Below are 57,671 nucleotides of genomic sequence, written 5' to 3'. Positions count from 1 at the left end.
TCAGATCATCGAGATTTGCAGTCAGCGCAGCAACCTCAGATTCGATTTTTTCCTTTTCGGCGGTCTTTTCTGCAACGACGGCTGCATAATCAACGTTGGCATTTACAATACGGGTCTTATTCTTGCTTCCCTTGGGTCTTGCCATAATAATTTCCTCCCATACAGTGAAATAATTTGATACTTACAAGTATATTCCAAATAGTCAGAATTGCAATAGGTAACCTGAGCTGTTTTCAACTGCTACTGTGCCACATCAGAAGGTAGGGCTTCATAATGGCAAGATACTTATCGCGTGCAGAACTTTCGTGCATATGCTTCTTGAGAATCCATCTAGTGAATACCGACACCCTCCATGATCTTTTCTATCCAATTTGTGGAAGAATCATTTTTCTCACTAAATGACCCCAAATAATGTGACGAACTCTCAACCTCTATTATTACACCATCCGGCATTCTGTATTTTTCTAAACTGAGATTCAAACCTTTAAGTGGGATTGTTCTAGCCAGTTGAGGGATAGAAACTGTATGGAGAATATCAATTTTTGATAAACCTCTATACGTTTCTGTCTTTTCGGCTTCACTTAGCAACCGTTCTGCATACTGATTTGAAATAACCTGTATGCGAAATTGTTCTTTTTCATCCTCGGTCATCTCAAGTGGAACGCCGTGCAATGTGTCTACAATATAGGACGAAATTTTAGCGAAGTGCTCGTCAAAATCAGTGGTATTCAAATTTTCTTCCTGATTCACTTCACTCTGCATGTACGGTCGCCTCACTTTCCTTTTTTTAGGCATAAACCAATAAAATATAACACAAAATGCTAAAGCAAACACAACACCAAAAACATTTTGACTCACTCTAAGACTAACCGCTCCTTGTAGTCCATATGTCTCTGCAGCAATGGCTAAAGCACCAAATGTGTTAAATACTGCCTGCCAGCCATATTGTGCTGAAAATCCTACACCGATTCCACCAAGAATTCCTATATATGCATAGATTGACGAAGGAAGCAGAAAATATAATACTGTAAAACATATAACACCTGCAATATTTCCGACAATCCTTTTACGGACTCTGTAGTGCATATCTTCCATAGACGGCAAAATCACGGACATGGCCGCAATACCAGCCCACATTGCACGTGGCATATTACAAAGTTCTGCAATGCAAAGGACAATCGGTACGCATAAAATCTGACATATCTGCCATTTTGTTCTGGAAGAAGTGATATCAAATTCTTGTATCAGATCTTTCAGATTTCTTTTATAAGTTCTGTTTTTATGATTTCGATAAAATACGAAGCAGGTAAGTGCTGCACCTAAAGCCATTCCGACTAATCGCATCTGATAGCTTTTTCCCGTAACATCATAACCATATAGCAGCAGATACCCAAGAACCAATGTAGATTGATTAAACATGGATGGATTATGGCATCCGAACAGAATCAACACAGCCAGTGCCGCAATATTTAACAGCATTCCCAATACCGGTGAAAACTGATTTGCTAAATGCGGACATACAGTCATAATTACAAAGAACAAAGCCAAAAGCATCGTAGATTGTCCGGTGTGGATCCCCAGATCCGCATTCCTAAACACCATGAGACATAATAAGACTACTACACCTACAATGCTGTTCTCATTTCCAAATAGGATGCTGAAAATACTAACAAAGAAAAAACAAAATGCCATTGTAGCAGCTATCTTCACCAGATATACCCACATATGATATAATTTTTCTTTTAGTGTTTCACTCTTTTTCAACAGGTTTTTAGAACCCGCCTGATTTAACTGCAACTCCTGATAAAATGTCATATAAATTCTCCCATCTTCTAATTTATCTTAAAACTAGATAATCTCATCTTTCTGCTTTGGCAGCTCTATAACAAATCTGCATCCACCATATTCACGGTTTTCTGCTTTGATTGTTCCTCCGGCACTATCTACAATCCGTTTTACAAGTGCAAGACCTAGGCCATTTCCTTCTGCTTTATGAGATCCATCTACCTGATAGAACTTGTCAAATATTCTGGATTTTACATCATCCTCTATTCCTGGTCCTTCATCTTCCAGAATGAACTTAACAGAATCCTGTTCTTGTTTCAGAAACATCGTAATTGTCCCCTTTGAAGGGCTGAACTTAATCGCATTATCTAAAAGATTTATCCAGATATGCATAAAAAGTCCTTCATTCGCAGTATATTTAACTTCCTCCAATTCTACCTGAAAACCAATTTCTTTTTCTGTCCATTTTGTTTCCAATGAAAGAACTGCCTGGCGGATCTGTTCATCCAGACGATATTCTGTTTTTTTCATTGGTATATTCTGATTCTCTAACTTGGATAACAGCAAAATATTACCAACCAATCCGGAAAGTCTTTGGGTGTTAAATAAGATTTTTTCTACATATTCCTCTTGATCCGGAGACAGTTCTTCTCCCTGAAGCAGCATTGTATATCCTTCAATGGCATTAATCGGGGTCTTAAACTCATGAGAAACATCAGATACAAAATCCATCTGCAGCACCTCTGTTGCACGAAGTTCTTTTGTCATAACGTTAAAACTTTGATAAGATTCTCCAACTTCTGCTATACGGCTGTTCGTTTCCAAATGCTGTTCAAAATCTCCCCGAGAAACTTCCTTCATTGCTTTACTAAGTCTTGTAATTGGTTCCAGTAACTTTGCATTAATAAAGGAAGTGATCAGCCCTGCAATCAATGTATTGAAAATCAAAAGCCAGCCAAGCACAGGTATGCTGCCCGGCAGATTAAAAAAATGATTCAAAAAAGCAAATAATAACGCAGATATGACTGTTGAAAATACAAGTGCCAGCCAGATTGCACCAGTCAGACAGGATCGGATCCGCAATCCTTTTTCTTTCTTTTGTTCCATTATTTTTTCACCACCTTGTATCCAATTCCACGCATTGTTACGATTTCAAAATCAGGGTTATCTTTCAAACGCTCCCTGATTCTTCCTATATGTACCTCTATCGTATGTGGGTCTGCCTCCGTCTCGTATCCCCATACTTCATCCATCAACTGTTGTTTTGTAAATATTCTGCCTGGCGAAGCTGCAAGCTTATATAAAAGCAGGAATTCTTTTTTAGGCAAAACAAGACTTTCCTTATCAGTTGTAACCGTCATTGCATCATAATCAAACTCTGTTGAACCGATCACAATTTTGTGTTCATTCAGTATCTGTGCACGGCGAAGCAGTGCTCCGACTCTTAAAACCATTTCATTCACATTTACCGGTTTTACCATATAATCGTCACTTCCCGAAAGAAATCCCTGGCGCATATCATCAAAGGAACCTTTCGCAGTGATCATAAGTACAGGTATCTGATATCCTGCTGAACGGAGTTCCGACACCAGTTCATAACCATCCATAACCGGCATCATAATATCAGAAATGATCAGATCAATATATTCCTTAACCAATACTTCTAATGCCTGTGCTCCATCCGATGCACTTTTGACTTGATATCCATTCTTCTCAAGCACTTTTTGGAATAGCTGGCTTAATTCTTTATCATCTTCTACAATCAATATTTGAAACACGTTTTCCTTCCTCCTTATTAAAACAGATACCTTGCCCATCCAAGCAGATGCTGTACCAAAAATATTTTTCTCTGACGTTTCTTTGTTAATTCGATTGGCTCTACATGATATGGATCACGATAGGTTCCATCTTCCAATACCTGGCGGGACACTCTTTCATAGTCCATCATGCCCTCTTCCAACTGTTTATTAATATCTTTACTGCGAATTACAAGCATCAGTTCCGTATCCAGATATGCACTTCTCATGTCCATATTAAAGGAACCGATTACAGACAGATCATCGTCAATCAGAATACTTTTTCCGTGGTATGAATAACCGCCTTCATATTCCCAGATATTAATTCCTGTACTTAAGATTCTATTTCTGTTTTTCGCATAATCGGCAGCCCCAAATGGATTCCCATTATTCGCAACTGAATTTGTCATGATAGAAAAATCTGAAACGTTCTCTGCAATCTCCTCCCATGTATTATACATCATATCATTACAGATAATATATGGCGTGTGGATCTTCACACGATTTTTTGCATTTTTCATCAATTCTCCCAACTGATACCACACTACTGGTTCTTTGGAACCTGTGTGAATAGGATTTGACACTAATGCAATCTTTTCTGTCTCAAAAGTTTCGTCCGTGTAATCGGTATCGCAGATTCTTTCCTTATTCTCTTCAAAATATTTCTGATAGCCGTTCTGCAGCTCTAAAACTGCGTTCTTTACAGATTTTCTATTTGCCAGTTTTTTATTGTCATGAAAATAATCACTGTCTTCTTGTTCCCATATCGTTTCAAAATACTCTAACAACTGGTTAACTGAATTTTCTTTTTCAGGTTCATCGCAAACCACCAACACGTCTCTGTCATAGTTTTTATGTCCCGGAAAATCACCCAGAAAATAATTGTATGTATTTCTTCCCCCAAGAATATATCTCTTTCCATCTGCAATCAAATATTTATCATGCATTCTACCCATTATTTTCCACGGTTTCAACGGATTGGCCTTATTATACAGTTTAATTTCAACATTCTCATGGGAAGATAATCCATAGAAATACGGATTTCCTTCCATATCAATCCAGCTCTCCATTCCGTCTACTAACAGACGAATATGTACACCTCTGTCTGCCGCATCATGCAGTGCTCCTAAGATCAATTTTCCACTTTCATCGGATTGAAATGCAAAAGTAGAAAGAATAATTTCCTTTTTTGCATTCTTGATCAAACGCACTCTTTGTAAAAGCGCTTCTGGATTCTTTTCTATGATTACTGCCCGTTCTGTATTTTCACTGCATTCGTTCCATGACCCATTTTTTGTTTCTTTTTTGGTTGTATTGGACACTTCCGGCTGCTTTTTATATGCAACGCAGATTCCGAGCAATTCATAAAAAGCCACACATAAAAAAATTGCCAGTATAACAAGAAGGATTTTACATATTTTATGCTTTTTCATTGTACATCACTTGATTCCCTTTTATTTCTTATTCTTATTCATTAGCAATACAATACAATAGAAAACTCAATTTAACCTCAACAAGGTTTGTTTTTTCATCCATGCAAAATCTTCTTTGTACAACAGACTGTTAGATATAGCAAAAACGGCCTTTCAAAAACAGTTGACTTCTAAATCAACTGTTTTTTGAAAGGTCGTATCATCAGATTCTTATAGCAATCCAGCAAATAATCTCATAAATAATTGTCCCAGTCGCAAATATGCACTTCGTCCGGTTTGATATTGGTCTGTCACATCACGACATTCTCCCATCGTTCTTATCAGATCATTTTTTATTTCCACAACTGCCTGACAATCTGCCATAAAACAGCCGTTTTCAAAATGGTGATATAAACTTCGATAATCCAAATTAATTGTTCCACAAGTTGCCATACAGTCATCTGCCACACTCATTTTTGCATGACAGAAACCAGGAGTCCACTCATAAACACGAACACCATGTTTAACTAATCCATGATAAAAAGAACGAGTTACACTATAAATGAATTTTTTATCAGGGATACCAGGTGTGATAATTCTTACGTCTACCCCTCGCTTAGCAGCCAGACATAACGCATGCGTCATTTCATCTGTTATGATTAGATATGGAGTCATAAACCAACAATATTTTTCAGCTTTATTTATCATACTGATATAAACTTCTTCTCCGACCTGCTCATTATCCATAGGACTGTCTGCATAAGGCTGAACAAAACCTGTTTGCTGTGCTTTATAATCGTAATGAATAATGTATTTACTAAAATCAGTATCATTCGTAGCTTTTTCACTAACAGCATTCCACATTTCTAAAAATGTCACTGTAAGCGACTGAACAGCATCTCCTTCTAAACGAATACCTGTATCTTTCCACTGTCCATACGGGTGTGTGTAATTAAAATATTCGTTTGCTAGATTATATCCACCTGTAAATCCGACTTTTCCATCAATAACTGTTATTTTTCTATGATCACGATTGTTCAAAAACAGATTTAAACCTGGCATAAACGGATTGAATACACGGCAATGAATTCCTATTGTCTCCATTTTTTTCACAAAATCTGTGTTAATAAAGCCTATAGAACCCATATCATCGTAGAATACTCTAACTTCCACACCGGCTTTTACTCGCTCTTCCAGAACATCTTGAATCTTATGCCATGCTTCAGCGTCTTCTATCGCATGATATTCCATAAAGATAAACTTTTGTGCTTTCTCCAAATCCTTAAGCTGTGCCTCTAATCCTTTCACTGCTTCATCAAAATACACAATATCCGTATTCTGATAGATTGGATACTGCGAATTTCTTTGTATGTAACTTGCTATATTTCCTGCTTTCGGAATTGTTTCTTTTATTCTGCTCAAACACTCCTGACTGTCCGGAAGCATTGGTAACAATTTGCTATCAATTTCTGCATACCGCTCACGCATTTTATGTGTGCCACCATTCAAACCAATCAACAAATACAGGCCTACACCCATAATTGGGAAAATTAGAATTAAGATGACCCAAGGCATTTTCATAGAGGATGTCTTATTTGATGCGTACAATCCCAAGACCAAGATCCCACTCAAAATCCTTGTAAATAAATTTATGACTTCTGCATATTCATTCAAGCGTGTTACGATAGTAATAATAAAAATCACTTCCAGAAGAATGCAGATTATGGAAAAACACAGCCGTTTTACCCCATTTTTTGTTTTTGCTTTGCCCTCTAAAGTATCTTGTTTCATATATATTCCGCCTTCCTACTTGCTCAGTTTTCTCCCTAAATTTCGTGGAACATACTAATTTTGTCTTTTATTCTCTGCATTTCATTACACCGGACTGGATAAGTTTGGTGCGGATGTCTTCATACAGTGAAATAATTTGATACTTACAAGTATATTCCAAATAGTCAGAATTGCAATAGGTAACCTGAGCTGTTTTCAACTGCTAATGCAAATCTTATTCGGTATGCCCGAAGATCGTCGCAAATGTATTCCTTCAATGGTAACAATCATGGAGATTAGTGTTTATCTGGAGATTACCAAAGGATAAATAGAAGCAGTATTAAAGCCGTTCACCACGCAGATTTTCCAGCGTGGCGAACGGCTTTTTTGCTGCCCCTATATTTACAGGTATGAGGAATCGAAGAAGTCTTTTAATGTAATTCCTAAACCCTGACAAATTTTTTCAATCGTCTCTACGCTTAACTGCCCTCCCCGACGGGCAGTTGTTTGAATCGTGGAATACGCTATTCCGCATTTCTTTGCCAACACACACAGATTCATATCACGCGCTTGCATCAAATCCTGAACACGCTTGATCGTATCCACGAAAACTCCTCCCATCTTTTTAGTTCAAAACTTTTCCAACAACCTCGAATCTTTGCTCTGGAGATATAAGGATCGGTGAATATTTGGTGTTAAGAGAAACTAAAACCGGTTGGTTATGCACCACGCCATAGCTGTCGGTAAAAAACTCTGCTTGGGACTTATCTGGGGTATGTTCATCGTATTTTTTCAGATATCCACAGTCATCATATACGAATATCCCGATATCCCCGCATTCAAGTTCTTCGCAGTGCTTCACCCATACGATTTGTCCGTCATGATAACGCGGCTCCATACTATCGCCACTAACGTATATCCCGAACTCAGCCCCTGCCGGAACGCTACTGGCAGGCACCTGTATCTGTTGAAACATTTCACCTTCAAGAAAAGCTCCTAGACCTGCCGATACTGGCAACTCTGATACTGGCATCATTATGCAGTCGATTTTCGCAGGCTCTTCTGTGCCTGGCTGGTAGCGCCGAGATGCAATCAAGTCCATTTCGTACTCAGCGACTTTTTTTTGCCCGATGGCATTTAGAAGGGCGGGTTTCTGAAAGGTCTTTGTAAAGTAGGAAGGTCCTTCCTTGATGTTCAATGCGTGGCAGATTGCAACCAGTTGGTAGATGCTGGGAGTGGTGTATCCTTTTTCCCATTTACTGATTCCCTTGTCACTGACATCGACGCCATAGTGGCGGAGAAGTTCGGAGAAAGTCACAAGTGAATAGCCATTCCTTTTTCGTACAGCTGCGAGAATCAGGCCAACCTCATTACTATCCCTTGCGGCGACTGCATCATAGCACACCGTAGATGGGGCTATGTGCATTTTGGTGAGCGCAGTTTTCTTTTTCATAGCAAGAACACTCCTTTGTGATCCGGTAGCTCTATTATAGTATAGAAAAGATAAGAAATCAACAAGAAATCTCCAAAATGGCGACAAATGCGTAATTGACATCTCCATAAAGTGGGTATATAATCGAATCAAATCCGCAAATAACAGCTTTTTGGTGTTGATTCTGGACCGAAATCGTGTATATTTGGCGTTTTTGAGAGGTGATAATATGAGAAAAGAAAATTTAAGATGCCCGATGTGCGGAACCATGAACTATGATGTAGATCTTGATGCAACCGACGGCTGGACAAAATGCCGTCTGTGCAAAGCAGTAACCTGCTCTATGGATGAGTGGAAAAAGCATACAGTGTCCGTTCCTCTGTTAAACGAAAAGCAGCTCGTGGCACGCAGTATGATTCGCAAGTAATACACGCTGCATTCTGATAAATCTGCAAAAAGGAGGAATTCTGATGTGTGGTGATTACAACCTTCGCCGTGAGAAAAGATACGTCGAAGTGGATACCTACAAACACACTAATGGAACGCTAAAGCAGAAATGGGAAACCTTTACCGACCTTGCAGATGCCAAAAACCGTAAGAAAGAGGTCGAATACAAAGAATCCGTCGGTACCTTTGTGGCACCCCAGTGCCGAACTCTAAAAGACCTGCTTAAAGAATACGTCACCCTGTACGGAAGAACCAAATGGGCACTTTCAACCTATCAATCAAACACTGCACTGATTTCAAACTACATAGAACCGCTTATCGGCTCAATGAAGCTGCAAGATCTCACCACCCGCGTAATTGAGGGATATTATCAGCGGCTGCTTAAATACGAAGCCGTTGACCCTATGTGTGGAAAGCGTCAGCATCAATACGTTTCTCCCGGCACGGTTCGTTCGGTTCACAAAATTTTGAGAAGTGCCTTTGAGCAGGCTGTAAAGTGGGAACTTATGGAAAAGAATCCCTGTATTTATGCCACCTTGCCCAAATACACTGCAAAGAAGCGTGATATCTGGACTGCCGAGACCCTGTTCCATGCCTTAGAAGTCTGTGATGATCCACGGCTCCGGCTCTGCATCAACCTCTCCTTCTCTTGTTCTCTGCGCCTTGGCGAACTGCTCGGTTTGACTTGGGATTGCGTGGATATCTCTCCTGAAAGCATCGAAGCCGGGCGAGCCTCCATTTACATAAATAAGGAATTGCAGCGTGTAGACATTGCTTCGCTAAACGCCTTGGAAAACAAAAATGTCATCACTCGTTTTCCCTCGCTGAGTTCCCGCTGTACCACGGTTCAGGTTCTGAAAAGCCCCAAAACAGACAGCAGTATCCGAACCATCTTTCTCCCCAAAACAGTTGCTGAGATGCTTGTCCAATATAAAGCCGAGCAAGACATGACAAGGGATGCACTGGGCACAGAGTACGCTGACTATAATCTTGTGGTCGCCGGCCCGCTGGGAATGCCGACCGAACAATCCACCATCAACGGTGCATTGAAGCAGCTGATTGAGAAAAACAATCTCCCCAAAGTGGTTTTCCACAGCTTCCGACACTCCAGCATTACATACAAGCTCAAGCTGAACGGCGGCGATATCAAAGCCGTGCAGGGCGATTCCGGTCATGCACAGGCTTCGATGGTCACCGAGCAGTACGCACACATTCTGGATGATGATCGGCGTTTGAACGCACAACGATTCGACGATTTCTTCTATCAGCATCATGGTGCAGAGCCTGAAGCCCTCCCTCGCGCAGAGCAAGCCGCTCCCAAAGCCAGCCCAGTCGATACAGATGCGGCAGCAGCTCTTGCCAAACTGCTGGCTGACCCCTCTATGGCTACACTCATTAAAAATCTTGCAAAGAACCTATAAACCTCTATACATAAGCAGCGGCAGTTTTCCGTATATGGAAAACTGCCGCTATCTGTTTTAGGATGATCCCGTTTCTTTGTGTTTTTTCGCCTTAGCTTCCTCTATGTCCATCTTCAGCTGATGTGTAAGCTGTTTTACATAATCGAGTGAAACTTCATAGCCTTCTGCGATTTTTTCTGCCGGCATCCCATCAAGGATACGGGAGATCACAATGTTCTGAGTGGCTTGTTTTCTCGACTCTGCAATCATTTCCTCAATAGAGGGGCAATGTTTATTATGCATCCAATTCAAGTAATCCAAGCGTTCAGCTTCTATCCGCGATAGAAGCCTGACTGCATAGAAATTGTCATCTACCTCGAAGCGAACTTCCTCTCCGGGTTTGACTTCAAGTTTTTCCAGAACCGCATCTGGGAGTTTTACAGTTCCATCTTCACCGACTACAATATTAAATTTCTTTTCCATCGCACACTCCTAAAATCACGCAAAGTTCCTTGCATCCAGTGCCTTTACTCCCGTAAGAATACCATAAGCCCCTTCCTTTTACAAGACAATGCGCATTTCCATTCGCACTGTTACATAGACCAGAGTTTTCTCGCAGAAAGCTCTGGTCTTTTTCTATTGAAAACATTTGTCCATCACACCAGCTACGGCTGTATGGTCTGGTTCACGAATGCTAAACAAGCAAATATCCGTAGGGAAACGTACACTTCCCAGCTAATGAAAGGTGGGCATTTTACAATGAACCTTCCACTTTTCATTAGCTCTGCTAATTTTCTGCTAATGAAAAGCCTTTTACTCGTTTTATTTCGGGGTTTGTGTTCTTTACTCAGATTGACAGCGTAACAAAAAATCAATTGATAAAACGTTACTTGTTTTACCTACTTTTGCCTAGGATTTATGGCTTCAGCCCCTACTCCTAAGCCTGAGGCCCCCGGTTCGAATCCGGGCGGGGACGCCATTTTAAGAAAATGCGAAGGTCATTTTTCCATGTGAAAGACGATCTTCGCATTTTTCATTTTGAACCTATCACCAAAATTAGCCAGCGAATGCCATTAGCAGAATTTTCGGTTCCAGCTAATAAAATCAGGCTTCCAGCTAATTGAGGCCAAAATCGCCGTTTTCTATGCTTTATGCAACTTCACAGCATAAGAAAACCTTTTGGACATACAAAAAAGCGCAGAAGGCTTCCTTTGAGAAACACCTTCTGCGCTTTTTTGTTTTTACATTGCGATCCAGCCCAGAGCATTTGCCACAGAGCTGATCAGGATAATGGCCGCAAAGATGGGGCACAGATACTGGATCATGAAGTTGAAGATCTTTTTACGGCGGAAGGGCTTGCCGCCCAGCGTCACCTCTTCTTCGATCTTCTGCACGCCGATCACGCGGGACACCAGCAGGCAGATAGCAATGGCTGCAATGGGCATCATGACAGAGTTGGTGAGGAAATCGAAGAAATCCAGAAACTGCATTCCGAACACCGTCACGCCCGCCAGCGGGCCATAGCCCAGTGCCGAAAGGCTACCCAGCGCCACCATGATCAGGCCGATCAGTGCCGTTGCGCGCTCGCGGCTCCAGCCCAGCTCGTCCTCAAAGGTGGAGACAGCGCTCTCTGTCAGGGCAATGGAGCTGGTCACGGCTGCAAACAGCACCAGCAAAAAGAACAGGATGCCCACCACATGGCCAAAGCCCATGCTCTCGAACACCTTGGGGATGGTAATGAACATCAGCGCCGGGCCGGCCTGCAGGGTGTCCGGGTCGCCGCCGGAGAAGGAGAACACCGCCGGAATGATCATCAGGCCCGCCATGATGGCAATGGCCGTGTCAAACACCTCCACGTTCTCGGTGGATTCCTCAATGGAGACCTCCTTCTTCATATAGGAGCCAAAGGTGACCAGAATGCCCATAGCGATGGACAGCGAATAGAACATCTGGCCCATGGCCGTGACCACCGTCATCCAGGAAAAGTTTGCCACGTTCGGCACCAGAAAATATCTGACGCCGGCCAGTGCACCCGGGCGCGTGACCGAATAGCCCGCAATGACCACCGAAAGCACCACCAGCACCGGCATCATCACCTTGGAAACACGCTCCACGCCGTTGCGCACACCGGCAAAGATGATGGCCAGCGTAAAGGCCGTGAAGATCAGAAAGCACACCTCTGCCGACAGTCCGCTGGAAATGAAATTGGAAAAATAACCGTCCTGCGAAAGCTCACTGCCATGGCCGCTGATATACTCCGACAGATAGCGGATGACCCAGCCGCCGATGACCGAATAGTACGGCACGATCAGAATAGGGATGACCGCATTGATCCAGCCGCCGAACCGCAGGCCGCCCTTTTTGCCAAAAGCTCCAAAGGCACCCACCGGGCTTTTGTGGGTCATGCGGCCCAGTGCCGTTTCGGCCACGATCATCGTGTAGCCAAAGGTGACGGCCAGCACGATGTACACCAGCAGAAAAATGCCGCCGCCGTATTTCGCGGCGAGGTACGGAAACCGCCAGATGTTGCCCAGACCCACCGAAGCGCCTGCGGCCGACAGCACAAAGCCGATCTTGCCGGAAAAGGCGCTGCGCTTTTGTTTTTGCGTATCCATGATTTAATTCCTCTTTTCCTATATTCCTATACACAAGTGGCCTTAGTGTACCATATCTGTCCGTCAAATACAACAGTCCCGCCTGTTTGCGTACAAAAAACAAACAGCGCCCCGCAAGGGAGCGCTGCCTGTTTTTTATAAGAGGTATACGCGTTGAGCTCAGAAGATGCTGTAGCCCAGCAGCTGCGGCAGGGCGGTAGTAAGCGGGCCCCACAGGCTGATGGAGACCAGGACGATCACATTGCAGATCACGTAGGGCGCTGCACCCTTGAAGATCTCGATGATGGGCATACGGTTGATCTTGTTGCAGGCGTTCAGGCACATGCCGACCGGCGGAGTGACCAGACCAATGGCCAGACCGGTGATCATCATGGCACCGAACTGCAGCGGCGAGAAGCCGTACTGCACCATGACCGGCAGCAGGATGGGGGTGAGCAGCAGGATGGCCGGGCTGACGTCGATGAAGGTGCCGATCATCAGGATCAGCACATCAAAGATCAGTGCAATGGCCCATGCGGGCATGTTCAGGGACATGAAGAAGGCACCCACCGTCTGCGGCACCTTCTGCATGGTCAGCACCCATGTAAAGATGGTGGTAAAGCCGATGATGAGCATGATGGAGGAAGAAGAGATCAGGGTCTTTTTCAAAGCCTCCCAGACACCCCTCCATGTCAGCTCCTTGTAGACGAAGAAGCCCACCAGCATGGAATACAGCACGGCCACACCGGCACTTTCGGATGCAGTGCACACGCCGAAGGAAACGCAGATGATGATGAACAGCGGCATGATGAGGGCCGGAATGCCGGAAAGCAGGCTCTTGGCGGCGCGCTTGCCGTCAAACTTGACCTTTTCCGGATGCCAGCCCTTCTTGGCGCTGATGATGTACACCAGCACCAGCTGGGTCAGACCGATCAGGATGCCGGGCACGGCACCTGCCACGAACAGCGCACCCACCGATGCACCGGAGATCATGGAGTAAACGATCATGGGGGTGGAGGGCGGGATGATCATGCCCATGGTAGAGGATGCCACCGTGATACCGGCAGAAGCTTCCGGCGGGTAGCCTTCCTTCTCCATGGCGGGGATCAGGATGGAACCCAGAGCCGAGGTATCGGCCACAGAGGAACCGGAAATACCGCCAAAGATCATGGAAGCCACAATGTTCACTTCGCCCAGACCACCGCGGATGGGCCGCAGCAGCTCCATGCAGAAGTTGATGATGCGCTGGGTGATGCCGCCGGTGTTCATCAGTTCGCCAGCCAGCATGAACAGCGGCATGGCGATCATCAACTCACTGTAGGCACCGTTCCACACGCGCTGCGGCAGCATGGTAGTAAAGGTAGGTGCATAGATCAGGATGTAGGTCACACAGGAAGCGCCGATGGCGAAAGCCAGCGGGATGCCCAGCGCGGCAAAGAAGATCAGCAGCACCAGAAGGATGAGCATTGCCATAGTTGTGTATTCTCCCCTTTCCGCTTATGCGTCGTCACGGCTCAGCGCCTGATTCTTGGGCGCAAAGTAGGAAATATCGGCCTTGTACAGGGTGATGATCTTGATCACGACGCAGATGGCACAGATGATGCCGCACACCGGCATGATGCCGTACATATACATCATGGGAATCTCCATGCCCTGACTGATCTGCTTACCGGCAACGCCCACATACTTGAAGCCCTGATAGGTGAACACCAGCACCACGGCCAGCACGATGAGGTAATTGATGATAGCCAGCCAGCGCTTGCGGGCAGGCTTGACACCGTCGTAAAGGATGTCGATCATGACGTGCTCGTCCTTGATCACGTTGATGCCCATGCCCCAGAAAGTGGTAAAGGCAAACAGGGTGGTGTTGAACTCTGCCAGCTGCTTCCAGCTCAGGGAGAAGCAGTAGCGCGCAATAACGGTAAAGATCACAAGAGCTGCCAGCAGTGCCATGGCGATCACGCCGATGGTAAAGTATATGTCAAACAGCTTCTTGCCGATTTTTTTCAGCTTTTCGATGGTGCTCAGCCCCTTTCGGTTATTTTACAACTTTTTCCATTGGCCTGTTACAGCAGAGGGCAGCCCGCAGGCTGCCCTCTCGCCTTTACCGTAACATGGCCGTTTTTTGCCTTTGGTCGTTTCTGCTTATGCCTTTGCGACGATATCCTGCATCTCCTTGATCTCGTCGGCAGTGCAGATGCCCTCGGTGACACACTGGTCGTACACGGACTGCACAGCGGTCTGGAAGGCCTTCAGCTCATCGGCAGAGGGCTCGTAGACTTCGCAGCCGGAATCCACGATGGTCTGCTTTGCGGCGCTGGAGTTCTTGTCGATCAGCTCGTCGTTGTACTCGCCCATCTTGGTGGCGCACTCGGTAATGATATCGCGGTACTCCTCGGGTAGGCCGTTCCACCATGCTGCGTTCACATAGAAGGGGTCCGGATGGAACTGGTAGTTGACCTCGGTGAAGTACTTCTGCACTTCATAGAACTTCATGCCCTCCACGTTGACCCAAGGGTTCTCCTGACCGTCTGCAACGCCGGTCTTCAGGCCCATGTACAGGTCAGAGTACGGGATGGTGGTGGTGGTAGCACCCATTGCCTGGAAGGTCATGTCAATGGTCTTCATGCCGTTGGTGCGCATCTTCAGGCCCTTTAGGTCTGCGGGAGCCTTGATGGGGTGCTTGGAGTTGGAGAACTGGCGGTAGCCGCCTGCATCGCACAGGTTAATGATGACGGTGCCCGTCTCGCCTTCGGCCTCAGCGCACACCTTCTGTGCCAGATCGCTCTGTAGCAGAGCCGTGACCTGCGCACGGGTGTTGGTCAGGAAGGGCAGGGTGAACATCAGCAGACGGGGGCTGAAGTCGAACTGACCGCCGCGCATGCCCTGCACGGTGCCGGCCACGACCTGCTCCAGCATCTCCTTCTCGGTGCCCAGCTGGCCGTTGCCGTAAACCTCGATCTTCACATGGCCGTTGGTGGCCTCTGCCACATCGGCGGCAAACTGCTCCATGGAAACAAAGCGGGGGTTGCCTTCGGGCTGTGCATGACCCACGGTCATGGTGAAGTCGCCCAGAGATGCAAACTTGTCCTCACCGGCTGCTGCGGCACTTGCTGCAGTGCTGGTGGATGCTGCGCCGGAAGCAGCCGGAGTGGATGCACCGGAACCGCCGCAGGCTGCCAGAGCACCTGCAGCTGCCATTGCACCAGACACCTTCAGGAAATTGCGACGAGAGACCTTTTTCATAATCTTCTTCCTCCTTGTTTCAGGGGTGCCTTTTTGCCTTATACGCTAGCAAAGTTTTTGGTGACCCCTGTATACAGCATTTTCATTGCACGCTAATCGTAACAGAAAATTCACATCCGCACAAAAGCCAAACTTCACCAACTTCGTAAAGTTTCTTTGTGCATAACTAACAATCTTATCCGTTTCTCGTGGAAACTGTTACAATCCGGCGACACTATTTGGTTCATTTTCATCTGATATATCAATTTTTGTCAGATATGATAAATTTCGGAGCTTTTCCTATACTTGTATACAGGCTATTGTATACTTCATTCTCATGCGTTGACAATCTCTTTTTGGCAGGCTAAAATAGAAATATCTTATCATCAACTATGTAAATGGAGTGTGAGCACATGGCTGAACAGCTGCATCCGGAGGACATCTACCAGACGCTGGAATATGAGATCGTCACGCTGAAGATCAAGCCCGGAGAGACCATCAGCGAAAATCAGCTGTGCAAACGGTTCGGCATTTCGCGCACACCGGTGCGCGCTGCCCTGCAGCGGCTGGAACAGAACGGCTTTGTGCAGATCATTCCCTGCAAGGGCACCATCGTCACCCCCATCAATCTGGATATCGTGGATCAGATCGTGTACCAGCGCACAGCCGTTGAAAGCACGGTGCTGCGCGATTTCATTCAGGTCTGTTCGCCCAAAGAGTACATCGAAATCAAGCACAAATATGACCTGCTGGAAGAGATGGCCCAGACCATGACCGACCCGGACAATGTGGATATCAATGCCTTCCTGACGCTGGATCTGGAAATGCACGCCATCTGGTTTTGCAGCATGAACAAGTGGTATATCTGGCAGAACCTGACAAAGCCGCAGCCGGATTATTCCCGCTTTACCCGTCTGGATGTGGTGCGGGCCAACAATGTGCCGGATGTGCTGAGCGAGCACCGGGAAATTTTGCGTGTGATCCGGGAAAAAGATCTGGATGCCATTGAACCGCTGATCCGGCGGCACCTGTACGGCGGCCTGCGCCGCATGGGCACCCAGCTGTACGCAGAAAAGTACAGACCTTATTTTACCGGCATCTGAACCAATAAAAAACAGGCGCATCCGCCAGCCTTTCGGCCTTTGGATGCGCCTGTTTTGTTTTTTGTATAATTTACTGCTTGTGGTACTTGCGGTCCTCTTCCTCGTAAACAGGGTCACAGGTCAGGTACATTCCCAGCCGGTTCAGGGTGCTGGTATCCACACCCGAAAGCAGCACGGTGGAGTGCACATCACAGCCCTTGAGGTTGGGCAGCTGATGCATGGCCGCTGCAGCCTGCTCGTTGGAAGCAGCCGAGCTGGAAAGCGCGATCAGGATCTCGTCGGTGTGCAGGCGGGGATTCTTGCCGCCCAGATAGTTGGTCTTGAGGGTCTGGATGGGCTCAATGGAAGCCGCACTCACAAGGTCGGTCTCCTGCGGGATACCGGCCAGCACCTTGAGAGCATTCATCAGAGCAGATGCTGCTGCACCCAGCAGCGGACCGGTCTTGCCGGTAACAACGGTGCCGTCCGGCAGCTCAATGGCGGCAGCAGGGGCCCCGCCGGTGCTCTCGCTGCGGGCATGAGCCTGCTTTTCCACTTCGCGCTGGCCCACGGTCAGGTCGGCCTGATTCATCAGCAGTTCCAGCTTGTAGCGCTCGGTCTCCTTGACCGTGCCGGTGATCTTCTGCTCACACAGGCACTTGAAGTAGCGGCGCAGGATCTCCTTGCGGGAGGCTTCGCGGCAGACCGCATCGTCCACGATGCAGTTGCCTGCCATGTTCACGCCCATGTCCGTGGGGGACTTATACGGGCTTTTGCCAGCGATCAGCTCAAACATGGCGTTCACCACCGGGAAGATCTCAATATCGCGGTTGTAGTTGACGGTGGTCACGCCGTAGGCTTCCAGATGGAACGGGTCGATCATGTTCACATCGTTCAGGTCGGCTGTAGCAGCCTCGTAGGCCAGATTCACCGGGTGCTTGAGGGGAATGTTCCAGATGGGGAAAGTCTCGAACTTGGCGTAACCGGCCTTCACGCCGCGCTTGTACTCATGGTACAGCTGGGAAAGGCAGGTGGCCATTTTGCCGCTTCCGGGGCCGGGGGCCGTGATGACCACCAGCGGGCGCTGGGTCTCGATGTAATCGTTCTTGCCGTAGCCCTCGTCGCTGACGATGCGGGCCACATCGTTGGGATAGCCGGGAATTTTGTAGTGGCGGAAGGTGCGGATGCCCAGACTGTTCAGCCGCTTTTCAAAGGCCTCCACCTCCGGTGCAGCGGCGTACTTGGTCACGCACACGCTGCCCACATACAGGCCTACTTCCTGGAAGGCATCGATCAGGCGCAGCACATCCAGATCGTAGGTGATGCCGTAGTCGCCGCGGATCTTGTTGCTGATGATGTCCTCGGCGCTGATAACGATGACCACCTCGGCCTGATCCTTCAGCTGCAGCAGCATCTGCAGCTTGGAATCGGGCTGGAAGCCCGGCAGTACGCGGGACGCGTGGTAATCATCGAACAGCTTGCCGCCGAATTCCAGATAGAGCTTGTTGTCGAATTTCTTGATGCGCTCGCGGATATGTTCTGACTGCATCGAGAGATATTTGTCGTTGTCAAATCCAATTTTCATCGTTCGTTTCCTTTTTCCTCTTTGCTGTGCCCGGCACACCGCACCGGAACTTTTCCATAACAGAAACAGTATACCACACTCAAAAACCGGGTGCAATCCAAAAGGGCGGCTGCAAAGCTTTTTCCAGCAAATGCGGTGTTTCGCGCTGTTCTTTGCTGCATTTTTTGTGAAAATGGTTCTTGCCGCGTTTTTGACAGCGGGTGTATCATGTTATATCTGATTGGATTGGAAGTCGTGGGCGGTTACTTTTTCTTTTTATCCTTCTGATCCTTCGCGCGATCCTGCGTAATACAGCAAGCCCCCGGGTCTCCCCGGAGGCTTGCTGTAGCTTTATGAAGTATCTCGAATATGGAGTGAATGGCGTTTATTCTGCGTCGGTACGGTTTTTCTTGAGCAGGCTCAGGATCACAGCACCCAGCACGCTGCCCACAGCCAGCGCCACACAGTACAGAGCGGTATGGTCCACGACTGGGAACACGAAGATGCCGCCGTGCGGTGCACGCAGAGCGCAGCCGAAAGTCATGGAGAGCGCACCGGCCACCGCTGCACCGGCCACGCAGCTGGGCAGGACGCGCAGCGGATCTGCTGCTGCATAAGGGATCGCGCCCTCGGTGACGAAGCACAGGCCCATGACGTAGTTCACGATGCCGTTGCGGCGCTCGTCGGCAGTCCACTTCTTGGGGCAGAAGGTGGTGGACAGGGCGATGGCGATGGGAGGAACCATGCCGCCCACCATGACAGCGGCCATCACCTCATAGTTGCCGGAGGCAAGGGCTGCCGTGCCAAAGACGTAAGCTGCTTTGTTGAACGGGCCACCCATATCAATGCTCATCATACCGGCCACGATGGCACCCAGCAGCACCTTGGAGGTGCCGCCCATGGCGTTCAGGCAATCGGTCATGGCAGTGTTGATCATGCCCATGACCGGGTTGATGCCGCACATCACCGCGCCGAGGATGAGCATACCGCCCAGCGGGTAGATGAGCATGGGACGGATGCCATTCAGGCTGGCAGGCAGCTTTTCGGTGATCTTTTTCAGCAGCTCGACGATGTAGCCTGCAGCAAAACCGGCCAGCAGTGCAGCAAGGAAGCCGCCGGAAACACCGGTGGTCTCACCCGCTGCAATGCCTGCAAAGTTGGTGCCGTTCATGGCCAGCACACCGCCCACAAAACCGACCGCCAGACCCGGACGGTCCGCGATGGACATGGCGATGAAGGCAGACAGGATGGGCAGCATGTAACCGAAGGCTGCGCTGCCCACCGTCTTAAAGAAGGCAGCGACCGGGGTGTTCATGCCAAAGTTGGAGGGATCGATGGTGTAATCGTCCAGCAGGAACGCCAGTGCGATCATGATGCCGCCGCCCACCACGAAGGGCAGCATGTGGGAGACACCGTTCATCAGGTTCTTGTACAGAGCGCGGCCAAAGCTGTCCTTGCCGGAAGCATCCTCGGCGGCCTGTGCGCCGCCCTCGGCGTGGTAAACAGGCACCTCGCCGTGCACGATCTTCTTGATGAGCTCCTCCGGCTTGTGGATGCCATCGTCCACCCGGGTGAACAGCACCGGCTTGCCGTCGAAGCGGGCGGTCTCCACCTTCTTTTCTGCTGCCACGATGATGCCGTCGCAGTTTGCGATCTCTTCTCTGGTGAGGATGTTCTTTGCTCCATCCGAGCCATTGGTCTCCACCTTGGTGGGCAGACCCAGCTTGTCACCGGCCTTGGTCAGGGCTTCCGCTGCCATATAGGTGTGGGCGATGCCGTTGACGCAGGCGGTCACGGCCAGAATGCGGTAGCCGCTCTGGGGGATCTCCTGCTGGGTGAAGCTCTCCGCGCCGAACTGAGCCTCCTCCTGTGCATCGATGCAGTCAAGGAACTCTGCCGGGGTCTTTGCGGCCTTCAGCTTTTCTACAAAGTCCTCGTTCATCAGCATCTGCATCATACGGGCCAGCATGTCCACATGCAGGCTGCCGTTTTCCGGAGCCGCAATGGCAAACAGCAGGTCGGTGGTACCGTCGTCCTCGGCATTGTACTGCACAGGGCTGCTCAGCCGCAGCGCCGCCAGACTGGGCCGGGTGACTACATTGGTCTTGGCGTGGGGCACCGTGATGCCGTTGTCCACATAGGTGGAGCCCTCCGCCTCACGGGCATAAAGGGCCTTTTTGTAGGCTTCCTTATCCGTGATGTTGCCATGGGTGGCCTGCAGCTCCACCAGACGGCTGATGATCTGCTCCTGATCGGTCAGAGCCTCATCCAGTGCGATGGACTGCGCGGTGAATAATTCCGTAATACGCATGATTTTTCTCCCTTCCTGTATAACTGCAACCCTCTCCGTCACAGAGGGTCAGATTTCCTTCATCAGTTCGTCGATTTTTTCTTTGGTGGCAAGACCCAGACTGAACGCGGTGGCACTGCCGCAGGCTGTGCCCAGACGCAGTGCAAAGGAATAGCTCCGGGTCTGCATCCAGCCAGCCACAAAGCCGGCCACCATGCTGTCGCCTGCGCCCACGCTGTTTACGACCTTGCCCTTGGGGCAGCCGATGCGGTGCACCTCGCCATTTTCGTCCACCAGCAGGGCACCGTCGCCCGCCATGCTTACCAGCACGTTGCGAGCGCCCTTTTGCTGTAGGGTGCGGGCCGCAGCAATGATCTCTTCGTCCGTAGTCAGCACCCTGCCCACGATCTCGCCCAGCTCGTGGTTATTGGGCTTGATGAGGAAGGGGTGGTACTGCAGCACGTTCACCAGCAGGTCGCGGGTGGCATCCACCACAGCACGCACGCCCCTGCCCTGCAGCCGGGCCAGCAGCCGCTCGTAGGTATCCTGCGAAAGGCTTGCCGGGATGCTGCCCGCCAGAATGAGGATATCATCCTCGTTCAGGCTGTCCAGCTTCTTTTCCAGCTCCTGCATGGCGCTCTCCGGAATGTCGGGGCCCGCGCCGTTCAGCTCGGTCTCCTGCCCTGCCTTGATCTTGACATTGATGCGGGTCATGCCCTGTTCCAGATGCACAAAATCGGTCTTTAAGCCCTGTGCAGCAAGACCGCGTTCCAGCCATGCGCCGGTCTCACCGGCCACAAAGCCCAGCGCCACGCTCTCGCAGCCCAGCTGTGCCAGCACACCGGACACATTGATGCCCTTGCCGCCCAGCACGCAGTCCTCGCCTTTGGCGCGGTTCACCTCGCCTACTTCCAGCGGTGCATTCAAACGCACCACATAGTCAATGGCCGGGTTGAATGTTACGGTATAAATCATACTTCCGTCTCCTTTACCAGCGTGAATTGTTTGTATTTGGGGTTGGGGCAGCGGTTGGTGAGAATGGCACCGCCCTGCAGGTCGGCAATGACTGCCGGGTAGATGCGGGAAAACTTGGCATCATCCACAAGGAACCAGGCTTCCCGTGCACGGTGCACTGCCGCTGCTTTCACGGCAGCTTCCTCGGGGTCCGGCGTGGTAAAACCGGCATCCAGCGCCACACCGTTGGCACCCATGAACGCCTTGGTAAAATTGTAGCGCTGCAGGCTGGTGACTGTGGGTGCACCTACAATGGCTTCGGTCTCGGGCCGCAGCAGTCCTCCGGGCAGATACACCCGGCAGCCCTTTCGGGCCAGTGCCCGGGCATGGGCCACGCCGTTGGTCACATAGCTGGCTTTGAGGGCATCCCCCGCCAGTGCACGCACCAGCTCCAGCGTGGTGGAGCCTGCATCGATGAACACAAAATCATCGGCGTTGATGAGCTGCGCCGCCGCCTGCGCGATGCTGCGCTTCTGCTCCACAGCCTGCGACTCCTTGGCCTCCATGGTGGGTTCATCCGCCAGAAAACGGCTGTCCGGCAGGGTGGCACCGCCGTGCACCTTGTTCAGCTTGCCCAGCCGGTCCAGTTCGGTCAGGTCGCGCCGGATGGTGGATTCGCTGGTGTTCAGCGCCTCGCACAGTTCCTGCACTGTCACGGTGCGCTTGCGGTTCAGCTGTTCCATGATCAGGCTGAAGCGTTCTTCTGCCAGCATCGGCATCCTCTCCTTTGGTTTGATCTTATCTTTGACGGTTTATGACCGTTTGTGCGTTGTTTTGGTTGATTTCATCTTTATTATAGCAAATGCAGCGCCAAAATCAATCGTTTTCAGTCAATTTCATTCATTTCCGTTCACAAAAAATTGTCTTTAAATTTGTGCAGGGAGCACAAAAGCTGGGATACAAGCATTTTGTGCAAACAAAAAAGCCGCCGTGCGTACCAATCGCACAGCGGCCGGAGAGATGGCTTATTGAGGAATCACTCGGCAGTCCAGTAGAAATCGTCGCCGGGCATTGCGCCGCCCACTGCCTTGGGGTCGGCATCAAACAGCACCTGCAGATAAGCGGATGCGTTGGTCTTGAGCTCGTCGCCGGTCAGGCAGACGATGTTGCAGTTGGGCAGGGCCTTCTTGGCAATGGCAGCCTTGGCCACAACACCCTGCTCCTCGCACAGAGCGGCAGTGCCGTCCAGATCGGTGTTGGCAGCTTCCACGCTCTTGGCGTAGTCGGTAAGGAATGCGGCCACAACATCCGGGTGTTCCTCGGCATACTCCTTGCGCACCACGGTCACGCCGGTAATGAGCTGGGTATCCGCAACCTTGTTCCATTCCTCGGTCAGGTCGAGGGCCACACGCAGGGTGTCGTCCTGCAGGCCGGCTGCAGTCACATAGGGCTGGGGCAGAACTGCAATGGCATCCTCGGTATTGGCCATCTGGGCCGTGACCTCGGTGGCCTCGCTGTAGTATTCAATGGTCACGTCCTTGTCCGGGTCGATGCCGTTGGCGTTCAGAAGATAGCGCAGCACGTACTCCGGCGTGGTGCCCTTGCCGGTGGACAGGATGGTACGGCCTGCAAGGTCTGCCATGGACTGGATCGTATCGCCGCCTTTTTCCACTACGTACAGCACGCCCAGCGTGTTGACGGCCACAGCCTGAATGCCGCCCTCCGTCTTCTGATACAGGGTGGCGGCCAGATTTGCCGGGATGGCAGCCATGTCCAGCTCGCCCTTCATCAGCAGCGGCACGATCTCATCGGCAGCGCCGTAAAGCTGCAGGTCGTAATCCATGGAAGCGGTGCCATCCTCTTCCATGCTCAGCAGGTTGACAAGGCCCATGGTGGTGGGGCCTTTCAGGCCGGCAATGCGCAGAGCATCGGTGGTGGACAGTTCCTTGGCTTCCTCACTGGAAGCGGCTTCCGAAGCAGCCTCGGGGACAGCTTCGCTGGAAGCTGCACTGGATGCAACAGAGCTGGATGCCGCACCGCCGCAGGCGGCAAGGCTCAGCACAAGGGCCAGAGCCAGCAGCATGGATGTCAGTTTTTTCATGCGGGGTTCCCTCTTTCCTCACAAGACCGCGCCATTTTGTGCCTGAAAATTTTGCACAGAACCATGGGTCGGTCTTTTCATATTTTTTACAAGGCAAATTTGCAAAATCATTTGCTTTGCGGGTCTAAGTTTACTATAATAGAGTCAAAAATACCGTTGCGTGTGCAACGGAATTGCAGGAGGGCTGTGGGAAGCCGGATCTTTCCCACGGAATTGTGATGAAAAACTTTCTTCCGCTGTTATGCTCCACCTCTTTATTCAATGGTCTGACCCCTGAAGAGCTGCAGACCCTGCTGGCTCAGCTGGGTGCCGTTATGCGCAGCTATGGCAAAGGCGAAGCGCTTGTTCTGGCGGGCGAACCCAACCGCAGGGTGGGCATCGTACTGTCCGGTGAGCTGGAAGCCTACCGTCCCGGGCCGCAGGGTGCGCGCATTCCCATCACTCACATGGAACCGGGCGGCGTGTTCGGCGATGTGCTGAGCGGTTCCAGTCTGGCAAGCCCGGTCACGGTGATGGCTTCGGTGCCCTGCGAGGTGCTGCTGATTCCCTACGAGCGGCTGCTGCTTTCGGATGGCAGTCCGGCGCACCAGCAGACATTGCGCAATCTGGTGCGCACCATCAGCGATAAATATTTTTCCCTCTCCCGCCGCATCGACCTGCTGGTGCTCAAAAGCCTACGGGCCAAAGTGTGCGCCTATCTGCTCAGTGAAGCCGAGCGGGCTGGCAGCCTGACCTTCAGCATCCCGTTCTCCCGCATCCAGCTGGCAGATTACCTGAACTGCGACCGCAGCGCCCTCAGCCGCGAGCTGAGTCAGATGCAGCGGGACGGCCTGCTGGACACCTACAAAAGCAGCTTCAAGCTGCTGGAGCCTGCGGTACTGAAGCAAATGGTGCAGTGACCATTTGAATAGCCGCCGTGTGCGCTTTGGCTGTATTCAGCTGAAATTTTATTTTTATATTTGAGTTTTAGAAAAATCTACGGATTTTTCTAAAACTCTTTTTCACTGGAAGGCCGTAACCGTCAGCGGCATCATCTTGTTATTTTTAATATAGGAGTATTTTTAAATATGTCAAAACCGATTTTATGGATCGTGATCCCCTGCTACAACGAGGAGCAGGTGCTGCCCATTACAGCTCCCATGTTTCTGGAAAAGATCAGCGGCCTTGCCGCACAGGGCCTTGTGAGCGAGAAGAGCCGGGTGCTGTTCGTGAACGACGGCTCCAAAGACAAGACATGGGAACTGATCCAGAGTTTTGCCGCACAGGACGAGCACTACATCGGCATTTCCCAGAGCCGCAACCGCGGCCACCAGAACGCCGTGCTGGCAGGCTTGATGGAGGCACTGCACAGCGGCACCTGCGATGTTACCATTTCCATCGACTGCGATGGTCAGGACGACATCAACGCCATGGACGAGATGGTTAAAAAGTATCTGGACGGTGCCGAGGTGGTCTACGGCGTGCGCAGCCGCCGCGATACAGATACCTTCTTCAAGCGCTTCACCGCCGAGGGCTTTTACCATGTGATGAACGCTCTGGGCGCAGACATCGTGTTCAACCACGCAGACTACCGCCTCATCAGCACCCGTGTGCTGGAAAGCTTTGCCGACTACAGGGAAGTGAACATTTTCCTGCGCGGCATGGTGCCGCTGGTTGGCTTCAAGAGCGAGGTAGTCACCTACGAGCGCCACGAACGCCTTGCCGGTGAGAGCCACTATCCGCTGAGCAAGATGCTGGCCCTTGCCTTTGACGGCATCACCAGTCTTTCCAACAAGCCCATCCGCCTTATTACCGGATCTGGCATCTTTGTGAGCCTGATCAGCTTTATCGGAGTCATCTGGGCCATCATCGAAGCTGCCATGGGCAGCGTGGTGGCCGGCTGGGCCTCCACTATCTGCATCGTCTGCTTTGTGGGCGGCGTGCAGTTGGTGTGCTTAGGCGTGATCGGCGAGTATATCGGCAAAATTTATATGGAGACGAAAGCCCGCCCGCGCTACATCATCAGCGAGCGCACCTGGGCACCCTACGAAAGGAAGTATCACGGATGAGCAAACAGAGCTGGCGGGGCAGCACCCTGCTGAACCCGGAACCGCCGGTATTGGTGTCCTGCGGCGGGCTGGAAAGGCCCAATCTCATCACTATCGGCTGGACGGGCACCATCTGCACCCAGCCCAGCATGGTGTCCATCAGCGTTCGGCCGGAGCGCTACAGCCACCACCTCATTCAGGAAAGCGGACAGTTTGCCATCAACCTGCCCACCGAAGCGCTGGTGCGTTCGGTGGACTGGTGCGGCGTTAAAAGCGGCCGTGATGTGGATAAATTTGCCGCCTGCGGCCTGCATTCTGCCCCCGGCAGCGTGCTGACCGACTGCCCCATTCTGGAAGAAAGCCCGGTCAATCTGGAATGCAAGGTAACTCAGGTGATCCCGCTGGGCAGCCACGACCTGTTCCTTGCCGAAGTGGTGGCCTGTGATGTGGACGAAAGCCTGCTGGACGAAAACGGCAAGCTGTGTCTCGAAAAGGCAAAGCTCATCGTCTACAGCCACGGCGAATATCTGGCACTGGGCAAAAAGCTGGGCACCTTTGGCTACAGCGTGCGCAAAAAAAAGCCGGTAAGGCGTAAAAAATAATTTGCATTTCATCGCTTGACTTTTGCCCAAAACTGCATATACTAAAGATAGGCAATGTAGAGAGATTGAATCCATCGGGTTCATGCCGAAACACGAAGCCCCCGGTAGTGTCAGTACCGGGGGCTTCTTTTAGTGTTTGCTGCCCTTGCCGATCTTACCGTCGATCCATGTACACAGATAGTAGGCAACTACCTGCGCGGCAACGGTTTGGATAAATGTAGAGAGAGTTTCCAAGGGGTTCACCTCCTTTCCGCGGTTAGGGGAATGGAGAAGGGCCGCAGGAACAGTATAGCATAAAAACCGGTATCGCGCAATTTTGACGCAATACCGGTTTTTGTGCATTTATTCGTGCTTTACGCGCTGGATCTCGCCCAGATCGTAGGGGGTGTTCTGGTAGACGTAGTAGTTCAGCCAGTTCTCATACAGCAGGTGGGCGTGGGCACGCCAGCGGAACAGCGGTGGCTTTGTGGGATCATCGTCCGGGTAGTAATTCACCGGCACATGGATGGGCAGGCCCTTGTCCACATCGCGGCGGTACTCTGAATCCAGCGTGTATTTGTCGTACTCCGGGTGGCCGGTGACAAAGATCTGCCGTCCGTTCTCGGTGCTCATGAGGAAAGGCCCGGCCGCATCGCTCTCGGCAAGGATGCGCAAAGCCTTACAGTTGTCCACATCCTCGCGGCTGATGCCGGTGTGGCGGCTGTGAGGCGCATAGAACACCTCGTCAAAGCCGCGCACCAAAGGGTTCGACGGGCGGGTGACCCGGTGCTCGAACACGCCGAACATCTTTTCCGGCAGCAGCTGCTTGTGCACGCCGTAGTGGTAGTACAGGCCAGCCTGTGCACCCCAGCACACATGCAGGGTGGAGTAGACATTCGTCTCGCTGAAGTCCATGATCTCGCACAGCTCCGGCCAGTAATCCACCTGCTCAAAGTCCATGGTCTCCACCGGTGCGCCGGTGATGATCATGCCGTCGTAGCGGTTGTTCTTCACCTCGTTGAAGTTCTTATAGAACGATTCGAGGTGTGCTGCCGAAACGTGGGTCGCCGCATGGCTGGCCGTCTGCAGCAGGGTCATGTGCACCTGCAGCGGGGTATTTGCCAACAGACGGGCGATCTGGGTCTCGGTGGTGATCTTGGTGGGCATCAGGTTCAGGATCAGGATCTCCAGCGGGCGGATGTGCTGGGCAAGGGCGCGCTCACGATGCATGACGAAGATATTTTCGTTGTAGAGGGCATCGTAAGCAGGCAGGGTCTTTGGGATGATCAGCGGCATAGTTCGTACTCCTAACGATTTAGAATAGCCTCCGCTGACGCTCTGGCTATCTTCAGCGGAATTTATTTTTATATTTTGCGTTTGTCGCGCCCTGCGGAGCGCTCCAAACGCGTTTTTACGAGAAGGGCCGGAACCGATAGATGCTGCTGAACTCACCTTTTAGATCTTATCCAGCGCCTGCGTAATATCTGCGATGAGGTCTTCGCTGCTTTCCAGACCGCAGCTCATGCGCACCAGCTCTGCGGGCACACCGGCGGCTTTCAGCTGCTCATCGTTCATCTGGCGGTGGGTGCTGGATGCAGGGTTCAGGCAGCAGGTGCGGGCATCGGCCACATGGGTCTCGATGGCTGCCAGCTTCAGGTTCTTCATAAAGATGCTTGCAGCCTCACGGCCGCCGGCCAGACCAAAGCTGACCACGCCGCAGCTGCCGTTCGGCAGATACTTCTCCGCCAGTGCATGGTACGGGCTGGACTCCAGGCCGCAGTAGTTCACATAGGCCACCTTGGGATGGCTCTCAAGGAACTCTGCCACAGCCATGCCGTTGGCGCAGTGGCGCTGCATCCGCACATGCAGGCTTTCCAGACCGAGGTTCAGCATGTAGGCGTTCATGGGCGACTGCATGGAGCCAAAGTCACGCATCAGCTGCGCGGTAGCCTTGGTGATAAAGGCACCCTCTTTGCCGAAACGCTCGGCGTAGGTGATGCCGTGGTAGCTGTCGTCCGGGGTGCACAGGCCGGGGAACTTGTCGGCGTGGGCCATCCAGTCGAACTTGCCGCCGTCCACGATGGCACCGCCCAGCACCGCGCCATGACCGTCCATGTACTTGGTGGTGGAGTGGGTCACGATATCCGCGCCCCACTCAAAGGGGCGGCAGTTGACCGGCGTGGGGAAGGTGTTGTCCACGATCAGCGGCACACCGTGGGCGTGAGCAGCCTTGGCAAACTTCTCAATGTCCAGCACGGTCAGGGCCGGGTTTGCGATGGTCTCGCCGAACACCACCTTGGTGTTGGGCCGGAATGCGGCGTTCAATTCTTCCTCGGTGCACAGCGGATCAACGAAGGTGGCATCGATTCCCATCTTCTTCATGGTGACGGAGATCAGATTGAAAGTGCCGCCGTAAATGGTACTGGATGCCACGATGTGGTCGCCTGCTTCGCAGAGGTTGAACAGGGCAAAGAAGTTTGCAGCCTGACCGCTGCTGGTCAGCATTGCGGCCGTGCCGCCTTCCAGCTCGCAGATCTTCTTAGCCACAAGGTCGCAGGTGGGGTTCTGCAGACGAGAATAGAAGTAGCCGTCAGCTTCCAGATCGAACAGCTTGCCCATGTCCTCGCTGGTGGCATACTTGAAGGTGGTGGACTGGATAATGGGAATCTGGCGGGGTTCGCCGTTGCCGGGGGTGTAACCGCCCTGCACACAGATGGTATCGCGATTCATACTACATACTCCTTTACTGGGTTTGTCCATATAGCACAATTCCCCGCAGGAGTGCTGCAGCCTCCGGCGGGGAATTGAAACGTTAAATTTTAGTTCCCGTCCGGGGGCGAAATGAGGAGAGGATGCCTTCCGTCAAAGCCTTTCGGCTTTGGCAATACCGGAAAGTTTTCCTCTTCGCCAGAGGCTCCCTCTCCGGGGGAGCTGACGCACGAAGTGCGACTGAAGGAGTTACTTCCGCAGCCGCTTATCGCTTCTGGTGGCCCAAGCAGTGCCCAAAGTCTGGAACACCTGAACCATCAGCACCAGCAAAATGACACACACGATCATGATATCGGTCTGGTAGCGGTAATAGCCGTAGGACAAAGCGATCTTGCCCAGACCGCCGCCGCCAATGACACCGGACATGGCCGAGTAGCCCAGAATGGTGGTCAGTGCGGTGGTCATGCTGGAGATCAGGCCGGGCAGGCATTCCGGGATCATCACCTTGGTAATGATCTGGAACGGCGTTGCGCCCATGCTCTGGGCGGCTTCCACCACGCCCTCGTCCAGCTCGCGCAGGCTGGTCTCCACCAGACGCGCCACGAACGGGAAGGCTGCCACCACCAGCGGAACGATGGTGGCTTTGGTACCCACCGTGGTGCCCACGATGGCACGGGTAAGCGGGAATACACAGATCATCAGGATCAGGAACGGAACACTGCGCAGGATGTTGATAACGATGTTGAGAATGTGCATCAGCCAGCCGGGCAGCGGCAGAATGCCGTCCTTATCACCGGCCACCAGCAGCACACCCAGCGGCAGGCCCAGCACCAGCGCAAACGCGGTGGAAAGGACCGTCACATAAAAGGTCTCCCAGATAGCAAAACCGTAATCCGCAATACTCATTCGCCGGTCACCTCCTCTACCGTAATGCCGGGCTGGGCGCGCATATAGGCCGCAGCCTGCTTTGCCTGCTCCACATCAGCGGGCAGCTTGAGCAGCATGGAGCCATAGCACTGACCGCTCAGGTCGCGGGTGTCGGCGCTGAGTACCGATACCAGAATGCCTTTTTCTGCGGCAAGGCTTGCCACCAAGGGCTTAGCCGTGGACGAACCGTTGAAGGTGACGCGCACCACATGGTCGTCCGGGGCAAAGCTGGAAAGGTCCCGCGCAGCGCTGCCGCCGTTGGGTGCCACCAGACGCTTTGCTGCGGGCGTTTTGGGGTTTGAGAAGATTTCCTGCACGGAGCCTTCCTCCACCACAACGCCGCCGTCCAGAATGGCAACGTGATCGCAGATCTCTTCCACAACGCTCATCTGATGGGTGATGACCACCACCGTGATGCCCAGCTTCTTGTTGATGTCCTTGATCAGGGTCAGGATAGCATGGGTGGTGTTGGGGTCCAGTGCGCTGGTGGCTTCATCGCAGAGCAGAACTTTGGGATCCGTTGCCAGTGCGCGGGCAATGGCAATGCGCTGCTTCTGGCCGCCGGACAGCTGTGCCGGGTAGGCGTTGGCCTTATCGGGCAGGCCCACCACTTCCAGCAGCTCTCTGGCACGCTTTTCGGCATCCGCCTTTTTCACACCGGCCAGCTCCATGGGGAAGCAGATGTTCTTCAGACAGCTGCGCTGCATCAGCAGATTGAACTGCTGGAAGATCATGGTGATATCGCGGCGGCGCTCACGCAGCTGGGCTGCGTTTAAAGTCTCCATAGCGGTGCCGTCGATCACAACGCTGCCCTCGGTGGGGCGTTCCAGCAGGTTGATGCAGCGCACCAGCGTGGATTTGCCCGCACCGGACATGCCGATGATGCCATAAATGGAACCATCCGGGATGGTGAGGTTGATGTCCTTCAGCGCATTCACCGCGCCGTCCTTCATCTGGAAGGTCTTGGAAAGATGTTTGATCTCGATCACAGAAATTGCTCCTTGCTGTTGAATAAACTCCTTCAGTCAAACCCTTGCGGGTTTGCCAGCTCCCTCATGGAGGGAGCCTGAAACAGAACGGTCAGGCAAAGGCCCCCTCCCCGAGGGGGCTGTCACCGCAAGGTGACTGGGGGAGCTTGCTTAACCCTCGATCGGTGCCAGACTGTCCTGCTTGCCGCCGTAGATGCCCATAGGCTCCACGTGGATGCCGGCAACCGTCACCAGATGGGTGCCGTGCTCTGCATTGAAGTCGTCCAGATACGGCTGATGCTGGAAATAGTTGGTATCGCACTGGCCGTCCTCAACGATGTTGTTGGGAATGATGTAGTCGTCGTACTCCTGAATATCCAGCGTGATGCCCTTTTCGGCCAGAATGTCCTTGCAGATCTCCAGAACCTCGCAGTGAGGAGCCGGAGTAGCAGCGCAGCTGACGGTCTCGCCGTTCAGTGCATCGTAGTCGATGGAGGAATCATAGCCGTCGGTGGGGTTCTCCACAACGGACACCACAGCGCCCTTGTAGTTTTCATCCATGAAGTCCTTCACCTTCTGGCTCTGCAGAGCAGCGGCCAGAGCCTTGATCTTCGGCTCTTCCTGATTGCCGTCCTTGCAGACCAGAATATTGACGTAAGCAGAGGTGCCGTCCTCCATTGCCAGAGCATCGGTCATGGGGTCCAGACCAGCGGAGATGGCGTAGTTGGAGTTGATGACGGCGTAGTCCTCGTCCTGCAGGACGTTGGGCACCTGAGCAGCCTCGACCTCATCGACGGAAACATTCAGAGGGTTCTCCTCGATGTCCTTTGCGGTTGCGGTCAGGCCTGCATCAGCCTTCAGCTTGAAGAAGCCGTTCTTCTCCAGCAGGGTCAGAGCACGTGCCTCGTTAGTGGTGTCGTTGGGCACAGCCACCTTCACCTTGTCCAGCTTAGCCACAGCAGAAGAAGCTGCGGAAGAAGCAGTGCCGGAAGCAGCGGAAGATGCGGTGGAAGAAGAACCGCCGCATGCGGTCAGGGCAGCTGCAGCAGCTGCAGCTCCGGTAACTTTCAGAAAATCACGACGAGTAATCATAGTTTTGTTCCCTCTCTATTTGCTTATTATGAATGTACAGCGGCCCGCACGGCACAGTTCCGTGCTAAGGGCCTTTGACGGATGCATGAAAAAAGCTCCCGTCCTTGACCTTGAGCCAACGCTCAGACAAGGACGGGAGCATAGCATACTTCCGTGGTACCACCTTGGTTTACCGCACCCTTGCGGGCACAGCCTCAATGCTGCGGCAGCTTTGCTGCTTACAGCCGGACGCTGTAACGGGCGCATCCCGTTGCAAACTTAGCGCTCATGCACCTCGCCCGCACAGCTCCGAGACCATTTTCAGCTTCCTGTTTCCTGCCCTTTTCCATCGCCCGGGCTTTCTGGTAAGGATCAATGCGAAGGCCTACTCTTCTCTTCACAGCCATTTTTGTGATATTGCATTTATAATAATCCAATCGACCGGATTTGTCAACACCTACAACGAAGTTTTTTAGTAGGAAATTGCGTTTTTTTATCTTGTGCGCCAGCCGCGGACATGGTAGAATAAGACAGCATTATTTATAAAGGAGGTGCGGCAATGAACAGCCGCGAGGTTTTCCCGGATGAAGAACTGCGCCGCCGCATCATGGATTTTATCATGGCGGCGGGCCAGACATTGCTGGAAAACGGTGCCGAGGTGTTCCGGGTGGAGCAGACCATGGAGATCATGGCCCGGTCATTCCACCTGCGGGAGTTCCATGTTTACGTGCTGACCAACGGCATCTTTGCCAGTGCGGGCACCGCCGAGATCAGCGAGGTGCGCAATGTGCCTACCCGCACCACTCATCTGGGCCGGGTGGCGGCAGTGAACGCCCTCTCCCGCGAGATCGCAGAGGGCAGCATGTCGCTGGACGAAGCCGAGAGCCGTCTGGTGCTGGCGCGGCGCATCCCTTTTCCCAAGGACTGGGTGCAGCTGGTCAGCGGCATGTGCGGTGCATTCTGCTTTGCGCTGATCTTCGGCGGCACACTGCGCAGTGCACTGGCGGCGGCACTGGCAGGCTTTCTTGCCAGCGGCTATTTGCTGCTGTGTGAGCAGCACGAGCTGCCCGGCGGCTTTTGCAAGATCAGCTGTGCTGCACTTATCACGCTGGTGTGCATTCTGGCCTGCCGAATGCTGGGCACACCGGCCAGTCATTCTATTATCGGTTCGCTGATGATCCTGACCCCCGGCATCGCCTTTACCATGGGCATCCGCGACTTTGTGCACGGAGATTACCTCTCCGGCACCATCCGCATGATCGATGCGCTGCTCATTGCAGCCAGCATTGCCATTGGCACCGGCCTTGTGCTGAGCCTTTATACATTCTTTACGGGGGTGGTCGTGGCATGATGTTGACCAGTACACAAATTGGGGAGCTGGCCGCGCAGTTCTTTATTGCCGGCGCAGGCACCCTGAGTTTTGCCGTTCTGTTCGGCTGTCCGCGCAAAAGCCTGCCCTTCTGTGGGCTGGTGGGTGCCGTGGGCTGGTTTGTCTACGAGCTGGCCGTAATGCTGGGGGCAGACAGTGCCGCAGCCTCCCTGCTGGCGGTCATTCCGCTCACCCTGCTCACCCGCGTGTTTGCCATTGTGCTTAAAATGCCGGTAACGGTGTTCCTGCTGTCCGGCATCTTCCCGCTGGTGCCCGGCGCTGGCATTTACTACTGCGCCTACTATTTCATTCAGGGCAACAATGCGCTGGCCCTTTCCAACGGCATCAGCACCTTTAAGGTAGCGGTTGCGCTGGCCATCGGCATCACGCTGGTGCTCAGCGTGCCCATTCCAAAGCGGCACCGGAATAAAGTGTGATGTTTACGGATACAGCATATCTGCTACAAAATAAAAACGCATCGGCATCCTGCGTAAAAAAGCAGAAACCCGGAACCCTTCTGAGCCATTCAGGCCCCGAAAAGGTTCCGGGTTTTGTGCGTGATCGATTCAGGGAGCTGTTTTACGGCAGCTCTCTTTTTCATACTGCTTTATGAGAGATTTACTTCTCCTGAACGAAGACATCTGCGTAGAACTTTTTACCCTCGGCCTTAATGATGCCGTTTTCCGCAGCACGCTCATCCAGCTTATAGCCAGTCTTCTCAAGTTCAAGCTTGCTCAGATCGATCTTCGTTGCATCCTCTTCAACATCCTGATAAGAGATAAAATCAGTAAACTCACCGCTGTCGAGCTGCTTGGTGCCTTCGTAATACCTGATCATAACCTGCTTCGTAGGCTTTGCAGATGCCTTTTTCTGCAGATTGACAGTAACTGTGCCATCCTTTTCAATATTGTAGTTCTTCTTTGCGCAATCGTAGTCAGCAGCTACATTGGCAGGAATGTTTGCCTTGATGGTTTCGTAGGTGACAGAGGTAGCCAGACCATTGACAGAGATCTCGACAGGCTCACCATTGACCGGCTGAACCCCGATCATGTAGTAGATATGCACAGTCTTATCCGGTACACCCGGGGTCGGCTTGTCAGGCACGTTGGAGCAGCCAGCCAGAACACCGGCAGCAGCAACAGCCAGAGTAGCGACACCTGCGCCCTTCAGGAACTGACGACGAGAGATATTAGACATAATAATCAACCTCACAATCTTTTTGCATGCCCCGATCACTTTTTTGTGGAGCCTGCCTTTCCTATATAATACCCCCCCTGTAATATTTTGTCAAGTAAAATTTCAACAAAAAAACAACACCAATAGGGCGGAGACCTTGTTGGCCGCCACCCTGTTGGTGCTATTTGAGTTTTTTCAAAAAACTTCTGTGCCAGGAAATCAGAGCTTGGTCACAATGAAGACAGTCCCGAAGGGACGAACCTTCAACAGCTCTTCCTCCGTGCCGTAGTCGGTGCTCAGCTTGTAGCCGTCCGGCAGCTGAATATCAGCAGCGCTGACGCCAGTTGCATCGACTGCAACCTCAGCCTTAGCCTCAATGAAGTTGTTCGGCAGCTCCAGCAGTTTGACATCGATGGTCTTCTTGGTCGGAGTCATGGTCACATCAGTCACGAAGACGATGATGTACTCACCCTTGCTGTCGTCCTTGCGGATTTCAACAACAGCGTTCTCGTTCTCCAGATGGTAATCTTCGGGAAGCAGCTTCTTATCGATGTCAGCAACCTTCACAGAGTTCTCGGTCTTCAGAACATCAATCTTGGCAGTCTCACCCACAACGTTGGTCACACCATTGCCTTCGTCCTTCATGAAGATAACCATAACAGGACGAGTGGTCACACCGGGAACCGCGGGGACATCGGGGACATCATTGCCAGAGCAGCCAGCCAGAACACCGGCAGCAGCAACAGCCAGAGCAGCCACACCTGCGCCCTTGAGGAACTTACGACGAGAAATGTTAGACATAAGAATCAACCTCACAATCTTTTCTGCATGCCCCCATCACTTTTTTGTGGAGCCTGCTTTTCCTATATAATACCCCCCCCCCGTAACAGTTTGTCAAGTGGTTTTTGGCATCTTTTTCCGCCGGATGCAGAAAAACAGGAGCGACCAAGAGAAAATCGTAAGTTCGGTCAAACCCGGCAGAAAGGGCCGCTGCACAGCATCCCGTACAGCGGCCCTTTTTGTTCTCCGTTATTTTCATTCATTCTCAACATGTCTTGTTTTCATCTTCTGTCTGCTCATGTTCCCCTCTTGCCGCCCGCATCAGCCCGGCAAACAAAAAACCCAAATTGACCCCCAGAATAAAACCCACGATGCCTGCTACCAATACCATTGCGCCGCCTCCTTTCTTCTACCATATTTTACCATGTATCATTTGTCGGATGCAATCGCAGCCTGTCGCAAAAAGCAAGATCACTGCCCAACGTGCAAGCTTTTTTGCGCCGGAGCGTTGCAAGACTCTGCCGCATCTGCTATACTTTTGACAACACTTATATAAAGGAGGTGCTCTTTATGTCTGTTATGGATACTCTTGTCAACCGCCGCACCTACCGCCGCTTTGCACAGAAAGCTGTTCCGCAGGATGTGGTGGATGATATCGTCGAGGCCGTCCGCCTGTCCTCCTGCGGAGCCAACCGTCAGGCTGTGCGTCTGGTGGTGGTGAACAAGCCCGAGGCGGTGGCAAAGGTGCAGCCGCTGGTCAAGTGGGCTGCCTATCTGCCGCCGGAGCAGGGCACGCCCAAAGCCGACGAGCTGCCCACCCTGTATGTGGCCGTGGTGCAGGACACTTCCATCCCCGGCGACCTTGCCACCGATACCGGCATCGCCCTTGCCAACATGACCCTTGCCGCATGGGACAAAGGCGTGGGCAGCTGCATCATGGGCGCGATCAACAAGCCTGCCCTCACCGAACTGCTGGGCATTGAAGAACCGCAGAAGCTGGCATTCATGGTGGCGTTCGGCTACCCGGCCCACAAGGCTCACATTGTGCCGCTGACGGCTGAGACCGGCGTAAAATATTATCTGGACGAGAACCGGGATTACTGCGTGCCAAAGCGGAGCAAAGAAGAGATCGCAAAATATCTATAATTTGTATATATACATTTCTTCAACGCATTTTTTGTATAATTGTTTTCAATTCGGTTTCAATTGATGAGATTTTTTGCACAAGTATTGACTTTTCAATTTGTACAATCTATACTAAATTCGTTCGCCAGATGTTCGATGAATCGCATCGTTCTGGCGTACCGCAAAAACATACAGTACATTTGAGGAGTGTTTGAATATGAAAAAGATCTCTCGTCGCAGCTTTCTGGCAGCTGCTGGTCTGTCCGTTGCCGCTCTGGCTCTGACCGCCTGCGGTGGTTCTTCCGCAAGCACCGCTTCCTCCGTGGCAAGCTCTGCTGCTTCTTCTGAAGCTGCTTCCACCAGCGCTGCCGCTGGCGAGCTGACCACCGTTGAGGCCGGCAAGCTGACCATGGCCACCAACGCAGCCTTCCCTCCGTACGAGATGACCACCGATGCAGGCGAGTTTGAGGGCATCGACATCGAGACTGCTCAGGCCATCGCTGACAAGCTGGGTTTGGAGCTGCAGATCGATGATATGGACTTTGACGCTGCTCTGCTGAGCGTGCAGCAGGGTAAGGCCGATATCGTCATGGCTGGCGTTACCGTTACCGACGAGCGCAAGGCTGTGATGGACTTCTCCGACAGCTACGCTACCGGCATCCAGTCCATCATCGTTCCCGAAGGCTCCGACATTGCTTCCCCGGATGATCTGGCAGGCAAGAAGATCGGCACCCAGCGCGGCACCACCGGCTACATCTACTGCTCCGATGATTTCGGTGATGAAAACGTCGTGGCTTACGACGACGGTCTGACCGCTGTGCAGGCTCTGAACAATGGTCAGGTGGATGCAGTTGTCATCGACAACGCTCCCGCTCAGGAGTTCATTGCTGCCAACCCCGGCCTGAAGATCCTGGATACCAGCTACGCCGAGGAAGACTACGCCATCGGCATGGCAAAGAACTCTCCGCTGGAGGACGCCGTTAACTCCGTTCTGGAAGAGCTGAAGGCTGACGGCACCCTGCAGGCCATCGTGGACAAGTACATCACCGCTGAATAATCAGCTGGCTGATAACGGAACCACGGGGAGGCAGCCCCAACTGGGGCACCTCCCCTTTTTTGGAAAAATAAGGTTACAAAATTCTAACAAAACAGGAAAGTGAGGATGCGAATGGCTGCTCAATACGAACTGCTCAAAGAGCTGCTCAACAGCGGCACCAAGCTCAGCTTCGGGCAGGAGTTCTTCTTCAAATTTTATCAGGCCTTCATCCTGAAAGACCGCTGGACGCAGTACATCAAGGGCGTGAGCACCACCCTGCTGGTCACTGCCATTGCGCTGGCACTGGGCATCGTGCTGGGCAGCGTGGTAGCTCTGGTGCGTGTAGCACACGACCAGCAACGCCCCGGCCACAAGAACCCGGTGTTGGGCTTCTTCAACATCATCTGCGAAATTTACACCACCATCATCCGCGGCACGCCCATGATGGTGCAGCTGCTCATCATGAGCATGGTCATCTTTGCCAACAGCCGCAACTTTACCATGGTGGGTGCGCTGGCACTGGGCATCAACTCCGGTGCCTATGTGTCCGAGATCATCCGCGGCGGCCTGATGGCCGTTGACCCCGGCCAGATGGAGGCCGGACGCAGCCTTGGCCTGAACTACATGACCACCATGGTGGTCATCATCATCCCGCAGGCCATCCGTGCGGTGCTGCCCGCACTGGGCAACGAGTTCATCGTCCTGCTGAAGGATACCTCCCTGATCACGGTCATCGGCGGCAAGGAACTGCTGTACGCCGCGCAGGGCATCATGAACCGCACCTACGAGGCCATGTTCCCGCTGCTGGGCGTTGCACTGATCTACCTTGTGCTGGTCATGCTGTTCACCCGTCTGCTGGCAAAGTTTGAGAGGAGGCTTGCTCAAAGTGACCGATAAGATTCTGGAAGTCCGCGGCCTGACAAAGACCTACGGCGGCGAAAAAAAGCCGGGCGCAAAGCAGCCCACCCCCACGCTGGACGTGCTGAAGGGCATTGATATCGACATCTACCGCGGCGATGTGGTCTGCCTGATCGGCCCCTCTGGCTGCGGCAAATCTACCTTTCTGCGCTGCCTGAACCGGCTGGAGATCCCCTCCTCCGGCAGCATCAAATTTGAGGGCACCGAGGTGGATGAAGCCCACATTGACGCTGTGCGCCAGAAGATGGGCATGGTGTTCCAGCACTTCAACCTGTTCCCGCACCTGACTGTGAAGAAAAATCTGGAGCTGGCCCCCACCCTGCTGAAGCTGAAGGATAAGGAAGCCATCTCCGCCAAGGCAGACGAACTTCTGGCCCGCGTGGGCCTGGCCGACAAGGCCGACGCCTACCCCAAGAGCCTTTCCGGCGGCCAGCAGCAGCGCATTGCCATTGCCCGTGCCCTTGCCATGGACCCGGACGTGATCCTGTTCGACGAGCCCACCAGCGCCCTCGACCCCGAAATGGTGGGCGAGGTTCTGGAACTGATGAAGGAGCTGGCCCACACCGGCATCACCATGCTGGTGGTCACCCACGAAATGGGCTTCGCCCGCGAGGTGTCCAACCGCGTCATCTTCATCGACGACGGCAAGATCCAGGAGGACGAGCCGCCGCAGGAACTGTTCACGAATCCGAAGCATCCCAGACTGAAAGCATTCCTTTCTAAGATGCTGTAAGGCTTTTTCCACATAGAAAACGCTCCGCTGTGCAAAACACAGCGGAGCGTTTTGTTGTTCTTATGATGCAGGCCATCAGATAGCTTTCCACGCAAATGCAACGGGCCGTTCCATCGCCCACCCTATTGCCTGCGGCAACAGGATCCCACCCCAGCGGATCATTTACTTAGGAAACTATCTGCCGTCCTGCTGGTAAAATTACAGATGATTTTCTCCGTTATCGCTGCTATCCTGCTCACTGGTATACAGCACCATCAGATGGTTTGCGCTCTCTTCCAGCTGGGTCTTGGCCTGACGGAGATTGGCTTCCTCGTTTTCATTCATCTTTTCGGGCTTATCCTTGCGCAGGCAGCGGCGGAGGTTGGCGAGGTCGGTTTTGATGCGGTTCTTCTCGTCCTTGTCCAGCTCCTTTTTGCATTTGGAAAGAGCCTCGTCCACCTTGTAGGCCAGCACCTCGGCCTGATTGTGCAGGTCCAGCCGCTCCTTGCGGCGGCTGTCCTCGGCCTCGTAGGCGGCAGCGTCTGCCATGGCGCGCTGGATCTCATTTTCCGAAAGGTTGGTGCTGCCGGTAATGGTGATGTTCTGCTCCCGGCCGGTGCCAAGGTCTTTGGCAGATACCTTCACCACGCCGTTCACGTCGATATCGAAGGTAACTTCGATCTGCGGTTTGGAGGAGAAGCTTGCCCGAATGCCGGTGAGCTTGAATTTGCCCAGACTCTTGTTGTCGCGGGCAAAGTGGCGCTCGCCCTGCAGCACGTTGATCTCCACACTGGTCTGCATGGGCCGTGCGGTGGTGAAGATCTGGCTCTTGCGGGTGGGGATCATGCTGTTGCGGGTGATCAGCGGGGTGGCCACGCCGCCCAGCGTCTCAATGGAGAGGGTCAGCGGGGTCACATCCATCAGCACAAGGCCCTGCGCCGCTGCGCCGGTGGCACCGGCCAGCTTGCCGCCGCCCTGCAGCAGACCGCCCTGCACAGCCGCACCCATGGCAACACACTCGTCCGGGTTCAGGCTGTGGCTGGGTTCGCAGCCCAGCAGCTCCTTCACCTGACGCTCCACCGCAGGCATCCGGGTGCTGCCGCCCACCAGCAGCACCTTGCCCAGCTGGCTGGCGGAAATGCCTGCATCCCGCAGCGCATTCTGCACAGGAGCCACTGTGCGGGCCAGCAGGTCGCCGGTCATCATTTCGAACTGCGGGCGGGAAAGCGAGATATCCAAGTGGTGAGGGCCGTCCTTGCCCACTGCGATAAAGGGCAGGTTCAGCTGTGCCGACGGCGCGGCAGAAAGCTCCTTCTTTGCCTTTTCGGCTTCCTCTTTCAGCCGGCCCATAGCTGCCGGGTCGCGGGAAAGGTCGATGCGATCCGACTTTTTGAACTCGGCCACGGCATATTCCACGATGCGCTGATCGAAGTCGTCACCGCCCAGATGGGTGTCGCCGCCGGTGGCAAGCACCGTAAAGGTCCCGTCCTCGATCTCGATGATGGACACATCAAAGGTGCCGCCGCCGAGGTCGTAGACGAGGATCTTCTGCGATGCTTCGTTATCCAAACCATAGGCCACAGCGGCAGCAGTAGGCTCGTTGATGATGCGCAGCACGTTCAGGCCTGCAATGCGGCCTGCATCCTGCGTAGCCTTGCGCTGGCTGTCGTCGAAGTAGGCGGGCACCGTGATGACCGCTTCGGTCACCGGCTCGCCCAGATAGCTCTCGGCATCGCGGCGGATCTTGGCCAAGATCATGGCGCTGATCTCCTGCGGGGTCAGGTCTTTGCCGTCGATGTGCACCCGGTAGTCACTGCCCATATGGCGCTTGATGCTTGAGATGGTGCGCCCGGAATTTGTGGCGATCTGGCGCTTGGCCGCACCGCCCACCAGACGTTCACCGTCCTTCGTGAAGGCCACAACGCTGGGGGTGGTGCGCTCACCCTCCGCATTGGTGATGACCACGGGCTTGCCGCCCTCCACCACTGCCACACAGGAATTGGTCGTGCCGAGATCGATGCCGATTACTTTGCTCATACTGTCTGTTTCCTCTCCGGTGCTGTGCATCTTGGGCGCAGCTCTTCAAATCATTTCCGAGTATATCTTACCGTCCCGATATGACGATTTTTTAGTCCAATTGTAAAGATTCCATGTCGTAAGCTGTGGCTCGGGCAGGCAGTTCACTGGTCAGTTCCCGGATGAGCTGGTCGGCTTCGGCCAGCCACTGCTCTGCGTCCGGCTCGTGCTCACGGGCCTTGATGGAAAAGCCCTGCCTTGCTTCTGCGGCCAGTGCCAGCGCCTTTTTGCGGCTGGTGTAGCGCGTTTCGGTCTGGGCCACACGCAGGCACACCTGCGGAGTGTACTCGATATCCGGCATATGGGCTGCGTTGGCGCGGGCACGGCGGTAATACAAAAGTGCCCGGCCATTGTCGCCCCGGGCAGCGCAGTCATCACCCAGTGCAATGTTGGATAAGATCTCGCCGCTGTCCGCTGCTTCCTTCCACATGCGGCGGGCCTTGGCACGGTTCGTGCGGGTGCCGCGGCCCTTATAAATACAGTCTGCCAGCAGGGCAAGTCCCATGGCGCTGCCAAGCTCGGCTGCTTTTTCAAAGCATTCCACAGCCTGCGCCCAGTTGCCCTTGCGGGCGGCTTCCTTTCCGGCATCCGCTTTCTCATCACCGGGGTCTTCCGGCGTATGGCCCGCGTGCAGCAAACCGTTGAGCAGAGCGCCGTCCAGCGTAGCCGAGTGGCTCCACGGGTCCAGCACCACGCCGTCGATCCCCTCAGTGGAAAGGGCCAGCTCCATGGCATCCTGCAGGGTGTAATCTGCCATTGGCCGGGCAGAAGTGCTGCGGTCGGCGCAGGCCGCAGCTGCAGAGGTGAACATAGGCAGCCATGTGCGGCCCTTCTCGTTGCGCAGGGTCCACAGCTGCAGGTCCTTAGCCTTTGCCGTGGGCACCGGATGCTCCGTCCACGGTGCAGGCGTGTTGTGCACCGTCAGTGCCGTGCGCAGCGGCACCAGAACATGGGTCTCCATTTCCAGTGCATAGTTCAAAGCGCCCATCAGCGTCCAGAAGCTTTCTTCGTTCTGGCCTTTATATAAATTTTCCACTGCCTGCTCAAAGGCCGGGCAGCCGGTGCCCGCCGGGCTGTAGGCCGGAGCGTTCTGCCGATGCTTGCGGGTGCCCACCGGGCGCAGCCGGATGCCGCCGTCTTGTCTTTTTGCCATCTGCTCACCATTCTTCCAGTTTCTAGTCAATTTTTAGTATAGCAGGAAATGGCTTTGGGTACAACGCCTATCTGTATGTATCCATTTTTCCCTGCTCAAAAAAAAAGCGGGGTGCCAGATCAGCTTCTTCTGGCACCCCGTTAAAAATACATTTTTCCTGAAACGCCTTATTCCGCGTCCAGATCTTCTTCGGTCTCAGCAGCAATATAGATCGGTCTGTGCTTTGTTTCAAGATATGTTTTGGCAAGGTACTCGCCCGCAATTCCCGTACACAGCAGCTGCACACCACTGCACAAAAGGATAATGCAAACAAGGCTCGGCCAGCCGGAAGTAGGGTCGCCGAACATCAGTGCACGCACCACCACGATTATGATGCCTACAAACGCCAATACGCAAAAGGCAAGGCCAAGGCCCGCCGCCATCAGCAGCGGAGCTGTGGAAAAGCCCACAATGCCTTCGATCGAATATTTGAGCAGACCCCAGAAGTTCCACTTTGTTGTGCCCGCCACACGCTCTACGTTTTTGTAGTCGATCCACTTTGTTTTAAAGCCGACCCAGCTGAAAATGCCCTTGCTGAAGCGGTTATATTCCGCCATGCTCAGCACGGCATCAGTCATTTTGCGGCTCATCAGGCGGAAGTCTCTTGCTCCATCCACGATCTCTGTATCCGAGAGCTTATTGATGATCTGATAAAACTTTTTGGCAAACCAGCTGCGAACGGGCGGTTCACCCTCGCGTGTCGTGCGGCGGGTGGCCGCGCAGTCATATTCGCCGGAGAGCAGCAGTTCCAGCATTTCCGGCAGCAGCGAGGGCGGGTCCTGCAGATCCGCATCCATCGTTGCTACATAATCGCCCTTTGCCGCTTTTAATCCGGCATAAATGCCTGCTTCCTTGCCAAAGTTCCGGCTGAAGGAGATGTACCGCACACGGGCATCTTTCCGGTGCAATTCCCGCGCGATCTGCAGTGTGCGGTCTTTTGAGCCGTCATCCACAAAGATGAACTCAAAATCTGCTCCGTGGGATATTCCCATCTGCTGTGCGATCTTGCTGGCCTCTTTATAAAAAATGGGAAGTGATTCTTCCTCATTGTAGCACGGAACGACTAAACTTATCAGCATTCCTGTTTCCCCTTTTGTGCAATATTTAAAATCATTGTAGCATACCCCCACCCTGGTTTCAACCGTTTTCGGCATTTTGCCCGGCGGTTTTCAGCACACTTTTGCAATAAAAACATTTTCTATGGCTTTTTAAGTTTTTGTACGCTATAATAAGTAGGATTTCATAAATCTTATAATTCAAGAAAGAAGGAGTATCGCCTTGAACAAGATGCTAGGCTATCTGAAGGACTACAAGCGCGAGAGCGTGCTTGCGCCCCTTTTCAAGATGCTGGAAGCCACGTTCGACCTGTTCGTGCCGCTGGTCATGGCGGATATCGTGAACATCGGCATTGCCGCCCACGACTTCCACTATATTCTTGTGCGGTGCGGCATTTTGCTGCTGCTGGCCATGATCGGCCTTGCCTGCAGCCTGACGGCACAGTATTTTTCCGCAAAGGCGGCCGTGGGCTATTCCACAGCTCTGCGCCACGCCCTGTTTGAGCACATCCAGACCCTGAGCTTTACCGAGATGGACACCCTCGGCACCAGCACCCTGATCACCCGTATGACCAGCGACGTGAATCAGGTGCAGAGCGGCCTGAACCTGTTTTTACGCCTGTTCCTGCGCAGCCCGTTCGTGGTGATCGGTGCCATGGTCATGGCCTTTACGGTGAATTCCCGTGCAGCGCTGATCTTTGTAGTGACCATCCCGCTGCTGAGCGTGGTGGTGTTCGGCATCATGGCTGCTACCCGGCCCCTGTACAAGACGGTACAGAATCGCCTTGACCGGGTGCTGGGCCTGACCCGCGAAAACCTGACCGGTGTGCGCGTGGTGCGCGCTTTTGATAAGGAAAAGAGCGAGGTAGAGCGCTTTGAGAATGCCAACGACCTGCTGACCAAGATGCAGCTCCATGTAGGCCATATCTCTGCCCTGATGAATCCGCTGACCTATGTGCTCATCAACATTGCCATTGTGGCACTGCTATATGTGGGCAGCATTGAGATCAATGTGGGTGGCATGGCTTCCGGCGACGTGATTGCGCTGGTGAACTACATGAACCAGATCCTTGTGGAGCTGGTCAAGCTGGCAAACCTGATCGTGCAGGTGAGCAAGGCGCTGGCCTGCGCAGGCCGCGTGCAGGCTGTGCTGGACACCACGCCCGGCATGGCCTTCCCGGAAAAGCTTCTGGGCGAGGTGCCCGCCGAAAAATCCGGCGATGCCGTGCGCTTTGAGCATGTAAGCCTGACCTATGCGGGTGCCGGTGCACCCAGCCTTTCCGACATCAGCTTCACTGCAAAGCGCGGCCAGACCATTGGTGTCATCGGCGGTACCGGCAGCGGCAAATCCAGCCTTGTCAACCTGATTCCCCGCTTCTACGATGCCACCGAGGGCACGGTGGAGATCATGGGCCGCGATGCCCGGAACTATCCCCGTGAAGAACTGCGCGGCAAGGCAGCCATGGTCATGCAGAAGGCCCAGCTCTTTGGCGGCACCATCCGCTCCAACCTGCTGTGGGGCAACAAGAATGCCACCGATGCGGACCTGTGGGCCGCACTGGAAACAGCACAGGCTGCGGAGTTCGTCAAAGCCAAGCCCCTTGGGCTGGACGAGCCTGTGGAGCAGGGCGGTCGCAACCTGTCCGGCGGACAGAAGCAGCGCCTGACCATCGCCCGCGCCCTTGTGGGCAAGCCGGAAATTCTGATCCTTGACGACAGCGCCAGCGCACTGGACTACGCCACCGATGCCGCCCTGCGCAAGGCACTGGCTGCTCTGCCCGGCAGCCTGACCGTGTTCATCGTGAGCCAGCGCGCCGCCAGCCTGCAGTACGCGGATCAAATTCTGGTGCTGGACGACGGCCATCTGGTGGGCATCGGCACCCACGACCAGCTGCGCCAGACCTGCCCCGTCTACGAGGAGATCTACGAGAGCCAGTTCAAGAAAGGGGATGCGCAGAAATGAGTGCAAAAGCAAAAACAAAGCTGACCCCGCAGCAGCGCAAGGCCACCTTGACCCGTGTTCTAGGCAAAATCAAACCTTATTCCCTGTTTGTGGTGTGCAGCCTTGTGGTGGCCGCTGTGAGCGTGGGCGCGCAGCTGTATATCCCCATCCTCTGCGGCAGCGCCATTGATATGATGCTGGGCAAGGGTGCCGTAGATTTTGGCGGTGTGATGCGCATTATCATCGAGGTGCTGGTGGTTGCCGGTGTGGCCGCTCTTGCACAGTGGCTGCTGAGCGTGTGCAACAACCGCATCACCTTCCTTGTCAGCCGCGACCTGCGCAACGAAGCCCTGCGCAAAATTCAGACCCTGCCGCTTTCCTACCTCGACAGCCATCCCTCCGGCGATATCGTCAGCCGCATGGTGGCCGATGTGGATACCTTTGCGGACGGCCTGCTGATGGGCTTTACACAGCTGTTCAGCGGCGTTCTGACCATCCTCGGCACCCTGCTGTTCATGCTCAGCGAGAATGTGCCCATCACGCTGGTGGTGGTGTGCATCACCCCGCTGAGCCTCGTGGTGGCAAGCTTCCTTGCCAAGCGCAGCTATGGTTACTTCCAGAGCCAGAGCGCCGTGCGCGGCGAGCAGACCGCGCTGGTCAACGAGATGATCGAGGGCCAGAAGGTGGTGCAGGCCTTCGGCCACGAGGCCGAGAGCCTTACCGCCTTTGACGAGGTGAATGGCCGTCTGCAGGACGTGAGCCTGAAGGCCATCTTCTTTTCCAGCCTGACCAACCCCGCCACCCGCTTTGTGAATAACATCGTGTACGCAGGCGTGGGCCTTGTGGGTGCCGTGTACGCGGTGCGGGGCGGCATCACCATCGGCCAGCTGAGCGTGTTTTTGAGCTACGCCAACCAGTACACCAAGCCCTTCAACGAAATCTCCGGCGTGGTGACGGAGCTGCAGAATGCCCTGGCCTGCGCCGCCCGCGTGTTCGAGCTGCTGGATGCCGACGATCAGGTGCCGGAAGTCGAGAACGCCCCCGTGCTGCAGCCGGACGGCCATGTGCAGCTGGAGGATGTTTCCTTCCGCTACCTGCCCGACCGCCCGCTGATCGAGGGCCTTTCCCTCGACGTAAAGCCCGGCCAGCGCATCGCCATCGTCGGCCCTACCGGCTGCGGCAAGACCACCCTCATCAACCTGCTCATGCGCTTCTATGATGTGAACGGCGGTTCCATCAAGGTGTCCGGCACCGACATCCGGGATGTGACCCGCGCTTCCCTGCGCGGCAGCTACGGCATGGTGCTGCAGGATACATGGCTGCGGGCCGGTACCGTGCGGGAAAACATTGCCTACGGCAAGCCGGATGCAAGCCTTGAAGAGATCGTGGCAGCAGCCAAAGCCGCCCATGCAGACAGCTTTATCCGCCGCCTGCCGGAGGGCTACGACACCGTTATCGCCGAGGACGGCGGCAACATCAGTCAGGGCCAGAAGCAGCTGCTGTGCATTGCCCGCGTGATGCTCTGCCTGCCGCCGATGCTGATCCTGGACGAAGCAACATCCTCCATCGATACCCGCACTGAGGTGCGTATCCAGAAAGCTTTTGCCCGCATGATGCAGGGCCGTACCAGCTTTATTGTGGCGCACCGCCTTTCCACCATCCGCGAGGCGGACGTGATCCTTGTGATGAAGGACGGCCACATTGTGGAGCAGGGCAGCCACGACGAGCTGCTTGCTGCAAACGGCTTCTACGCCAAGCTCTACAACAGCCAGTTCGAGGGCGTGGAGACCTGAGAGTTCCTGATAATAATAACAAAAAGGAGCGATGCGCTGCATCGCTCCTTTTTGTTATTATTTGCTTTCAACTTTCTGCACGATGGGTTCATCGGGCGGCGGCGTGAGGGTAGAGTGCTCCACAATGAACTGCTCCGCCCTCTCCCGGGCCAGACGCTGGCGCACCTTGCGTGCATCGTTGGCGGGGAAGGTGCGCTCGCCGTCCAGCTTGGCATCCCAGTGGGCAGCAGCTGCTTCCACCTCGGCGTCCGTGGGTGCAAGGCCCTCCTTTTCTGCCACCAGCAGAAGCCCCAGCCAGCTGCGCAGCTTGCGCTCTGCCTGCGCGTGGAGCCATGCACGGAACTCTTCCACCGTCTGGCCGCGCACTTTAAGGAACTGGTCAAAGTTGATGCCATTGGCCTGCAGGCTCAGGTTGAACTGGCGCTGCTCGGCAAAATAGTTACCGCCCACCAGCTGCTTTGGCAGCGGGCCTTTCACTGCATCGCCCAGCTGCCATACCAGCTCCTTGCGTGCCCGCTGCTCAGCCTGGGCACAGCGCTGTGCCCAGATCTCGCGGGCTACCTGCTGCCGCAGCGCCGCCTTGCCCGCTGCATCGGCTGCACGTTCTTCGTCGCCGTGGTGACGGTTGATCTCCAGTTCAATGGTCAGCTGCCGGATGGGGTGCGGCTCAATGGGCTGCACAAAGCCGGTGTATGCTCCCACTTCCAGCGGCGGTAGCGCGTAGAACTGCGCCCCCGCCCGGAAGCCCTCGGCCCGGTTCACCGCCAGCAATTCAAAATCCGGGTCGGTCACCGGCACCACATGGTACTCCTGCACCAGCTGCTCATACAGCGCCGAAAAGCCGCCAAGAATGGTGCGATTCACCGCCTCAGTCAGCAGACCGTCCTCTTCCTGCGGCGCGTCCGGCTCCGCCTGCACCTGCGCAACGGCTGCCGCCAGTTCCTCGGCACCGGCTGTAAATACCAGCCGGCAGTCGCCCGGCTCAGCCATGCCAAAATGTTCCAGTTTCATTCTCTTTTCCCCTTTCAGCGGGCAATGCCCACGGTCAGCACCAGCAGGGCCACACCTATCACGGCATACAGCACCTCGGCTCCCAGCGTGGCCCGGTCGCCTTCCACGTACATCTTCTCCGGGTCGTCGGGGTCATAGTATAAGGTGACGGTATCCCCCACCGCAAAGCTCTTGCCCCGCGCAGGCTTCGGGTAGTGCAGCCGATGGCTGCCGCCTGCGGTGGTAAAGGCCAGCACATAGGCACCGCCATCCCGGCTCTGCACGGTGCCCTCCACCGTGGCCGTGACCTTCTGCCCCTGCGTGCACAGCCTGCGCCGTGCCAGCACACTGCGCAGAGCCATAAAGAACATGATGCCTGCTCCCAGCAGGAAAATAATGATATTGAACATTCTGCATTTCCCTCGTTTTCTCAGTCTGCGCGCAGGACACCCTCCCGGCGCGTCCTGTTTATTGTATCACACTTTGGCAAAAATTTCGCCCTGCAGCTGCCATTCAGAATGCATCAATTTTCAAGCAAAATTTTGTCGAGAAAAATTAAAAATAATGCTTGACAATTCTGCCATATCTGGTATAATAACTATCGTTCCGAGCAACACAGCTCGCAAACAAAACAGAATATGCGGATATGGCGGAATTGGCAGACGCGTTAGATTCAGGTTCTAATCGGGGCAACTCGGTGGAGGTTCAAGTCCTCTTATCCGCACCAAACAATGAAAATCCGAACCTTTTCTCGATAGGAGAAGGGTTCGGATTTTTTGTTTTCTTCGGAAAGCAGAATGAAGGCTCTATCCAGCTGAGCTACGATCGCACATACTGATGCTGTCAGTATAAAACGGTATAGCACAGCCGCGCTAAAAATGCAAACGGAAATGTTCGCCCTGTTTTTCCGTTCTTCCTTTTGCTATAATAAGGACAGATATCGGGACAAGGAGGGAGCCTTTTCATGGAACTATTCACCCCGCAGCAGATCAAAAATCTGAACGAGTTGGAACTGCTGGTCTACCAGTACATCATCGAGCATCCGAACACGGTGCCCTTCATGCGCATCCGGGAGTTGGCAGCGGAAGCGCACGTTTCCACCACCACAGTGCTGCACTTCTGCAAAAAGGTGGGCTGTGACGGTTATGCGCAATTCAAATGGAAGCTGAAGGAGCAGGCCGGTTCCGCGCAGGGATCCCGTCTGCCGGACACGCTGGGCGAGTTGCAGAACTTTCTGTGGAAAGTCGGCACGCCGGAATACGATGCAGCGCTGGACGAAGCCGCCGGTATGATCGCACGGGCAGAGCGGGTGTTTCTGGTGGGCATCGGCAATTCCGGCAGCATAGCCGAGTATGGTGCACGGTATCTGTCCAATCTGGGCAAATTCGCGCTGGGCGTGACCGACCCGTTCTATCCCATCACCGTCACGCCCAACACCACCATCGCAGCCGTCATTCTTTCGGTATCCGGCGAAACGAAGCAGGTGCTGCATCTGGCCCGGCAGCTGAAGGAGAAAAACGCCGGACTGATCGCCATTACCTGTTCCGACCAGAGTTCTGCGGCAAAGCTTTCCGACATCACCCTGCCGTACTACAGTTCCGTGCACCGCGTGACCACCGAAAGCTACGACCTGACCAGTCAGATGCCTGCACTTTACCTGCTGGAAGCACTGGCCCGCCGGGTGTACAACCGCCTGCTGGAGTGACCGCAGAAACGCTCCGTCAATTTGTACAGATGTTTGTATCCATGTGCAGAAAAAACAAGCTGTTTTTTCTGCACATTTTTGTTTTTTGGCGCATCAAATCAGCTGACAATGCGGTTTTTCCTCTGTATAATGAGGACACAAGGCAAACCCGTGATCTGATGAAAAGGAGAGAACATCATGGCAAACAAAATCCGCGATTACACAAAGCTTGCCGCCGACATCTGTGCCGCCGTCGGCAAGGACAATATCCTCAGCGCGACCCACTGTGCCACCCGCCTGCGTCTGGTGCTGAGGGAAACACCCTCGGACGAAGTGACCAAACAGATCTCCGAGATGCCCGCCGTCATCAAGGTGATGGAAAGCGGCGGCCAGTATCAGGTGGTCATCGGCACCCATGCCAAGGACGTGTACGAAGCACTGGCCCAGCTGCTGGATCTGGACAACAGCACCGCTGCCGCGCCGGAAGTCAAGCAGGGCCTCGGCAGCCGCATCATCGCCACCATGTCCGCCGTGTTCGCACCCTTTGTGTACATTCTGGCCGCAGCCGGTCTGGTGCAAGGCGCACTGATCATCATTACCCACTTCTTCCCCGCTTTTGCGGCCACCGGTACGTATTCCGTGCTCAGCTTCATCAGCTGGACGCCCTTCACCTTCCTGCCGGTCATGATCGCCGTCACTGCTTCCAAGCACTTCAAGTGTAACACCTTCATTGCCATGTGGTGCTGCATGGCGCTGGTCAACCCGGACTGGGCTTCCATCGCTGCCCGCATCGCAGACGGTGAGGTCATCAAGTTCCTGGCCTTCCCCATGAGCCAGACCACCTACACCTCCACCGTGCTGCCGCCGCTGTTCCTGGTGCTGGTGCTCAGCTGGCTGGAGCACTGGCTGGACGAGCATCTGCCCGACATCATCAAGGCGCTGGCTGTGCCCTTTATCTGCACCATTGTTATGGTTCCCCTGACTATTCTGGTCATCGGCCCGGTGTCCAATGTGCTGGCAAACGCCATTGCTGCTGCCTACAACTTCCTTGCCAACAACGTTCCCGCACTGGCCGCCATTCTGGTGGGCGGCATCTGGCAGGTGTTCGTCATCTTCGGCGTGCACTGGGGCGTCACTCCCATGTGCCTTGCCAACTTTGCCAACTACGGCTGCGATTCCTTTCAGGCATTCCAGACCTGCGCCGTCATCGCACAGGCTGCTGCCTGCTTCGGCGTGTTCCTCAAGACCAAAAAGGCCGACATCAAGAACGTTTCCCTGTCCGCTGGCCTGACCGGCATCTTCGGCATCACCGAGCCCGCCATCTACGGCGTGACCCTACGCCTGAAGAAGCCCTTCGTCTGCGGCTGCATCGGCGGTGCCATCGGTGCGCTGATCATCAGCTTCTTCAACACCAAGTACTATGTATACGCTGGTCTGCCCGGCCTGTTGACCACCGTCAACGCCATGAGCGACGCCAATCCCTCTTCCTTTACCGGCATGATGATCGGCGTGCTGGCCACCATTATCATCACCATTGTTCTGGTGCAGGTGGTGGGCTGCGACGAAAAAGAATCCCAGAAAAACTGATATACATTTGACCAAGGAGAAAGAATATGCTTCCTGAAAACTTTTTGTGGGGCGGTGCCGTTGCTGCCCATCAGCTGGAAGGCGGCTGGAACGCCGATGGCCGCGGCCCGTCCGTCAGCGACGTGATGACCGGCGGTGCCAACGGTGTGGCCCGCCGCATCACCGATGGCATTGTGCCCGGCGAATTTTACCCCAACCACAAGGGCATCGACTTCTACCACACCTACAAGGAAGATGTGAAGCTGTTTGCCGAACTGGGCTTCAAGTGTTTCCGCACCTCCATCTCGTGGAGCCGCATCTTCCCCCGCGGGGACGAGCAGCAGCCCAACGAGGCCGGTCTGCAGTTCTACGACGATCTGTTTGACGAACTGCTCAAGTACGGCATCCAGCCGGTGATCACCCTGAGCCATTTTGAGATGCCCTACGCCCTTGCCAAGGAGTACGGCGGCTGGTACAACCGCAAGTGCATCGACTTCTTCGTGCACTACGCCGTCACTGTGATGGAGCGCTACAAACACAAGGTCAGGTACTGGATGACCTTCAACGAGATCAACAACCAGAGCAACACCACCAACGACATCTTTGGCTGGACCAACTCCGGCGTGCGGTTCTCCCAGTTCGAGAACAAGAAGAAGGCCCTGTATCAGGTGGTACACCACGAACTGGTGGCCTCGGCCCTCGTGGTCAAAAAGGGCCATGCCATCAACCCGGACTTCCAGATCGGTTGCATGTGCTCCTTTGTGCCGTACTATCCCTACTCCTGCAACCCGGACGACGTGATGCTGGCGCTGGAATCCATGCACGAGCGCTACTACTTTGCGGATGTGCACTGCCGCGGTCACTACCCCGCCTACGCTAAGAAGGAATGGGAGCGCGAGGGCACTGCCCCGGTGATGGAGCCGGGCGACGAGGCCATTCTGGCCGAGGGTGCTGTGGACTATCTGGGCTTCAGCTACTACATGAGCAACGCGGTGCGTTCGGACGTGGCCGTGGAGAGCGACGGCATCAGCGGCGGCAATGCCCACACCGTGCCGAACCCCTACGTCAAGGCCAGCGACTGGGGCTGGCAGATCGACCCGGTGGGCCTGCGCTACGCACTGGCCACCCTGTACGAGCGGTACGAGAAGCCGCTGTTTATCGTGGAGAACGGCTTCGGCGCCATCGACAAACTCCAGTCCGACCACACCTGTGACGACAGCTACCGCATCGACTACCTGCGCGCCCACATCGAGGAGATGAAAAAGGCCGTGGAGTTGGACGGCGTGGACCTGCTGGGCTACACCCCGTGGGGCTGCATCGACGTGGTGTCCTTTACCACCGGCGAACTACGCAAGCGGTACGGCTTTATCTACGTGGACCGCAACGACGACGGCTCCGGCACCGGGAACCGCTATAAGAAAAAGAGTTTTGACTGGTACAAGCAGGTCATTGCCACCAACGGTGAGGACCTGGGCTGAGATATTTTCCGCAAAAAACACGACGCCCCGCCGGGTGCCGTGTTTTTTTTGCGCCATTTTGCCGTTTCCATCTTGCAAAAGTAGCGTAGTGCCTTATAAAAGAGGCTGTGCCCCGGTGTGCGCGGGCACGGTTTAGGGATATATAGGATAAAGGGAAAAAGAGTATGAGTTCTCAAACGAATACGCTGACGGAAGGCCCTCTGGCCAAGCAGATCTTTCTGGTCAGTCTGCCGCTGGCGCTTTCCAACCTGCTGGTGGCGCGTTTTTACGGTGCGCGCCACCCCAAGGACGTGGAAAAGACCGTCCACTCGGCGGCCATTATCAGCGCCGTTGCCGGTGTGGTGCTGTTGCTCATCGGCCTGCTGGGCTCCCCTGCCATGCTGCGGCTGCTGCATGGCGGTGGTCCGTGCAGGAGAAGCAGCGGGCAAAATTCATCTGACCGTCACAGCAGATGATAGCGTTCAGAAGCGGCTGACGATTCTGATTCGGGAAGCAGAGGGCGGAATCTCAAAAAGTCGGTGAAGGCTCAAAATAAAAACAGGGTGCGTCCCTGAATAGGACGCACCCTGCCAAAGACCACAGACAATAGCGATATGTACAATAGGGCGTTCCCCGTCGGGAACACTCTGTTTCTCTCTATAAGTTGGAGGAATTGCGTCAAATTGACACAATTCCTCCTCGTCCGTTCTAAGCAGGGTTTGGGGCAGGCACGCCCCAACAAGATCACTTCGGAAATGCGGACGCATTGCAGAAGTGAAGTCCCGGATGGACAAAAAATTTTCAAGAATTGAAAATTTGTGGCCACGGGACGGTTCTTGCCCTCTACCGCTGCGCTCAAAACCGTTTCTGGGTAATTGTTTCAGAATTGTTAAGGCGCAAAAAATAAGTAGAGGTTGTGCTGCTCATGTATGTGGGTCACCGTTTGCTCCGAACGCAGTTCCTGCCCCTGTTTGTGCAGCGGCGTTGACGAAAAGTCGGTATCATGTTCGGTCGGCTCATGAGATTTTCAAGGTGCGTTTCCCGTAAAAGAAAAATACCGCCCATGCAGCATAGCGATGGATTTTGTCGGGTGAAACAGCGGCAAAATGAATCGGGTGTGTTGCGGGGCGGTAAATTCTTTTGCGGACTTTCCCTCACGGAAGTGGTGGGTCTCACGGTGATAACCAACCACTTTCTGTGGCTGTGTTCAAAATGAACACGACCACATCTTGTGGATGAATTTGAACCAATCCACAAAATCAATGGGATTTACAAGAAAAATACCACGGCATGTAGAATGCGTCAAGAGAGTTTTGAAAAATTTATTGAAGTGAAGCAAGGAAAGTATGACACATCTTGTGGCTTTAGGAAAAAATACGCTATGTGAATCAGGATAGAACCACATTTTCCGTTTGCAGTAGATTCTTATACCACCAGTAGCAAGAACAATTATGGTAAGCCACTGCTCTTTTCTCTACCGTTGAATCGGGCGTAGAAACCATACTGCAACGAGTAGCGTCAGAACTTCTGCCGCAGGAACAGCAAGCCATACGCCTGTTAGACCGAATTTCTGCGGCAGTACGGTCAGGAACAGAAGCAGCAGAGCAAATGAACGCAAAAAAGTGATCAAGCCGGAAAAATATCCTTTTCCGTATGCCATCATCCGAACCGCAGCATAAATATTGATTCCTGAAAACAGAAACCCAAGTCCGTAAATCCTCATCCCGGATACGGCAATGGGAAATACAGGACTAGCGGTATTCGCAAAGCATGACACACCGACCGGAGCAAGAAAATAGGTCAGCGCATAGATAACAAGAGGAGCGATTGCGAAAAAACGATGTGCATATTGCTCCAGTTTCCGGCAAACATCTATCTTTCTATCTCCGTATGCATAACTCAGCGGAGGTGCCATGCCCATGGAAAATCCAAAATAGACACCAATAAACAGAAATTGTAGATACATAATGATGGAAACCGCCGCTACGCCGTCTTCACCGGCGAAAGCAAGTGCGGTGCGGTTAAATACAATCGTCGTGATCGCAATGGCAAGCTGATCCACAAATTCGGATGCACCGTTCACCATGCTGCGCAGCGCCAACCCTGCGGATAGGCCATGCAGTGTAAAGGACAGGGCTTTGTATTTCCGGGCAAAATAGTAGATACCCATGAGAAACGACAGTACCAAGCCTAAAATCGTAGCCAGCGCAGCCCCATAGATACCCATGTGCATACGTCCGACCAGAACATAGTCAAGAACAATATTCAGAACGCCGCCAGACAGCGCTGTTACAAAACTGTATGCGGGAGAACCGTCTACCCGAATAAAGTAAGTGAACAGCTCTTTCCCTATCACGACAGGTGTAGCCCAAAGCCACCAAAGTGCATAGGTTTTGCACCCTGCTATCGTTACATCAGTTGCACCGAGCAGGGACAGAATCGTTGATAAATTTGTAAGAACGATCAGAGAAATAAGGCAGCTCAGCAGAACAGCCGCAACAGAACTGACAGAAAAGGCGTGGTTTGCCTCCTCTTTTCTGTTTCCGCCGATATGCAAAGCCGCAACTGCGCTGCCGCCGGTAGCAAACACAAGCGCAATGCCGGTCAGCACATTCACAATAGGATAAACGATGTTAATGGCAGCCAGTGCATTTGTTCCGACATAGGCAGAAACAAAAATGCCGTCAATAATGGTATAAACAGTGTTAAACAGTGAGGTCAGATAAGTCGGTATGATAAATTTCAGAAGCTTTCCGAACTGCACCTCTTTTTCAGAAGCAAAAATCAAAGCGTTTTCCATAATAGTTCCCTCCTGTTCCCATTATAAACCTTCAAGCTACTTGAAGGTCAACAGATAATATGTTATGGTATTATCGGGAGGGTAAATTATGGCTTTGAAATTTCAGATTGGAGAAATCGCCCATTTTTTTGATATACCGGCTTCCACGCTCCGGTATTGGGAAGACAAGGGTGTTTTGCACCCGGAAAAAGGAAGGGAAAATCGTTATCGGGAGTACACCATTGAGGATTTGATGACGATCTCCGATGTGGTTTTCTATAAGAATCTTGGTTTACAGTTGAAGGAGATCCGTGAAATGGATGGCTCATCCCCGGAGCAGCATGGAAAACTTTTTACTGAAAAGCTTTCAGAACTGGAACAGCAGCAAGAGCTGCTTGCTCGTCGAATAAAGAAACTGCGCTGCCATATACAAGCGGTGAAAACACTGACTGATTTGAGAGAGCACCCTTATCAGAAGTCAGATATTGATACAGAGTGCATCGTGTCTTTTGACTTGATCGAGCGAGACAAACTGTGTCAATATATCGAAGATCCATACCTTTACTCGCGGGTGCAGCACACGCAGACACTGCCGCAGGAACGACGCGGGCTTACCATCTCTGCCGAGATGTGTTCTGCGTTCCCGGAATCGAGTATTCTTTGGCAAAAGCAATCAACACGATATGTGACTTTTTTGATGAAAGAAGAAGTGACTGTCGGCTTTCCAAATGACTTAGCCGAACACTTGACACACGTTCAGAAATCGCACCGTACCGGCGCAATCATTAGCCGTTTTCTGCTCTGTGCACAGGAAAACGGAAAAATTTATGATTTCTATAAGACGTTTGTGGAAATTCTACCGGATTTGATGGAGTGAGCATCCGTGATAAACCGTCACAAGACAAAAATTTGCGCAACATTCAAATAGTATATTTGTAATATGCAATTCATCGCTACTGTCGTTGCGTTAAAAAGTCGAATTGTTAGCGGAATTTTCGTAAAAAATTTTTTCTTGCAATCTTCAGCAAAATGTGATATATACATTATACGAAACATTGCTTAAGATGAACGTTCCACCGTTCGATGATGTGTAAATAGGAGGTGCCCGCCATGACCGCCGTGATCTATGCCCGCTATTCATCGGATAACCAGCGCGAAGAATCCATCGAAGGTCAGATTCGGGAGTGCACGGCCTATGCGGAAAAGAATGGCATCACCATCGTCAAGCACTACATTGACCGCGCCATCTCTGCCAAGACGGATAATCGCCCTCAATTCCAACAGATGATAAAGGACAGCGACAAGAAGCTGTTTGATATTGTTCTGGTCTGGAAACTTGACCGCTTTGCCCGGAATCGCTACGACAGTGCCCGGTATAAGACCCAGCTGAAGAAGAACGGTGTCAAGCTCATGTCTGCCACCGAGATCATCTCCGAGGGGCCGGAAGGCATCATTCTGGAGTCGGTGCTGGAAGGTTATGCCGAGTATTATTCCGCTGACCTTGCCGAGAAGGTCGTGCGTGGACAGACCGAGAACATCCTGAAAGGCCGCTGCAACGGTGGTCGTGGAACCTTTGGCTACACGCTGGATTCGGAGCGGAAGTTCCACATCGACCCTCTCACCTCTCCTTTTGTGCTGGAATCGTTCAAGAAGTACAATGAAGGTTCCACCATGAAGGAAATCCGGGATTGGCTGAACGAAAACGGCATCAAGAACCCGGTGGGCGGTGCGTTTACCTATAACAGCGTCGAACATATGCTCAAAAACCGGCGGTACATCGGAGAACTGAAATTCCGGGATGTGGTCGTACCGGATGCGATTCCGCCCATCGTGCCGCTGGAACTGTTCGATGATGTGCAGGAAAAGATTGCCAAAAACAAGAAAGC

At 53.2% G+C, this 57,671-nt stretch carries 51 protein-coding genes, 1 tRNA gene and 1 pseudogene (1 of these 53 running past the window's edge); 20 read left to right on the top strand and 33 right to left on the bottom strand.

Translation table 11 applies throughout. From position 1 onward, the window contains the following. The 9 genes and pseudogenes from GKG36_RS13225 to GKG36_RS13185 form a co-directional block, all read right to left on the bottom strand. On the bottom strand, positions 1–145 hold the 5' portion of the coding sequence (locus GKG36_RS13225; protein ID WP_154261137.1) for a hypothetical protein. 191 nt of this gene lie to the left of the window's left edge; only the first 145 of its 336 coding nucleotides appear in the window; its start codon is at positions 143–145; the stop codon falls past the left edge of the window. Between the two features lie 185 nt (positions 146–330). After that, positions 331–762, bottom strand: coding sequence for a hypothetical protein (locus GKG36_RS13220; RefSeq protein ID WP_005921183.1), 432 nt, complete (start codon positions 760–762; stop codon positions 331–333). Beyond that, positions 752–1,815 (bottom strand): annotated as a pseudogene (locus GKG36_RS13215) (FUSC family protein). The gene GKG36_RS13220 and the pseudogene GKG36_RS13215 overlap by 11 nt, the downstream one beginning before the upstream one ends. A gap of 33 nt (positions 1,816–1,848) precedes the next feature. Next, the gene (locus tag GKG36_RS13210) at positions 1,849–2,892 is read right to left on the bottom strand and encodes a HAMP domain-containing sensor histidine kinase (protein WP_005929825.1); all 1,044 of its coding nucleotides are present in this window, start codon (positions 2,890–2,892) and stop codon (positions 1,849–1,851) included. Further along, a complete protein-coding gene (locus GKG36_RS13205) occupies positions 2,892–3,602 on the bottom strand; it encodes a response regulator transcription factor (protein ID WP_005946428.1) in 711 nt (236 codons plus the stop codon). The genes GKG36_RS13210 and GKG36_RS13205 overlap by 1 nt, the downstream gene beginning before the upstream one ends. Further along, positions 3,581–5,014 carry a phospholipase D family protein gene (locus GKG36_RS13200; RefSeq protein WP_097778740.1) on the bottom strand — a complete coding sequence of 478 codons (1,434 nt, stop codon included), beginning with the start codon at positions 5,012–5,014 and terminating at the stop codon, positions 3,581–3,583. The genes GKG36_RS13205 and GKG36_RS13200 overlap by 22 nt, the downstream gene beginning before the upstream one ends. Before the next feature lie 210 nt (positions 5,015–5,224). Next, a complete protein-coding gene (gene cls, locus GKG36_RS13195; RefSeq protein WP_113992749.1) occupies positions 5,225–6,784 on the bottom strand; it encodes a cardiolipin synthase in 1,560 nt (519 codons plus the stop codon). Positions 6,785–7,165: 381 nt separating this feature from the next. Continuing rightward, positions 7,166–7,369 (bottom strand): helix-turn-helix transcriptional regulator, encoded by a 204-nt coding sequence (locus GKG36_RS13190; RefSeq protein WP_243145089.1) that lies wholly within the window; start codon positions 7,367–7,369, stop codon positions 7,166–7,168. A gap of 19 nt (positions 7,370–7,388) precedes the next feature. Continuing rightward, a complete protein-coding gene (locus tag GKG36_RS13185; protein WP_243139105.1) occupies positions 7,389–8,216 on the bottom strand; it encodes a S24 family peptidase in 828 nt (275 codons plus the stop codon). Between the two features lie 449 nt (positions 8,217–8,665). Here GKG36_RS13185 and GKG36_RS13175 point away from each other — a divergent pair, with 449 nt between their 5' ends. Then, the gene (locus tag GKG36_RS13175) at positions 8,666–10,063 is read left to right on the top strand and encodes a site-specific integrase (RefSeq protein WP_154261129.1); all 1,398 of its coding nucleotides are present in this window, start codon (positions 8,666–8,668) and stop codon (positions 10,061–10,063) included. Positions 10,064–10,120: 57 nt separating this feature from the next. Here the strand turns inward: GKG36_RS13175 and GKG36_RS13170 are convergent, their stop codons facing one another. From GKG36_RS13170 to GKG36_RS13150, 5 genes are all read right to left on the bottom strand, one after another. Next, a complete protein-coding gene (locus tag GKG36_RS13170) occupies positions 10,121–10,525 on the bottom strand; it encodes an AbrB/MazE/SpoVT family DNA-binding domain-containing protein (RefSeq protein WP_015536742.1) in 405 nt (134 codons plus the stop codon). A 758-nt stretch (positions 10,526–11,283) separates the two neighbouring features. Next, positions 11,284–12,657 (bottom strand): sodium-dependent transporter, encoded by a 1,374-nt coding sequence (locus tag GKG36_RS13165; RefSeq protein ID WP_154261127.1) that lies wholly within the window; start codon positions 12,655–12,657, stop codon positions 11,284–11,286. A gap of 159 nt (positions 12,658–12,816) precedes the next feature. Then, positions 12,817–14,109 (bottom strand): TRAP transporter large permease, encoded by a 1,293-nt coding sequence (locus GKG36_RS13160; protein ID WP_154261125.1) that lies wholly within the window; start codon positions 14,107–14,109, stop codon positions 12,817–12,819. 24 nt (positions 14,110–14,133) lie between these two features. After that, on the bottom strand, positions 14,134–14,589 hold the full coding sequence (locus tag GKG36_RS13155) for a TRAP transporter small permease subunit (RefSeq protein WP_097780928.1): 456 nt from the start codon (positions 14,587–14,589) through the stop codon (positions 14,134–14,136). Positions 14,590–14,781: 192 nt separating this feature from the next. Continuing rightward, entirely contained in the window at positions 14,782–15,882 is a 1,101-nt protein-coding gene (locus GKG36_RS13150) for a TRAP transporter substrate-binding protein (protein WP_154255862.1), read from the bottom strand. 392 nt (positions 15,883–16,274) lie between these two features. On the opposite strand from GKG36_RS13150, the gene GKG36_RS13145 reads away from it, so the two are divergent. Then, positions 16,275–16,964 (top strand): GntR family transcriptional regulator, encoded by a 690-nt coding sequence (locus tag GKG36_RS13145; RefSeq protein ID WP_044954305.1) that lies wholly within the window; start codon positions 16,275–16,277, stop codon positions 16,962–16,964. 70 nt (positions 16,965–17,034) lie between these two features. On the opposite strand, the gene GKG36_RS13140 is transcribed toward GKG36_RS13145, so the two are convergent. The 5 genes from GKG36_RS13140 to GKG36_RS13120 form a co-directional block, all read right to left on the bottom strand. Then, positions 17,035–18,528 (bottom strand): DUF1846 domain-containing protein, encoded by a 1,494-nt coding sequence (locus tag GKG36_RS13140; protein WP_044954306.1) that lies wholly within the window; start codon positions 18,526–18,528, stop codon positions 17,035–17,037. A 364-nt stretch (positions 18,529–18,892) separates the two neighbouring features. After that, a complete protein-coding gene (locus tag GKG36_RS13135) occupies positions 18,893–20,818 on the bottom strand; it encodes a fructose-specific PTS transporter subunit EIIC (RefSeq protein WP_154261123.1) in 1,926 nt (641 codons plus the stop codon). A 48-nt stretch (positions 20,819–20,866) separates the two neighbouring features. Next, positions 20,867–21,772, bottom strand: coding sequence for a 1-phosphofructokinase (pfkB, locus tag GKG36_RS13130; RefSeq protein ID WP_154261121.1), 906 nt, complete (start codon positions 21,770–21,772; stop codon positions 20,867–20,869). Beyond that, a complete protein-coding gene (locus tag GKG36_RS13125; protein ID WP_154261119.1) occupies positions 21,769–22,524 on the bottom strand; it encodes a DeoR/GlpR family DNA-binding transcription regulator in 756 nt (251 codons plus the stop codon). The genes pfkB and GKG36_RS13125 overlap by 4 nt, the downstream gene beginning before the upstream one ends. A gap of 263 nt (positions 22,525–22,787) precedes the next feature. Further along, positions 22,788–23,852: an MqnA/MqnD/SBP family protein gene (locus tag GKG36_RS13120; RefSeq protein WP_097780903.1), complete on the bottom strand. Its 1,065-nt coding sequence runs from the start codon at positions 23,850–23,852 to the stop codon at positions 22,788–22,790. A 218-nt stretch (positions 23,853–24,070) separates the two neighbouring features. Between GKG36_RS13120 and GKG36_RS13115 the strand changes: the two genes are divergently transcribed. The 3 genes from GKG36_RS13115 to GKG36_RS13105 all read left to right on the top strand — a co-directional run bounded on the left by GKG36_RS13115 (position 24,071) and on the right by GKG36_RS13105 (position 26,481). Then, positions 24,071–24,751, top strand: a complete 681-nt coding sequence (locus GKG36_RS13115) for a Crp/Fnr family transcriptional regulator (RefSeq protein ID WP_120081410.1) — start codon at positions 24,071–24,073, stop codon at positions 24,749–24,751. A 168-nt stretch (positions 24,752–24,919) separates the two neighbouring features. Next, positions 24,920–25,900, top strand: a complete 981-nt coding sequence (locus GKG36_RS13110; protein WP_097780904.1) for a glycosyltransferase family 2 protein — start codon at positions 24,920–24,922, stop codon at positions 25,898–25,900. Next, complete coding sequence (locus GKG36_RS13105; RefSeq protein ID WP_154261117.1) at positions 25,897–26,481, top strand: flavin reductase family protein; 585 nt, start codon at positions 25,897–25,899, stop codon at positions 26,479–26,481. The genes GKG36_RS13110 and GKG36_RS13105 overlap by 4 nt, the downstream gene beginning before the upstream one ends. A gap of 342 nt (positions 26,482–26,823) precedes the next feature. Here GKG36_RS13105 and metA read toward each other — a convergent pair whose 3' ends face one another. The 5 genes from metA to GKG36_RS13080 form a co-directional block, all read right to left on the bottom strand. Beyond that, a complete protein-coding gene (metA, locus tag GKG36_RS13100) occupies positions 26,824–27,756 on the bottom strand; it encodes a homoserine O-succinyltransferase (RefSeq protein ID WP_005946493.1) in 933 nt (310 codons plus the stop codon). Between the two features lie 159 nt (positions 27,757–27,915). Further along, positions 27,916–29,190: an O-acetylhomoserine aminocarboxypropyltransferase/cysteine synthase family protein gene (locus tag GKG36_RS13095; RefSeq protein WP_154261115.1), complete on the bottom strand. Its 1,275-nt coding sequence runs from the start codon at positions 29,188–29,190 to the stop codon at positions 27,916–27,918. A gap of 228 nt (positions 29,191–29,418) precedes the next feature. Then, the gene (locus GKG36_RS13090) at positions 29,419–30,075 is read right to left on the bottom strand and encodes a methionine ABC transporter permease (RefSeq protein WP_097773982.1); all 657 of its coding nucleotides are present in this window, start codon (positions 30,073–30,075) and stop codon (positions 29,419–29,421) included. Next, complete coding sequence (locus tag GKG36_RS13085; protein ID WP_097780908.1) at positions 30,072–31,085, bottom strand: ATP-binding cassette domain-containing protein; 1,014 nt, start codon at positions 31,083–31,085, stop codon at positions 30,072–30,074. Before GKG36_RS13085 ends, GKG36_RS13090 begins: the two co-directional genes overlap by 4 nt. 150 nt (positions 31,086–31,235) lie before the next feature. Further along, positions 31,236–32,156, bottom strand: coding sequence for a MetQ/NlpA family ABC transporter substrate-binding protein (locus tag GKG36_RS13080; protein ID WP_097773984.1), 921 nt, complete (start codon positions 32,154–32,156; stop codon positions 31,236–31,238). Positions 32,157–32,694: 538 nt separating this feature from the next. Here GKG36_RS13080 and GKG36_RS13075 point away from each other — a divergent pair. Both GKG36_RS13075 and GKG36_RS13070 read left to right on the top strand, forming a co-directional pair. After that, complete coding sequence (locus GKG36_RS13075) at positions 32,695–33,486, top strand: threonine/serine exporter family protein (protein ID WP_154261113.1); 792 nt, start codon at positions 32,695–32,697, stop codon at positions 33,484–33,486. Next, entirely contained in the window at positions 33,483–33,941 is a 459-nt protein-coding gene (locus GKG36_RS13070; protein ID WP_154261111.1) for a threonine/serine exporter family protein, read from the top strand. The genes GKG36_RS13075 and GKG36_RS13070 overlap by 4 nt, the downstream gene beginning before the upstream one ends. A gap of 181 nt (positions 33,942–34,122) precedes the next feature. Here GKG36_RS13070 and GKG36_RS13065 read toward each other — a convergent pair whose 3' ends face one another. The 3 genes from GKG36_RS13065 to GKG36_RS15000 all read right to left on the bottom strand — a co-directional run bounded on the left by GKG36_RS13065 (position 34,123) and on the right by GKG36_RS15000 (position 35,851). Further along, a complete protein-coding gene (locus GKG36_RS13065; protein WP_154261109.1) occupies positions 34,123–34,701 on the bottom strand; it encodes a twin-arginine translocation signal domain-containing protein in 579 nt (192 codons plus the stop codon). A gap of 198 nt (positions 34,702–34,899) precedes the next feature. Next, on the bottom strand, positions 34,900–35,481 hold the full coding sequence (locus tag GKG36_RS13060; protein WP_154261107.1) for a twin-arginine translocation signal domain-containing protein: 582 nt from the start codon (positions 35,479–35,481) through the stop codon (positions 34,900–34,902). A 244-nt stretch (positions 35,482–35,725) separates the two neighbouring features. Continuing rightward, positions 35,726–35,851, bottom strand: a complete 126-nt coding sequence (locus GKG36_RS15000; RefSeq protein WP_279236587.1) for a hypothetical protein — start codon at positions 35,849–35,851, stop codon at positions 35,726–35,728. A 179-nt stretch (positions 35,852–36,030) separates the two neighbouring features. Between GKG36_RS15000 and GKG36_RS13055 the strand changes: the two genes are divergently transcribed. The 4 genes from GKG36_RS13055 to GKG36_RS13040 all read left to right on the top strand — a co-directional run bounded on the left by GKG36_RS13055 (position 36,031) and on the right by GKG36_RS13040 (position 39,272). Next, positions 36,031–36,606, top strand: coding sequence for a nitroreductase family protein (locus GKG36_RS13055; protein ID WP_154261105.1), 576 nt, complete (start codon positions 36,031–36,033; stop codon positions 36,604–36,606). 196 nt (positions 36,607–36,802) lie between these two features. After that, positions 36,803–37,642, top strand: a complete 840-nt coding sequence (locus GKG36_RS13050; RefSeq protein WP_154261103.1) for an amino acid ABC transporter substrate-binding protein — start codon at positions 36,803–36,805, stop codon at positions 37,640–37,642. A 111-nt stretch (positions 37,643–37,753) separates the two neighbouring features. Beyond that, positions 37,754–38,518 (top strand): amino acid ABC transporter permease, encoded by a 765-nt coding sequence (locus GKG36_RS13045; RefSeq protein WP_154261101.1) that lies wholly within the window; start codon positions 37,754–37,756, stop codon positions 38,516–38,518. Further along, the gene (locus tag GKG36_RS13040) at positions 38,508–39,272 is read left to right on the top strand and encodes an amino acid ABC transporter ATP-binding protein (RefSeq protein WP_097773991.1); all 765 of its coding nucleotides are present in this window, start codon (positions 38,508–38,510) and stop codon (positions 39,270–39,272) included. Before GKG36_RS13045 ends, GKG36_RS13040 begins: the two co-directional genes overlap by 11 nt. A gap of 198 nt (positions 39,273–39,470) precedes the next feature. Here GKG36_RS13040 and dnaK read toward each other — a convergent pair whose 3' ends face one another. The 3 genes from dnaK to GKG36_RS13025 form a co-directional block, all read right to left on the bottom strand. Then, the gene (gene dnaK, locus GKG36_RS13035; RefSeq protein ID WP_154261099.1) at positions 39,471–41,288 is read right to left on the bottom strand and encodes a molecular chaperone DnaK; all 1,818 of its coding nucleotides are present in this window, start codon (positions 41,286–41,288) and stop codon (positions 39,471–39,473) included. A 91-nt stretch (positions 41,289–41,379) separates the two neighbouring features. Further along, positions 41,380–42,480, bottom strand: a complete 1,101-nt coding sequence (locus tag GKG36_RS13030; RefSeq protein WP_154261097.1) for an SseB family protein — start codon at positions 42,478–42,480, stop codon at positions 41,380–41,382. A 167-nt stretch (positions 42,481–42,647) separates the two neighbouring features. Further along, entirely contained in the window at positions 42,648–43,598 is a 951-nt protein-coding gene (locus GKG36_RS13025) for a glycosyltransferase family 2 protein (protein ID WP_154261095.1), read from the bottom strand. 199 nt (positions 43,599–43,797) lie between these two features. Between GKG36_RS13025 and GKG36_RS13020 the strand changes: the two genes are divergently transcribed. Both GKG36_RS13020 and GKG36_RS13015 read left to right on the top strand, forming a co-directional pair. Then, positions 43,798–45,537: an ABC transporter ATP-binding protein gene (locus GKG36_RS13020; protein ID WP_347474434.1), complete on the top strand. Its 1,740-nt coding sequence runs from the start codon at positions 43,798–43,800 to the stop codon at positions 45,535–45,537. Continuing rightward, positions 45,534–47,309 carry an ABC transporter ATP-binding protein gene (locus tag GKG36_RS13015; RefSeq protein WP_005946536.1) on the top strand — a complete coding sequence of 592 codons (1,776 nt, stop codon included), beginning with the start codon at positions 45,534–45,536 and terminating at the stop codon, positions 47,307–47,309. The genes GKG36_RS13020 and GKG36_RS13015 overlap by 4 nt, the downstream gene beginning before the upstream one ends. A 57-nt stretch (positions 47,310–47,366) precedes the next feature. On the opposite strand, the gene GKG36_RS13010 is transcribed toward GKG36_RS13015, so the two are convergent. Together GKG36_RS13010 and GKG36_RS13005 are read right to left on the bottom strand one after the other, a co-directional pair. Then, positions 47,367–48,320, bottom strand: coding sequence for a hypothetical protein (locus GKG36_RS13010; protein ID WP_005946538.1), 954 nt, complete (start codon positions 48,318–48,320; stop codon positions 47,367–47,369). Between the two features lie 14 nt (positions 48,321–48,334). Then, complete coding sequence (locus GKG36_RS13005) at positions 48,335–48,709, bottom strand: DUF3592 domain-containing protein (protein WP_154261093.1); 375 nt, start codon at positions 48,707–48,709, stop codon at positions 48,335–48,337. Between the two features lie 230 nt (positions 48,710–48,939). Here GKG36_RS13005 and GKG36_RS13000 point away from each other — a divergent pair. From GKG36_RS13000 to GKG36_RS12980, 5 genes are all read left to right on the top strand, one after another. Beyond that, a tRNA-Leu gene (locus tag GKG36_RS13000) sits at positions 48,940–49,026 on the top strand. 237 nt (positions 49,027–49,263) lie between these two features. Beyond that, entirely contained in the window at positions 49,264–50,004 is a 741-nt protein-coding gene (locus GKG36_RS12995) for a MurR/RpiR family transcriptional regulator (RefSeq protein ID WP_112121590.1), read from the top strand. 177 nt (positions 50,005–50,181) lie between these two features. Further along, positions 50,182–51,570, top strand: a complete 1,389-nt coding sequence (locus tag GKG36_RS12990; protein WP_112121591.1) for a PTS transporter subunit EIIC — start codon at positions 50,182–50,184, stop codon at positions 51,568–51,570. A 26-nt stretch (positions 51,571–51,596) separates the two neighbouring features. Beyond that, on the top strand, positions 51,597–53,027 hold the full coding sequence (locus GKG36_RS12985; RefSeq protein WP_154261091.1) for a 6-phospho-beta-glucosidase: 1,431 nt from the start codon (positions 51,597–51,599) through the stop codon (positions 53,025–53,027). 164 nt (positions 53,028–53,191) lie between these two features. Beyond that, a complete protein-coding gene (locus GKG36_RS12980; RefSeq protein WP_242702941.1) occupies positions 53,192–53,482 on the top strand; it encodes an MATE family efflux transporter in 291 nt (96 codons plus the stop codon). A 998-nt stretch (positions 53,483–54,480) separates the two neighbouring features. Here the strand turns inward: GKG36_RS12980 and GKG36_RS12975 are convergent. After that, a complete protein-coding gene (locus GKG36_RS12975) occupies positions 54,481–55,806 on the bottom strand; it encodes an MATE family efflux transporter (protein ID WP_112121593.1) in 1,326 nt (441 codons plus the stop codon). An 88-nt stretch (positions 55,807–55,894) separates the two neighbouring features. Here GKG36_RS12975 and GKG36_RS12970 point away from each other — a divergent pair, with 88 nt between their 5' ends. Continuing rightward, the gene (locus tag GKG36_RS12970; RefSeq protein WP_112121594.1) at positions 55,895–56,662 is read left to right on the top strand and encodes a MerR family transcriptional regulator; all 768 of its coding nucleotides are present in this window, start codon (positions 55,895–55,897) and stop codon (positions 56,660–56,662) included. Positions 56,663–56,895: 233 nt separating this feature from the next. Then, the coding region (locus GKG36_RS12965) for a recombinase family protein (RefSeq protein WP_173012978.1) at positions 56,896–57,671 on the top strand (776 nt) is incomplete at its 3' end.

The organism is Faecalibacterium sp. BIOML-A1 (genome assembly GCF_009679715.1).
In the GTDB taxonomy this organism is placed as follows: domain Bacteria; phylum Bacillota; class Clostridia; order Oscillospirales; family Ruminococcaceae; genus Faecalibacterium; species Faecalibacterium taiwanense.
Note: the sequence above shows the minus strand (reverse complement) of the source record. Positions and strands in the feature narration are given on the sequence as shown.

Excerpts from the sequence above, each read along its gene's own strand:
- GKG36_RS13220 (WP_005921183.1), bottom strand. The coding sequence starts at position 762 with ATGCAGAGTGAAGTGAATCAGGAAGAAAATTTGAATACCACTGATTTT.
- GKG36_RS13210 (WP_005929825.1), bottom strand. The coding sequence starts at position 2,892 with ATGGAACAAAAGAAAGAAAAAGGATTGCGGATCCGATCCTGTCTGACT.
- GKG36_RS13205 (WP_005946428.1), bottom strand. The coding sequence starts at position 3,602 with ATGGGCAAGGTATCTGTTTTAATAAGGAGGAAGGAAAACGTGTTTCAA.
- GKG36_RS13200 (WP_097778740.1), bottom strand. The coding sequence starts at position 5,014 with ATGAAAAAGCATAAAATATGTAAAATCCTTCTTGTTATACTGGCAATT.
- cls (WP_113992749.1), bottom strand. The coding sequence starts at position 6,784 with ATGAAACAAGATACTTTAGAGGGCAAAGCAAAAACAAAAAATGGGGTA.
- GKG36_RS13185 (WP_243139105.1), bottom strand. The coding sequence starts at position 8,216 with ATGAAAAAGAAAACTGCGCTCACCAAAATGCACATAGCCCCATCTACG.
- GKG36_RS13175 (WP_154261129.1), top strand. The coding sequence starts at position 8,666 with ATGTGTGGTGATTACAACCTTCGCCGTGAGAAAAGATACGTCGAAGTG.
- GKG36_RS13170 (WP_015536742.1), bottom strand. The coding sequence starts at position 10,525 with ATGGAAAAGAAATTTAATATTGTAGTCGGTGAAGATGGAACTGTAAAA.
- GKG36_RS13165 (WP_154261127.1), bottom strand. The coding sequence starts at position 12,657 with ATGGATACGCAAAAACAAAAGCGCAGCGCCTTTTCCGGCAAGATCGGC.
- GKG36_RS13160 (WP_154261125.1), bottom strand. The coding sequence starts at position 14,109 with ATGGCAATGCTCATCCTTCTGGTGCTGCTGATCTTCTTTGCCGCGCTG.
- GKG36_RS13155 (WP_097780928.1), bottom strand. The coding sequence starts at position 14,589 with ATGGCACTGCTGGCAGCTCTTGTGATCTTTACCGTTATTGCGCGCTAC.
- GKG36_RS13150 (WP_154255862.1), bottom strand. The coding sequence starts at position 15,882 with ATGAAAAAGGTCTCTCGTCGCAATTTCCTGAAGGTGTCTGGTGCAATG.
- GKG36_RS13145 (WP_044954305.1), top strand. The coding sequence starts at position 16,275 with ATGGCTGAACAGCTGCATCCGGAGGACATCTACCAGACGCTGGAATAT.
- GKG36_RS13140 (WP_044954306.1), bottom strand. The coding sequence starts at position 18,528 with ATGAAAATTGGATTTGACAACGACAAATATCTCTCGATGCAGTCAGAA.
- GKG36_RS13135 (WP_154261123.1), bottom strand. The coding sequence starts at position 20,818 with ATGCGTATTACGGAATTATTCACCGCGCAGTCCATCGCACTGGATGAG.
- pfkB (WP_154261121.1), bottom strand. The coding sequence starts at position 21,772 with ATGATTTATACCGTAACATTCAACCCGGCCATTGACTATGTGGTGCGT.
- GKG36_RS13125 (WP_154261119.1), bottom strand. The coding sequence starts at position 22,524 with ATGCTGGCAGAAGAACGCTTCAGCCTGATCATGGAACAGCTGAACCGC.
- GKG36_RS13120 (WP_097780903.1), bottom strand. The coding sequence starts at position 23,852 with ATGAAAAAACTGACATCCATGCTGCTGGCTCTGGCCCTTGTGCTGAGC.
- GKG36_RS13115 (WP_120081410.1), top strand. The coding sequence starts at position 24,071 with ATGAAAAACTTTCTTCCGCTGTTATGCTCCACCTCTTTATTCAATGGT.
- GKG36_RS13110 (WP_097780904.1), top strand. The coding sequence starts at position 24,920 with ATGTCAAAACCGATTTTATGGATCGTGATCCCCTGCTACAACGAGGAG.
- GKG36_RS13105 (WP_154261117.1), top strand. The coding sequence starts at position 25,897 with ATGAGCAAACAGAGCTGGCGGGGCAGCACCCTGCTGAACCCGGAACCG.
- metA (WP_005946493.1), bottom strand. The coding sequence starts at position 27,756 with ATGCCGCTGATCATCCCAAAGACCCTGCCTGCTTACGATGCCCTCTAC.
- GKG36_RS13095 (WP_154261115.1), bottom strand. The coding sequence starts at position 29,190 with ATGAATCGCGATACCATCTGTGTGCAGGGCGGTTACACCCCCGGCAAC.
- GKG36_RS13090 (WP_097773982.1), bottom strand. The coding sequence starts at position 30,075 with ATGAGTATTGCGGATTACGGTTTTGCTATCTGGGAGACCTTTTATGTG.
- GKG36_RS13080 (WP_097773984.1), bottom strand. The coding sequence starts at position 32,156 with ATGATTACTCGTCGTGATTTTCTGAAAGTTACCGGAGCTGCAGCTGCT.
- GKG36_RS13075 (WP_154261113.1), top strand. The coding sequence starts at position 32,695 with ATGAACAGCCGCGAGGTTTTCCCGGATGAAGAACTGCGCCGCCGCATC.
- GKG36_RS13070 (WP_154261111.1), top strand. The coding sequence starts at position 33,483 with ATGATGTTGACCAGTACACAAATTGGGGAGCTGGCCGCGCAGTTCTTT.
- GKG36_RS13065 (WP_154261109.1), bottom strand. The coding sequence starts at position 34,701 with ATGTCTAATATCTCTCGTCGTCAGTTCCTGAAGGGCGCAGGTGTCGCT.
- GKG36_RS13060 (WP_154261107.1), bottom strand. The coding sequence starts at position 35,481 with ATGTCTAACATTTCTCGTCGTAAGTTCCTCAAGGGCGCAGGTGTGGCT.
- GKG36_RS15000 (WP_279236587.1), bottom strand. The coding sequence starts at position 35,851 with ATGGTATTGGTAGCAGGCATCGTGGGTTTTATTCTGGGGGTCAATTTG.
- GKG36_RS13055 (WP_154261105.1), top strand. The coding sequence starts at position 36,031 with ATGTCTGTTATGGATACTCTTGTCAACCGCCGCACCTACCGCCGCTTT.
- GKG36_RS13050 (WP_154261103.1), top strand. The coding sequence starts at position 36,803 with ATGAAAAAGATCTCTCGTCGCAGCTTTCTGGCAGCTGCTGGTCTGTCC.
- GKG36_RS13045 (WP_154261101.1), top strand. The coding sequence starts at position 37,754 with ATGGCTGCTCAATACGAACTGCTCAAAGAGCTGCTCAACAGCGGCACC.
- dnaK (WP_154261099.1), bottom strand. The coding sequence starts at position 41,288 with ATGAGCAAAGTAATCGGCATCGATCTCGGCACGACCAATTCCTGTGTG.
- GKG36_RS13030 (WP_154261097.1), bottom strand. The coding sequence starts at position 42,480 with ATGGCAAAAAGACAAGACGGCGGCATCCGGCTGCGCCCGGTGGGCACC.
- GKG36_RS13025 (WP_154261095.1), bottom strand. The coding sequence starts at position 43,598 with ATGCTGATAAGTTTAGTCGTTCCGTGCTACAATGAGGAAGAATCACTT.
- GKG36_RS13015 (WP_005946536.1), top strand. The coding sequence starts at position 45,534 with ATGAGTGCAAAAGCAAAAACAAAGCTGACCCCGCAGCAGCGCAAGGCC.
- GKG36_RS13010 (WP_005946538.1), bottom strand. The coding sequence starts at position 48,320 with ATGAAACTGGAACATTTTGGCATGGCTGAGCCGGGCGACTGCCGGCTG.
- GKG36_RS13005 (WP_154261093.1), bottom strand. The coding sequence starts at position 48,709 with ATGTTCAATATCATTATTTTCCTGCTGGGAGCAGGCATCATGTTCTTT.
- GKG36_RS12995 (WP_112121590.1), top strand. The coding sequence starts at position 49,264 with ATGGAACTATTCACCCCGCAGCAGATCAAAAATCTGAACGAGTTGGAA.
- GKG36_RS12990 (WP_112121591.1), top strand. The coding sequence starts at position 50,182 with ATGGCAAACAAAATCCGCGATTACACAAAGCTTGCCGCCGACATCTGT.
- GKG36_RS12985 (WP_154261091.1), top strand. The coding sequence starts at position 51,597 with ATGCTTCCTGAAAACTTTTTGTGGGGCGGTGCCGTTGCTGCCCATCAG.
- GKG36_RS12980 (WP_242702941.1), top strand. The coding sequence starts at position 53,192 with ATGAGTTCTCAAACGAATACGCTGACGGAAGGCCCTCTGGCCAAGCAG.
- GKG36_RS12975 (WP_112121593.1), bottom strand. The coding sequence starts at position 55,806 with ATGGAAAACGCTTTGATTTTTGCTTCTGAAAAAGAGGTGCAGTTCGGA.
- GKG36_RS12970 (WP_112121594.1), top strand. The coding sequence starts at position 55,895 with ATGGCTTTGAAATTTCAGATTGGAGAAATCGCCCATTTTTTTGATATA.